The 56,465-nt window shown below is 60.3% G+C and carries 58 protein-coding genes, 1 tRNA gene and 1 pseudogene (2 of these 60 only partly in view); 27 read left to right on the top strand and 33 right to left on the bottom strand.

The annotated features are described in order from the left end of the window. The 3 genes from fhcD to fghA all read left to right on the top strand — a co-directional run. Positions 1-582, top strand: partial view of a formylmethanofuran--tetrahydromethanopterin N-formyltransferase gene (gene fhcD, locus LB519_RS08875; protein WP_224619534.1) — the 3' portion only. Its footprint begins 327 nt before the window's first position; 582 of the gene's 909 nt are visible here — the last part of the coding sequence; its start codon lies off the left edge, out of view; it ends in the stop codon at positions 580-582. Then, the gene (locus LB519_RS08870) at positions 579-1,388 is read left to right on the top strand and encodes a formylmethanofuran dehydrogenase subunit C (protein ID WP_224619532.1); all 810 of its coding nucleotides are present in this window, start codon (positions 579-581) and stop codon (positions 1,386-1,388) included. The genes fhcD and LB519_RS08870 overlap by 4 nt, the downstream gene beginning before the upstream one ends. A gap of 100 nt (positions 1,389-1,488) precedes the next feature. Further along, positions 1,489-2,319 carry an S-formylglutathione hydrolase gene (gene fghA / locus LB519_RS08865; protein ID WP_224619531.1) on the top strand — a complete coding sequence of 277 codons (831 nt, stop codon included), beginning with the start codon at positions 1,489-1,491 and terminating at the stop codon, positions 2,317-2,319. Positions 2,320-2,671: 352 nt separating this feature from the next. On the opposite strand, the gene LB519_RS08860 is transcribed toward fghA, so the two are convergent. The 8 genes from LB519_RS08860 to LB519_RS08825 form a co-directional block, all read right to left on the bottom strand. Further along, entirely contained in the window at positions 2,672-2,878 is a 207-nt protein-coding gene (locus LB519_RS08860; RefSeq protein ID WP_024504399.1) for a type II toxin-antitoxin system HicB family antitoxin, read from the bottom strand. 4 nt (positions 2,879-2,882) lie between these two features. Continuing rightward, a complete protein-coding gene (locus LB519_RS08855) occupies positions 2,883-3,083 on the bottom strand; it encodes a type II toxin-antitoxin system HicA family toxin (protein ID WP_224619521.1) in 201 nt (66 codons plus the stop codon). Between the two features lie 6 nt (positions 3,084-3,089). Then, complete coding sequence (locus LB519_RS08850) at positions 3,090-6,872, bottom strand: vitamin B12-dependent ribonucleotide reductase (protein WP_224619519.1); 3,783 nt, start codon at positions 6,870-6,872, stop codon at positions 3,090-3,092. A gap of 632 nt (positions 6,873-7,504) precedes the next feature. After that, positions 7,505-7,816: a PilZ domain-containing protein gene (locus tag LB519_RS08845; protein ID WP_013532019.1), complete on the bottom strand. Its 312-nt coding sequence runs from the start codon at positions 7,814-7,816 to the stop codon at positions 7,505-7,507. 133 nt (positions 7,817-7,949) lie between these two features. Then, positions 7,950-8,438 (bottom strand): NUDIX hydrolase, encoded by a 489-nt coding sequence (locus LB519_RS08840; protein WP_224619517.1) that lies wholly within the window; start codon positions 8,436-8,438, stop codon positions 7,950-7,952. 210 nt (positions 8,439-8,648) lie between these two features. After that, positions 8,649-9,149, bottom strand: a complete 501-nt coding sequence (gene gpt, locus LB519_RS08835; protein WP_013532017.1) for a xanthine phosphoribosyltransferase — start codon at positions 9,147-9,149, stop codon at positions 8,649-8,651. A gap of 131 nt (positions 9,150-9,280) precedes the next feature. Further along, on the bottom strand, positions 9,281-10,114 hold the full coding sequence (locus LB519_RS08830; RefSeq protein ID WP_224619516.1) for a universal stress protein: 834 nt from the start codon (positions 10,112-10,114) through the stop codon (positions 9,281-9,283). Positions 10,115-10,195: 81 nt separating this feature from the next. After that, positions 10,196-10,939 carry a competence/damage-inducible protein A gene (locus LB519_RS08825; protein WP_063167866.1) on the bottom strand — a complete coding sequence of 248 codons (744 nt, stop codon included), beginning with the start codon at positions 10,937-10,939 and terminating at the stop codon, positions 10,196-10,198. A 135-nt stretch (positions 10,940-11,074) separates the two neighbouring features. On the opposite strand from LB519_RS08825, the gene LB519_RS08820 reads away from it, so the two are divergent. Beyond that, entirely contained in the window at positions 11,075-11,287 is a 213-nt protein-coding gene (locus LB519_RS08820; RefSeq protein WP_224619513.1) for a hypothetical protein, read from the top strand. Between the two features lie 53 nt (positions 11,288-11,340). Continuing rightward, positions 11,341-11,622: a hypothetical protein gene (locus tag LB519_RS08815; RefSeq protein WP_084016230.1), complete on the top strand. Its 282-nt coding sequence runs from the start codon at positions 11,341-11,343 to the stop codon at positions 11,620-11,622. Between the two features lie 159 nt (positions 11,623-11,781). Here LB519_RS08815 and LB519_RS08810 read toward each other — a convergent pair whose 3' ends face one another. The 3 genes from LB519_RS08810 to LB519_RS08800 form a co-directional block, all read right to left on the bottom strand. After that, complete coding sequence (locus LB519_RS08810; RefSeq protein WP_013532013.1) at positions 11,782-12,021, bottom strand: DUF2188 domain-containing protein; 240 nt, start codon at positions 12,019-12,021, stop codon at positions 11,782-11,784. 30 nt (positions 12,022-12,051) lie between these two features. Next, positions 12,052-12,330 (bottom strand): DUF982 domain-containing protein, encoded by a 279-nt coding sequence (locus LB519_RS08805; protein ID WP_013532012.1) that lies wholly within the window; start codon positions 12,328-12,330, stop codon positions 12,052-12,054. 112 nt (positions 12,331-12,442) lie between these two features. Next, positions 12,443-13,546: an NADH:flavin oxidoreductase/NADH oxidase gene (locus tag LB519_RS08800; protein ID WP_024504404.1), complete on the bottom strand. Its 1,104-nt coding sequence runs from the start codon at positions 13,544-13,546 to the stop codon at positions 12,443-12,445. Positions 13,547-13,771: 225 nt separating this feature from the next. Between LB519_RS08800 and LB519_RS08795 the strand changes: the two genes are divergently transcribed. Then, positions 13,772-14,350 carry an NUDIX domain-containing protein gene (locus tag LB519_RS08795; RefSeq protein WP_024504405.1) on the top strand — a complete coding sequence of 193 codons (579 nt, stop codon included), beginning with the start codon at positions 13,772-13,774 and terminating at the stop codon, positions 14,348-14,350. Positions 14,351-14,417: 67 nt separating this feature from the next. Here the strand turns inward: LB519_RS08795 and LB519_RS08790 are convergent. After that, positions 14,418-14,502 (bottom strand) — tRNA-Leu (locus LB519_RS08790). Positions 14,503-14,876: 374 nt separating this feature from the next. On the opposite strand from LB519_RS08790, the gene tig reads away from it, so the two are divergent. After that, a complete protein-coding gene (tig, locus tag LB519_RS08785; protein ID WP_013532009.1) occupies positions 14,877-16,343 on the top strand; it encodes a trigger factor in 1,467 nt (488 codons plus the stop codon). Between the two features lie 160 nt (positions 16,344-16,503). Next, the gene (locus LB519_RS08780) at positions 16,504-17,028 is read left to right on the top strand and encodes a hypothetical protein (RefSeq protein WP_013532008.1); all 525 of its coding nucleotides are present in this window, start codon (positions 16,504-16,506) and stop codon (positions 17,026-17,028) included. 119 nt (positions 17,029-17,147) lie between these two features. Here LB519_RS08780 and LB519_RS08775 read toward each other — a convergent pair whose 3' ends face one another. From LB519_RS08775 to LB519_RS08765, 3 genes and pseudogenes are all read right to left on the bottom strand, one after another. Further along, positions 17,148-17,924, bottom strand: coding sequence for a glutamine amidotransferase (locus LB519_RS08775; RefSeq protein WP_013532007.1), 777 nt, complete (start codon positions 17,922-17,924; stop codon positions 17,148-17,150). 110 nt (positions 17,925-18,034) lie between these two features. Continuing rightward, positions 18,035-18,199: pseudogene (locus LB519_RS08770) on the bottom strand (JAB domain-containing protein); the annotation flags it as partial. 425 nt (positions 18,200-18,624) lie between these two features. Beyond that, complete coding sequence (locus LB519_RS08765) at positions 18,625-20,286, bottom strand: NAD(P)/FAD-dependent oxidoreductase (protein ID WP_224619512.1); 1,662 nt, start codon at positions 20,284-20,286, stop codon at positions 18,625-18,627. 172 nt (positions 20,287-20,458) lie between these two features. On the opposite strand from LB519_RS08765, the gene LB519_RS08760 reads away from it, so the two are divergent. Beyond that, a complete protein-coding gene (locus tag LB519_RS08760; protein WP_224619501.1) occupies positions 20,459-20,737 on the top strand; it encodes a hypothetical protein in 279 nt (92 codons plus the stop codon). Positions 20,738-20,886: 149 nt separating this feature from the next. Here LB519_RS08760 and LB519_RS31300 read toward each other — a convergent pair whose 3' ends face one another. Further along, entirely contained in the window at positions 20,887-21,408 is a 522-nt protein-coding gene (locus LB519_RS31300; protein WP_411909238.1) for an Lrp/AsnC family transcriptional regulator, read from the bottom strand. 108 nt (positions 21,409-21,516) lie between these two features. On the opposite strand from LB519_RS31300, the gene LB519_RS08745 reads away from it, so the two are divergent. The 14 genes from LB519_RS08745 (at position 21,517) to LB519_RS08680 (ending at position 36,419) form a co-directional block, all read left to right on the top strand. Continuing rightward, entirely contained in the window at positions 21,517-22,569 is a 1,053-nt protein-coding gene (locus LB519_RS08745; protein ID WP_224619499.1) for a threonine aldolase family protein, read from the top strand. Positions 22,570-22,584: 15 nt separating this feature from the next. Next, a complete protein-coding gene (locus LB519_RS08740) occupies positions 22,585-23,475 on the top strand; it encodes an SMP-30/gluconolactonase/LRE family protein (protein ID WP_224619497.1) in 891 nt (296 codons plus the stop codon). Positions 23,476-23,517: 42 nt separating this feature from the next. Beyond that, positions 23,518-24,330, top strand: coding sequence for an NAD-dependent epimerase/dehydratase family protein (locus LB519_RS08735; RefSeq protein WP_224619495.1), 813 nt, complete (start codon positions 23,518-23,520; stop codon positions 24,328-24,330). Between the two features lie 37 nt (positions 24,331-24,367). Beyond that, on the top strand, positions 24,368-25,798 hold the full coding sequence (locus LB519_RS08730; RefSeq protein ID WP_224619493.1) for an NAD-dependent succinate-semialdehyde dehydrogenase: 1,431 nt from the start codon (positions 24,368-24,370) through the stop codon (positions 25,796-25,798). A 201-nt stretch (positions 25,799-25,999) separates the two neighbouring features. After that, complete coding sequence (locus LB519_RS08725) at positions 26,000-26,566, top strand: hypothetical protein (protein WP_224619492.1); 567 nt, start codon at positions 26,000-26,002, stop codon at positions 26,564-26,566. A gap of 311 nt (positions 26,567-26,877) precedes the next feature. Next, entirely contained in the window at positions 26,878-27,702 is an 825-nt protein-coding gene (locus LB519_RS08720; protein ID WP_224619676.1) for an ABC transporter ATP-binding protein, read from the top strand. Further along, on the top strand, positions 27,699-28,403 hold the full coding sequence (locus LB519_RS08715) for an ABC transporter ATP-binding protein (protein WP_224619490.1): 705 nt from the start codon (positions 27,699-27,701) through the stop codon (positions 28,401-28,403). The genes LB519_RS08720 and LB519_RS08715 overlap by 4 nt, the downstream gene beginning before the upstream one ends. A gap of 1 nt (position 28,404) precedes the next feature. After that, a complete protein-coding gene (locus tag LB519_RS08710) occupies positions 28,405-29,409 on the top strand; it encodes a branched-chain amino acid ABC transporter permease (RefSeq protein WP_224619674.1) in 1,005 nt (334 codons plus the stop codon). Next, positions 29,406-30,788, top strand: a complete 1,383-nt coding sequence (locus LB519_RS08705; protein WP_224619488.1) for a branched-chain amino acid ABC transporter permease — start codon at positions 29,406-29,408, stop codon at positions 30,786-30,788. The genes LB519_RS08710 and LB519_RS08705 overlap by 4 nt, the downstream gene beginning before the upstream one ends. 4 nt (positions 30,789-30,792) lie before the next feature. Beyond that, positions 30,793-31,977, top strand: coding sequence for an ABC transporter substrate-binding protein (locus tag LB519_RS08700; RefSeq protein ID WP_224619486.1), 1,185 nt, complete (start codon positions 30,793-30,795; stop codon positions 31,975-31,977). A 199-nt stretch (positions 31,978-32,176) separates the two neighbouring features. Continuing rightward, positions 32,177-33,304, top strand: a complete 1,128-nt coding sequence (locus tag LB519_RS08695) for an NAD(P)/FAD-dependent oxidoreductase (protein ID WP_224619484.1) — start codon at positions 32,177-32,179, stop codon at positions 33,302-33,304. 54 nt (positions 33,305-33,358) lie between these two features. Continuing rightward, positions 33,359-33,742: a nuclear transport factor 2 family protein gene (locus LB519_RS08690; protein ID WP_224619482.1), complete on the top strand. Its 384-nt coding sequence runs from the start codon at positions 33,359-33,361 to the stop codon at positions 33,740-33,742. Positions 33,743-34,061: 319 nt separating this feature from the next. Next, positions 34,062-35,372, top strand: coding sequence for an MFS transporter (locus LB519_RS08685; protein WP_224619481.1), 1,311 nt, complete (start codon positions 34,062-34,064; stop codon positions 35,370-35,372). Positions 35,373-35,411: 39 nt separating this feature from the next. Continuing rightward, the gene (locus LB519_RS08680; RefSeq protein WP_224619479.1) at positions 35,412-36,419 is read left to right on the top strand and encodes a succinylglutamate desuccinylase/aspartoacylase family protein; all 1,008 of its coding nucleotides are present in this window, start codon (positions 35,412-35,414) and stop codon (positions 36,417-36,419) included. Positions 36,420-36,807: 388 nt separating this feature from the next. Here LB519_RS08680 and LB519_RS08675 read toward each other — a convergent pair whose 3' ends face one another. Both LB519_RS08675 and LB519_RS08670 read right to left on the bottom strand, forming a co-directional pair. Continuing rightward, on the bottom strand, positions 36,808-37,032 hold the full coding sequence (locus LB519_RS08675) for a helix-turn-helix domain-containing protein (protein ID WP_095794089.1): 225 nt from the start codon (positions 37,030-37,032) through the stop codon (positions 36,808-36,810). Positions 37,033-37,455: 423 nt separating this feature from the next. Further along, on the bottom strand, positions 37,456-37,914 hold the full coding sequence (locus LB519_RS08670; RefSeq protein WP_224619477.1) for a MucR family transcriptional regulator: 459 nt from the start codon (positions 37,912-37,914) through the stop codon (positions 37,456-37,458). Positions 37,915-38,431: 517 nt separating this feature from the next. Between LB519_RS08670 and LB519_RS08665 the strand changes: the two genes are divergently transcribed. Both LB519_RS08665 and LB519_RS08660 read left to right on the top strand, forming a co-directional pair. Next, positions 38,432-40,792 carry a hypothetical protein gene (locus tag LB519_RS08665; protein WP_224619476.1) on the top strand — a complete coding sequence of 787 codons (2,361 nt, stop codon included), beginning with the start codon at positions 38,432-38,434 and terminating at the stop codon, positions 40,790-40,792. Positions 40,793-41,076: 284 nt separating this feature from the next. Further along, positions 41,077-41,457, top strand: coding sequence for a cyclic nucleotide-binding domain-containing protein (locus LB519_RS08660; RefSeq protein ID WP_224619468.1), 381 nt, complete (start codon positions 41,077-41,079; stop codon positions 41,455-41,457). Positions 41,458-43,170: 1,713 nt separating this feature from the next. On the opposite strand, the gene LB519_RS08655 is transcribed toward LB519_RS08660, so the two are convergent. From LB519_RS08655 to LB519_RS08610, 10 genes are all read right to left on the bottom strand, one after another. Continuing rightward, positions 43,171-44,339, bottom strand: a protein-coding gene (locus LB519_RS08655) for an IS3 family transposase (RefSeq protein WP_127367557.1) whose coding sequence is annotated in 2 segments (ribosomal slippage) — positions 43,171-44,075 and positions 44,075-44,339 — 1,170 coding nt in all. Because the reading frame shifts where the segments join, the coding sequence is not laid out codon by codon here. Between the two features lie 84 nt (positions 44,340-44,423). Then, a complete protein-coding gene (locus LB519_RS08650; protein ID WP_127371403.1) occupies positions 44,424-45,071 on the bottom strand; it encodes a helix-turn-helix domain-containing protein in 648 nt (215 codons plus the stop codon). Positions 45,072-45,640: 569 nt separating this feature from the next. After that, positions 45,641-45,817 (bottom strand): hypothetical protein, encoded by a 177-nt coding sequence (locus LB519_RS08645; RefSeq protein WP_164755451.1) that lies wholly within the window; start codon positions 45,815-45,817, stop codon positions 45,641-45,643. 58 nt (positions 45,818-45,875) lie between these two features. Next, on the bottom strand, positions 45,876-46,700 hold the full coding sequence (locus tag LB519_RS08640; protein ID WP_140670432.1) for a universal stress protein: 825 nt from the start codon (positions 46,698-46,700) through the stop codon (positions 45,876-45,878). A gap of 190 nt (positions 46,701-46,890) precedes the next feature. Further along, the gene (arcC, locus tag LB519_RS08635; protein ID WP_127367113.1) at positions 46,891-47,811 is read right to left on the bottom strand and encodes a carbamate kinase; all 921 of its coding nucleotides are present in this window, start codon (positions 47,809-47,811) and stop codon (positions 46,891-46,893) included. Between the two features lies 1 nt (position 47,812). Beyond that, a complete protein-coding gene (gene argF, locus LB519_RS08630; RefSeq protein ID WP_127367114.1) occupies positions 47,813-48,814 on the bottom strand; it encodes an ornithine carbamoyltransferase in 1,002 nt (333 codons plus the stop codon). Between the two features lie 16 nt (positions 48,815-48,830). Further along, entirely contained in the window at positions 48,831-50,045 is a 1,215-nt protein-coding gene (locus tag LB519_RS08625) for an arginine deiminase (RefSeq protein ID WP_128369237.1), read from the bottom strand. 13 nt (positions 50,046-50,058) lie between these two features. Then, positions 50,059-51,525: an arginine-ornithine antiporter gene (arcD, locus tag LB519_RS08620; RefSeq protein WP_127371902.1), complete on the bottom strand. Its 1,467-nt coding sequence runs from the start codon at positions 51,523-51,525 to the stop codon at positions 50,059-50,061. 266 nt (positions 51,526-51,791) lie between these two features. Next, complete coding sequence (locus tag LB519_RS08615) at positions 51,792-52,322, bottom strand: cytochrome b/b6 domain-containing protein (RefSeq protein ID WP_127367215.1); 531 nt, start codon at positions 52,320-52,322, stop codon at positions 51,792-51,794. Between the two features lie 43 nt (positions 52,323-52,365). Further along, positions 52,366-52,647, bottom strand: a complete 282-nt coding sequence (locus tag LB519_RS08610) for a PepSY domain-containing protein (protein ID WP_127367212.1) — start codon at positions 52,645-52,647, stop codon at positions 52,366-52,368. Between the two features lie 257 nt (positions 52,648-52,904). On the opposite strand from LB519_RS08610, the gene LB519_RS08605 reads away from it, so the two are divergent. After that, positions 52,905-53,306, top strand: a complete 402-nt coding sequence (locus LB519_RS08605; RefSeq protein WP_224619466.1) for a hypothetical protein — start codon at positions 52,905-52,907, stop codon at positions 53,304-53,306. Then, complete coding sequence (locus LB519_RS08600; RefSeq protein WP_224619464.1) at positions 53,270-53,401, top strand: sulfocyanin-like copper-binding protein; 132 nt, start codon at positions 53,270-53,272, stop codon at positions 53,399-53,401. Before LB519_RS08605 ends, LB519_RS08600 begins: the two co-directional genes overlap by 37 nt. A 115-nt stretch (positions 53,402-53,516) precedes the next feature. On the opposite strand, the gene LB519_RS08595 is transcribed toward LB519_RS08600, so the two are convergent. From LB519_RS08595 to LB519_RS08575, 5 genes are all read right to left on the bottom strand, one after another. Next, positions 53,517-54,104 carry an NAD(P)H-dependent oxidoreductase gene (locus tag LB519_RS08595; protein ID WP_127367213.1) on the bottom strand — a complete coding sequence of 196 codons (588 nt, stop codon included), beginning with the start codon at positions 54,102-54,104 and terminating at the stop codon, positions 53,517-53,519. A gap of 32 nt (positions 54,105-54,136) precedes the next feature. Continuing rightward, entirely contained in the window at positions 54,137-54,523 is a 387-nt protein-coding gene (locus LB519_RS08590; RefSeq protein WP_127367214.1) for a hypothetical protein, read from the bottom strand. An 85-nt stretch (positions 54,524-54,608) separates the two neighbouring features. Further along, positions 54,609-55,862 (bottom strand): MgtC/SapB family protein, encoded by a 1,254-nt coding sequence (locus tag LB519_RS08585; RefSeq protein WP_127367216.1) that lies wholly within the window; start codon positions 55,860-55,862, stop codon positions 54,609-54,611. 13 nt (positions 55,863-55,875) lie between these two features. Beyond that, the gene (gene trxC / locus LB519_RS08580; RefSeq protein WP_127371932.1) at positions 55,876-56,325 is read right to left on the bottom strand and encodes a thioredoxin TrxC; all 450 of its coding nucleotides are present in this window, start codon (positions 56,323-56,325) and stop codon (positions 55,876-55,878) included. 28 nt (positions 56,326-56,353) lie between these two features. Continuing rightward, positions 56,354-56,465, bottom strand: partial view of a heavy metal translocating P-type ATPase gene (locus tag LB519_RS08575; RefSeq protein WP_127367247.1) — the 3' portion only. The gene runs 1,742 nt beyond the window's last position; only the last 112 of its 1,854 coding nucleotides appear in the window; the start codon falls outside the window, past its right edge — the gene reads right to left on this strand; it ends in the stop codon at positions 56,354-56,356.

Below are 56,465 nucleotides of genomic sequence, written 5' to 3'. Positions count from 1 at the left end.
GGGCTGCAGGGCAGCGCCGAGCTCAAGCTCGGTTCGGCACTGCGTTATTTCGGCGACGGCTGGCAAATCTCCAAGAAGATCGGCGACAGGCATTTCTGGCGTATTCCCGTCATGGATGGCGAGTTCCTGTGCGAAGCAACGACTGGACTGACGAAGGAAGCTGTCGGTGGCGGCAATTTCTTTGTCATGGCGCAAAGCAGCGCCAACGCTTTGGCCGCTGCCGAGGCCGCGGTCAATGCGATCGGCATGGTGCCTGGCGCCATCGTGCCGTTTCCGGGCGGCATTGCCCGTTCGGGTTCCAAGATTGGTGGCAAATACAAAGGCATGATCGCCTCGGCCAACGAAGCCTACGCGCCGACGTTGCGCGGCGTCGTCGCGAGTGAACTCGGTCCCGACATCAACGCCGTCCTGGAAATCGTCATCGATGGTGAGACCAATGATGCCGTTGCCGCCGCGATGAAGGCCGGCATCAAGGCTGTGATAGAGCTCGGACCGAAAAAAGGCGCGGTTCGGATCAGCGCCGGCAATTACGGCGGCAAGCTCGGGAAATTCATCTACTCGCTGAAGGATATGCTGCCATGAAGGCGCTGACCTTCACCCTGGTTGCCGAGCCGCCGGAGCGCCTTGACCTGTCGCCGCTGACGCCGGAGCGGCTGGCCGGGATCGAAAGGCGCGACGTCGAAAGAATCCAGATCGGCATGACGAAGCACGGCTCGAAGGTGGGCGACATTTTTCGCGTCGCCGGCAGCGATCCGACAAACATCGTGTTCGAAGGCGGAAGCACGCGCCTCGACCTTGTGGCGCAAGGCATGCGGGGTGGGTCGGTTCGCCTCGTTGGCAATGCCGGCGCCCAGGCCGGGCGCGCCATGCGCGGTGGCAAGCTCACGATCGAAGGCAATGCGGGTCCACACGCCGGCTCCGGCATGCGCGGCGGCAGGCTTGAGATAACGGGCAATGCCGGCGACCACCTCGGTGCGCCGCTCGTCGGGGAACTGGCCGGCATGAACGGCGGTGTTTTGATCGTCAGGGGCAAAGCGGGCGCCTTCGCCGCGGACCGCATGCGGCGCGGCCTGATCGCGGTGCTGAAAGGCTCCGGCGACCATGCAGGCAGCCGTATGATCGCCGGCACCCTGGTGGTGGCCGGTGGCACCGGTGAGATGCCCGGCTATCTGATGCGTCGCGGTTCGATCCTTCTCGATCGCGCGCCGGCACGCATGTCGCCGAGCTTCGTCGAATGCGGCGCACCCGAAAGCGTCTTCGCCGCCATCATCGATCGTTATCTGATCGCCGAGGGCATTTTGAAACGGCCGCTTCTGGGGAGCGCACCGCGCAAATATGGCGGGGATAACGCAGTGCTCGGAATGGGCGAGGTTCTTTTTCCGCGCTGAGATCCGTCGACACAGGAACCATACGATGGCAGGACGCAAGTGCTTGCCGCTGGGGTAGTGGTGGGGCCGACCGTCATTCGACCTGCAACGTGGAGAACACATGAAAATCATCTCTCAAGCGAAAGCCCATGGCGGCGTGCAGGGCGTCTATTCCCATTTGTCGACGAGTTGCCGTTGCGACATGACTTTTGCCGTTTTCATACCTCCGCAGGCGCGGGAGGCGCCTTGTCCCGTTGTGTGGTATCTCTCAGGCCTGACGTGTACCCACGCCAATGTAATGGACAAGGGCGAGTACAGGCGCATGGCCGCCGAGCTTGGCCTGATCGTCGTTTGTCCCGACACCAGCCCGCGCGGGGCCGACATTCCGGATGAAAAAGACAACTGGCAGTTCGGCTCCGGCGCCGGCTTCTATCTCGATGCGACGCAAGAGCCTTTTGCGAAGAACTATCGTATGTATTCCTATGTCGCCGAGGAGTTGCCAGCTCTCATCGCGGCTGAATTTCCAGCCGATATGGCGCGCCAGGCAATCTTTGGCCATTCGATGGGCGGGCATGGCGCGCTGACGATTGCCTTGAAGAATCCGCAACGTTTCAAGAGCTGCTCGGCGTTCGCCCCGATCGCCCAGCCAAGCACCGCCGGCTGGTCAAGACCGGCCTTTGAGAAGTATCTCGGCAAGGATGAGGCTTCGTGGCGAAGCTGCGACGCGACGTCGCTCATCGACGACGGATACCGTTTCCCCGAATTTTTGGTGGATCAGGGAACGTCGGACGGATTTCTTGACGACGGGCTGAGGCCTTGGCTGCTTGAAGCGGCCTGCGCCAAAGCAGGTATTCCGCTAAAGCTGCGGATGCAGGATGGATACGATCACTCGTATCTTTTCATCTCCAGCTTCATGGACGACCATCTGAGATGGCATGCTGAGAGGCTTTGATCTGGGCAGGCCGAAGGCATGGCCAGATGCAAACAAGTTATTGCGACGCCTTACACCGAGAGCGCCGCGCTTGCCGCCGTCAAACGCTACACATCCCTGGATTGCGAAAATACTGAAAGCACTGGCCAGCCCCGATGAGGTTCCCGACCCACCCTGCGGCGGCTGGGGCGAAATGCCTGACGGCATCCAGCGGCATCCAGTATTTCGAAGTACCCTTGGGCGAGGGTCGGAAGCTGCTGTTCGTCCGCATCGGCCAGGACGAGCCGTTGTTTGACAAGCAGACGCTAAGGGTGTTGCCGGCGAGTTAGACGCCCCGACCAGAGCCTGATCCGGATCGAGTGGAGGCCTGCCTCTATGCCTCTACGTATTCCGCGAGGCTGACACCCTTGGGCACATCCAGCCCATCGGCTCGCAAACCTTCGATGTGAAAGCGTATTGCATCGCGAATCTCGGTTTCCACTTCAGGCACAGTGGCACCTGTTGCGATGCAGCCGGGTAGGTCCGGCACATAGGCAGAAAAATTATTTCCTGCTTTTTCAATCACCACCGCGTAACGCATGTCATCACTCCTTCAAACCTGACTGCTTGAGGATGCTGTTCAGTGTTCCTGGCGCAACCTCTTCAGACGGCTTGCCAGCCACGGTGACGCGGCCGGCTTTGAATTCATGCTTATATTGGCGATGGCTGCCCTTGGTTGCAACCAGATACCAGCCATCGGCCTCCAGCAGGCGAATGATCTCGCGAACTGTAAGCCGAGGTGGCACTAGATCTCAGCTGCACCCGCTCGTCGAACCGCACGTGTCGCACTTCTCGCAGGTCCCATTCCGCACCATGGTAAAATTCTGGCACTCGGAGCAGGAATTGCCGGTGTAGCCCTGGAGCAGCGATTTGGCGCGGCGGTCGTTGGCAATTTTTTTTGCTTCGGCCGCCTCGACGGCCGCCGCGTCGGTGAACAATCCTGCCGTGGCGTCGGAGGCAGCACCCGCCGCTTCCTCGAAGGCGATGTCCTCGGCCAATTCCTTTGCCCGCTCCTCATAGTCGCGCTTGTAGGCGACCGCTTCGTCGCTGGCGGGTTTCAGCGCCAGCACGTTGGAGCCGGAGAAGGCGGTCGGTGCCGAGCGGGCAGGGGCGCCCGATGGGGCCGCAAAGCCTTTCGGATCGTTGCCGCTGACGCGCGACACCAGCTTCACCGGCGAGGCGCCACGGGTCAGGCCCTTGGAGACCGCATCGGTCTTGCCTTCGCTGATGCCACGGCCAAGTGCGGTGTTGGAAAAGTCCGACTGGTCGACATGGGCGAGATCGTTGCGCCCGAGATAGGAGATCGCCAGTTCACGGAACACGTAGTCGAGGATCGACGTCGCGCTCTTGATGGCGTCATTGCCCTGCACCATGCCGGCCGGCTCGAACTTGGTGAAGGTGAAGGCATGCACATATTCGTCGAGTGGCACGCCATATTGCAGGCCCAGCGAGATGGCGATGGCGAAGTTGTTGAGAAGGCCACGCAAGGTAGCGCCTTCCTTGTTCATGTCGATGAAGATCTCGCCGAGACGGCCATCGTCATATTCGCCGGTGCGCAGGAAGATGGTGTTGCCACCGATCTTGGCTTTCTGCGTGTAACCCTTGCGGCGGCCGGGCAGCTTTTCCTGCTCGCGCGACACGCGCTCGATGATGCGCTCGACGATCCGTTCGGTGATCTGTGCGGCACGTGCTGCCGCAGGTGCGGCGAGCAGCTGCTCGACGGCTTCATCCTCGTCGTCCTCGCCATCGGCGAGCAGCGAGGAATTGAGCGGCTGCGACAGTTTCGAGCCGTCGCGGTAGAGCGCGTTGGCCTTCAGCGCCAGCTTCCACGACAGCATGTAGGCGCCCTTGGCGTCTTCCACCGTCGCATCGTTGGGCATGTTGATGGTCTTCGAGATCGCGCCGGAAATGAAGGGCTGTGCAGCCGCCATCATCTGAATGTGGCTGTTGATCGAAAGCGAGCGCTTGCCGATCTTGCCGCACGGGCTGGCGCAGTCGAACACGGCGAGGTGTTCGGCCTTGAGGAACGGCGCGCCTTCCAGCGTCATCGCACCGCAGACATGGATGTTGGCGGCCTCGATGTCCTTCCGGGAGAAGCCGAGCGCCGGCAGCATCTCGAACGAGAAGTCGTTGAGCTGCTCGTCGGTGAAGCCGAACGTCTCCTTCACCCAGTCGGCGCCGAGCGTCCACTGGTTGAAGACGAACTTGATGTCGAAGGCCGACTTCAAGGCTGCGTTGAGCGCCGCGATCTTGTCGTCGGTGAAGCCCTTGGCCTTGAGCGCGCCGGGATTGATGGCCGGCGCCTGGTTGAGGTTGCCGTGGCCGACCGCATAGGCCTCCATTTCGGCGATCTGGGCTTCGGAATAGCCGAGCGTGCGCAGCGCTTCCGGCACGGCGCGGTTGATGATCTTGAAATAGCCGCCGCCGGCCAGCTTCTTGAACTTCACCAGCGCGAAGTCGGGCTCGATGCCGGTGGTGTCGCAATCCATGACCAGGCCGATCGTGCCGGTCGGCGCGATGACGGTCGCCTGCGCGTTGCGGTAGCCATGCTCCTCGCCGAGTTCGATGGCGCGGTCCCAGGCGGCCTTGGCGTGGGTTGCAAGGTCCTGCTGCTTCAGGTCGGAAGCGACGAGCGGCACCGGGTTGACGGCGAGCTTCTCGTAGCCCTGCTTCTCGCCATAGGCGGCACGGCGATGGTTGCGCATGACGCGCAGCATGTTCTGGGCATTGCGGTCGTAGTCGGCGAAGGCGCCGAGTTCGCCGGCCATCTCGGCCGAGGTGGCATAGGCCATGCCGGTCATGATCGCGGTGAGTGCGGCGCAGATCGCGCGGCCTTCATCGGAGTCGTAGGGAATGCCCGACGTCATCAGCAGGCCGCCGATATTGGCATAGCCGAGGCCGAGCGTGCGGTATTCGTAGGACTGCTTGGCGATCTCCTTCGACGGGAACTGCGCCATCATGACGGAGATTTCGAGCACGATGGTCCACAGCCGCACCGTGTGCTCGTAGGCTGCGATGTCGATCGTGCCGTCGGCGTTGCGGTAGGGCAGCAGATTGATCGAGGCGAGATTGCAGGCCGTGTCGTCGAGGAACATGTATTCGGAGCACGGGTTGGACGCCCGGATCGCACCGGCGGAAGCGCAGGTGTGCCAGTCGTTCATCGTCGTGTTGAAATGCAGGCCCGGATCGGCCGACGCCCAGGCGGCGTAACCGATCTTTTCCCAGAGATCCCTGGCCTTCAGCGTCTTCAGCACCTTGCCGTCCTTGCGGGCGGTCAGGTGCCAGTCGGCATCGTCCTCAACGGCGCGCAGGAAATTATCCTTCAGCGACACCGAATTGTTGGAATTCTGGCCCGAAACCGTGAGGTAGGCGTCCGAATCCCAGTCTGTGTCGTAGGTCTTGAACGACATCGAGCTATAGCCCTGCTTGGCGAACTGGATGACGCGGTAGATGTAGTTCTCCGGCACGGCCGACTTCTTGGCCGCCTTGATCTCGCGCTTCAGCGCGGAGTTGATCGACGGGTCGAAGCAGTCGTCGCCATTGCCTTCGCAGTTGACGCAGGCCTTCATGATCGCTTCGAGATGCTTCTTGACGATCTTCGAGCCGGTCACCAGCGAGGCGACCTTCTGCTCTTCATTGACCTTCCAGTCGATGAATTCCTCGATATCGGGGTGGTCGGCGTCGACAATGACCATTTTGGCGGCGCGTCGCGTCGTGCCGCCCGACTTGATGGCGCCCGCCGCGCGGTCGCCGATCTTGAGGAAGCTCATCAGGCCCGACGAGCGGCCGCCACCGGACAGTTTTTCGCCTTCGCCGCGCAGCAGCGAGAAGTTGGAGCCGGTACCGGAGCCGTATTTGAACAGGCGCGCTTCACGCACCCACAGATCCATGATGCCGCCCTCGTTGACGAGGTCGTCCTGTACGCCCTGGATGAAGCAGGCATGCGGCTGCGGATGCTCGTAGGAGGATTTCGACTTGGTCAGCTTGCCGGTGAAGGGGTCGACATAGAAGTGGCCCTGGCTCGGCCCGTCGATGCCATAGGCCCAGTGCAGGCCGGTGTTGAACCATTGCGGCGAGTTCGGCGCGACGCGCTGGGTGGCCAGCATGTAGGCAAGCTCGTCACGGAAGGCGCGTGCGTCTTCTTCCGACGCCTTGAAGTAGCCGCCCTTCCAGCCCCAATAGGTCCAGGTGCCGGCAAGGCGGTCGAAGACCTGGCGGGCGTCGATCTCGGAACCGTAGCGCTCGGCTTCCGGCAGCTTGGCGAGTTCCGCCTCATCGGCGACGGAGCGCCACAGGAAGGAGGGGACGTCGTTCTCTTCGATCTTCTTCAGGCGTGCCGGAACACCGGCCTTGCGGAAATATTTCTGTGCCAGGATATCGGCTGCGACCTGGGAGAACTGCGCCGGCACGTCGATATTGTCCAAGCGGAACACCACCGAGCCATCCGGATTCTTGATCTCCGAAAGCGCCTTGCGGAATTCGATCTCCGCATAGGCGGACTGTCCTGGCTTGGTGAAACGACGCTCGATGCGCATTGGTCCGGTCCCTTTTGTCTATATGTAGCGCTTTTCCCCAGGGATTTCTGCCCCCCGATGCGAAACGCGCATGTCCGCCGTCTGCCGGCGTTCGAAAACGGCCGGCTCTCCATTTCGCAGCCTCCGCCGGCCCTGCTGGTCAAACTCCTTGCGAAGTGCCTGTCCAACGTGCCGACGAACCCACGGGTCCCTCAAAACTGATTTTTTTCCGATTCCCTCGGTCGAGGGAAATTCACACTATCTAGCGTCGAACCTACCTGCAAACACTAAATATAGTATTAACAGACAATTTATTCAAGCCCGACAATTGTCCCTATCGACCCCAACCGCCCCACAGTTCCAACGCTTCCGCCGGCCTCGTAACCAGGCGAAAATGCGAGCAGAACGCACATAATCCGGGAAAAAGACCGGGCTCAGAACTTTCCGGTCGCACTCTCAACAGGAGCGCATGGCCTATAAAAGGCGACTCGTTTTGCGCCGTCAAGGATTCGTTTGCGTAGCTTTTGTGACCCCAACATCTTGTGTGTCACATATGTGGATAACGGGGATAGAATGCGGTGCGGCGATCGCAATTTTGCCGTCACCAGGCAATCCGGACGCGGCAACGATCCAAAGCGTCGTGCCTGAATGGATCAGCCGTAGTGCAGCCTGGGTTTTGGCTCGGTGCCGGTGAACTGCACCCCGATACGGTCATTGCGACGCCAGCGGACCTCACACCGATAGGCAATGCCGTCGAGCGGCACATAGAGAAGGAAGCGATCGGGAACCCGGGCTTCCAGCGGTATCTTCAGTTCGGCTCCGCCTTCGTGTTGATTGCGCAGCGTGCAGCCGACTTCCGAATTCGAAATTCCGGTGATGATCGACCCGCCCTTGAGCACGCGCGGACGATGCTCGCGCTCAGGCTCGTCGGACTCGTTTGGAATTGGATTTGCGGGATTCGCCATCGATCAAAAAATACCAGAGCTGCCGAATCCTACCTTTGATTCCTTAGCAAAGCATTCATGTCGATGCGCGGCAACGCGTGTCCAGCCTTTGCAAGCAAGTCCCGTTTTGCAAAGAGCGCGGTGTGGCCGCCCGTCAGGAGAAGCTGTGCGGGTCGGCGCAGAAATAGGCGATGATCTGGCAAAGGTCGGGTTCGTTGACCATGCGCACCGCTTCGCTTGCACGGACCCATTTGCGGGTGCGTGAGCGTTTTTCCTTCCAGCGGTCCGCGACTTTGTCGACATGCAGCGGAAACACCAGGACCTCGCACGGGACTTCTTCGCCGGAAGCCAGCGCCTTGGCGTAGAAGTAACGGCCGGCTTCAAGATGAGAGACACGGCCGCGCAGCCCGGCCTCCTCGCCGGCTTCGCGCGCGGCGGCCTGGCAGAGCGGCTCCCTGGCCTCCGGCCAACCCTTGGGCAAAACCCAACGGCCGGTATCGCGGCTGGTGATCAGCATGATTTCGACGCCGTCTCCCGTGTCGCGCCAGGGCAGGGCGGCAACCTGCAGGCGGCACGGCGCGGTGCCGAAGAGCCGTCGGACCCTTTCGGCCAGATGATTGTGTGTCGTTGGCCTCGTCAACATCGAAGAAGCTAGCCCCAGCCTCCGGAATCGTTTGCCGTCTCACGAATCTTACGGCTAATTGTCGGCAATAAAAGTAAAAAATTTCATTCGCCTGGCCAATTTCCGCCAATAGACGTCGATTTCGCGAAATATCCGGCTCTGCCGGACGTGTTTGCGAAAGCAAATCCATCCCCGGTGCAAGCTGCTGGTCTGTAACAGGGTAGTTGCGAATCAGCCGGCGTGGTCGTCGGCGATCGGCTTCTGGTAGGTGAAGCCCATATCCCACGGGAAATAGATCCAGGTGTCCTGGCTGACTTCGGTGACGAAAGTATCGACCAGCGGCCTGCCTTTCGGCTTGGCATAGACGGTGGCGAAATGCGCCCTGGGCATCATCGCGCGCACGATGCCCGCCGTCTTGCCGGTGTCGGTCAGGTCGTCGATGATCAGCACGCCGGCGCCGTCTTCGGCGAGCAGGGCAGGGGTGATCTCCTTGAGGACCTGCAGCTGCCCCTGGCTGGTATAATCGTGATAGGAGGCGACGCAGACGGTTTCGATGACGCGGATGCCAAGTTCACGCGAGATGATCGCCGCCGGCACCAACCCGCCTCGCGTGATGCAGACGATCGCTTTCCATTGCCCTTTGTTGGCGCCGGCAAGCCGCCAGGCGAGTGCGCGAGCGTCGCGATGGAACTGGTCCCAGGAGACCGGAAAGGCTTTTTCGGGAAGGGACATGTCGCGCACTCCACAGCACGCGGGGATCGCGCGCAAGAAAACAGGGGAATGCGCGCGGAATTAGCTGGAAAGCCCCCATCTTGGCAAGAGCAGGGGCCTTGGCAAGGCAAGGGCCAGCGATCGCTGTGGGCTTACCGCGACAGGAAGGCTGCCACCGGTGCGGTGCGCAGCACGCTGCGCGTCACGCCGCCGAACAGAAGCTGGCGCAGCCATGAATGGCTGTAGGCGCCGAGCACCAGCAGATCGGCGCCGGTTTCCGCGATCCTGGTCTGGATGATGTCATCGACCGAACTGCCGCCCGACTGCTGCACCGAGACGCTGACGGTGGCGCCGTGGCGCGACAGCGCCGCCGCGATTTCGGCGCCGGCGGCCTCCGGGCTGTCGTCGAGCGTTTCAGGAGGGTCGATAACCAATATGTCGGTCTTCTCGGCTTCGATGATGAAGGGCAGCGCGTCGAAGGCGGCGCGCGCCGCTTCCTTGCTGCCGTTCCAGGCGAGCAAGACGCGTTTGAAGGTGGTGATCAGCGGACCCTCGTGCGGCACCACCAGCACCGGCCGGCCGGCATCGTAGACCAGCGTGTCAACGTCCGCGCTGGAATCGCCGCCCGTTTCGCGCTGCGCTGCTATGATCAGGTCGGCGGCCCGCACGCTCGAAATCCCGGTCAGCGCACTGTCACCCGAAAAGCTCTCCAGGCTTCGCCACTCGAAGGAAAGACCGGAATCCTCGATACGCCTGAGAAACAGCGTCCTCAACTTCTCGGCCCGTTCCCGGTTCATATCTGCCGAAACCTGCAGGAATTCGGTGTCGGGAAAGCCTGTGGCAGAGGTGTAGGGCACGGGAAGCGTTTCGGCGTGGATGCCGACCAGATGGCTCTGGAACCGGGTGGCGAGCGGAATGGCGCAGTCGAGCACGCGCTCGGCGTCCTGCTCGTTCTGCAGAATGGCGACGATGGTTTTGAATCGCATGACAATCCCTCAGTTTACGAGCTGGCGAACTCGTGCCGGGGAAACGTTGCAGCGTCGTGCTTTGTTCCGGTCTGGACCAGATCAGCCGGGATTGCTGGCGAAGCCGGCGACCATCGCCTCGACATCGGCGCGGGCAGCGTCCAGCGCCTCTTGGCTGCGGGCACGCACGACCAGTTCGGTCCAGAACTTGCCATCGCCATATTTCGGGTAGGAGCCGATGATCGTATCGGGATGCGCTTTCTGGATATCACCCAGCGGCCCCCCGATGAGGCCTTCGCCGAACGGGCAGGGCACGGTCGCCGACAGCATCTTTGTGCCGGCCTTCAGCGTCGGCACGACATTGTCGAGCATGGCCTGGAAAATCGACGGCACGCCGGCCATGACGTGGACGTTGCCGATGCGAAAGCCAGGCGCGACCGACACCGGATTGTCGATGAGATCGGCGCCGCGCGGCATCCGTGCCATGCGCTTGCGGGCCTCGGTATATTCGATGCCGCGCGCGGCATAGCTTGCTTCCAGCATCGCATAGGCCCGGGCATCGTATTCGCAAGGCACGCCAAAGGCCTTGGAGATGGAATCGGCCGTGATGTCGTCATGCGTCGGCCCGATGCCGCCGGTGGTGAAAACATAAGTGTAGCGCGCGCGCACGGCGTTCACCGCCGCGATGATCTCGTCTTCCTCGTCCGGGACGATGCGCACTTCCTTCAGGTCGATGCCGATCGCCGTCATGATGTCGGCGAGATGGCCGATGTTCTTGTCCTTGGTGCGGCCGGACAGAATCTCATCGCCGATGACGAGCATGGCGGCGGTCACGATTTCAGGCATGGGAAGCTCCGGCAAGCGAGTGGCCAGGGAAGGCGAGTGGTCTGAGATAGCGCGGCGCGGCGGTGGCCGCAATGTCATCTCCGCGGCGCCGGCTTCCCTGCCCGACTGCATGACCGCCGGAGGTGGATGGCTCGGTTGAGTCCAACGCATTTCCCCACCATGTTCTGCGATAACGTGGCGGTCGAGCAAGATCTCGGCCGCATCGAGGGGCCCAACGGCAAGGGGCACATGCCGCAATTCGTGGCCGCGGAGCGAACCGCCGCATCCATCGAGCGCATCGCCGGCCGGGCTTTGCTGATCGGGGCCTCACCTCAGCTTCACGACAATTTCAAGGAACCATTCGGCTGACAACCGGGTTTTATGAGTGTCGCACCAAGGCGGCTAAGATATGGAGTGATTCAATGGTTACAAAAATTCTCGCAGCATCCGTCCTGACGATCGGTCTCGCAACATCGGCGATGGCCCAGTCACTGGACGACAGGTATTCCAACAATCGTGACTGGTGGCTGTTCGGTAACAACGACCAGACAACTGTCGACCCCTATACCACGGGAAGCATCAGTGACGGCTCCGGGTTGAACACCCAAGGCAACACCGGCGCAATAGGCCCATGTGCCCACAACACACCGGGCCCGGACGCTAACGCAGGGCAAAACGTCAACGATCAGTATTGCGGCAAATAGCCAGAACGTGATTTCCGAAAAGCGCACGCCGATTTTCTGGAAATCCATGTTCGAGGGCTAGTCCGCAAGGACAGCCGCTGGCCGCTGGCGCGTCCTCTCTCCGGACGGCGCTGCGGTCGGCGCTCTGTCGGACCGCTCCACATCAACCGCGATACCGAATCAATCCGAGACTTCTGTCTGCGGCCGGTCGCGGCCGTCGGCCAGTTCCTCATGCCATTTTCCCTCGGCGTCCTCATACTGGATGCCGTCCGTCGCTCCGGCGACCTGCTGCTCGGCCGAGGCGATTTCGGCGGCGCGCAACGCGTCCTGATGCGTCGGAAACGTCTCGGAAAAGGTCGCTCCGACCTTGTAGGCCCAGCCGCCGTCATGTTCGACGATCTTGTAAGTCAGCTTCGCCATGAAAAACCTCCGGTTGAAAGGTCCGTCTGCTCAATGCAGTCGGTCGTCGGGCAGTCTGTCGTCGGGCACCAGCACTTCCGATTCCTTGGCGGCTTCAATCAGCGCCCGGCGCGCATCTGCTGTCGAACGATAACCTTCCAGCACTTTGAGGCAAGTGTCGAGGGCATCACGATGGCGCGGGCCGCGATTGAGCGGCCACACCGTCATCAGGCACTCCGCGGCTTCCTGGGCGCTGCGGATGTGGCGATATTTGCCGACGTGGCCAAGTTCGACGACGACCGGCACTTCAAAAGGTTTGTTGTCCATCATGGCCGCAACGCAAAGCAGCCAATTTGGTTGCAACCATGGCCGTCAGCCTGCGCCCAAACGTCTCAGAGGCTGTTTGAAGGCTCTACAGTGCCGTGTCGGGAGCGCGAACCGTTCAGCCCGCCGCCTTCATCCAATGCTGCATCGTGGTCACCGAACGGGCAAGTTGTGGCGCCGGGTGGATTGTCTCGCTGAATGTCGCCGCCGCACGCCACCCCCAGCGCGGATCAGCCAGGAAGGCCCGCGCCAGCGCCACCATGTCGGCGCGGCCCTCGGTGACGATCGCTTCGGCCTGCTTGGGGTCGTCGATCAGGCCGACGGCGCGGGTCGGAATATCAGCGCCCTTGCGCACCGCCTCCGCCAGATGCACCTGATAGCCGGGGCCGGTGGGCAATTTCTGCAACGGCGAATTGCCGCCGCTCGAACAGCAGAGATAGGCAACGCCCTCGTCCTTCAGCGCTTTGGCCACTTCGATCGCGTCCGCCACGTCGAAGCCGCCGTCGACCCAATCCTTCACCGACAGCCTTGCGCCGAGCATCAGCTTTGGCACCGCCTTGCGCACCGCCTTGGTGATTTCGACGGCAAAACGCATGCGGTTTTCCAGCGCGCCACCCCAGCGGTCCGTGCGCTGGTTGGACAAGGGCGACAGGAACTGGAAGATCAAATAGCCATGCGCGGCGTGCAGTTCGAGGAAATCGAAGCCGGCGCGTTCGGCTCGCCTTGCCGCCTCGGCGAAGCGCTCGATCAGCTGTAGGATCTCCTCGTCCTCCAGAGCGTGCGGCACGTTCCAGCCGGTGTCGTAGGGGATGGCCGAGGCGGAGACGGTCTGCCAGGGATCCTCGTTTGGCTTCAGTGGCCCGCCGCCCTCCCACGGCTTGCGGTTCGAAGCCTTGCGGCCGGCATGGGCGAGTTGGGAGCCGAATTTCGTGCCGGGTGCGGCGACGCGTCGTGCAGCGTCCAGCGCGCGGCGGGCGGCCGCTTCATTGTCTTCGGAGTAAAGGCCGAGGCAGCCATGGGTGATACGCCCGCGCCGCTCGACATCGGTCATCTCGACCGTGACCATGCCGGCGCCGGACATTGCGAGGTTCATCCAGTGATGGAGATGCCAGTCGCTGGCCGAGCCGTCCTCGGCGGAATACTGGCACATCGGCGCGACGGCGATGCGGTTGGGGAAGGTGAGGCCGTCGAGAGTGATCGACTGGAAAAGCGACGCTGTCATGAGAAACTCCGGGAGGGTTCGCAGCTATTTAGGCGACCGATGGCGCCTGCGCCAGACACGAGGCGGTGAAAGGGCTTCTGGACCAATCACGGGCGGGATTGCCGAAATGCCGGTTCGCGGCTACGCCTCGGCCAGGCATGTCTCCCAAAAGTGGCTCCGGTTTTGGGAGAACGACAGGCATAAACAGGAGCATGAAGTGCGACGCGCTTTAGCATGGAGACCGGGATGGAAGATCGTATTCGCGTCCGTTCGGAGGAAATCCTCTCCGACGACTGGGCCATCCTGAAGAAGACCGTCCTCGACTACCGCCGGCGCGACGGTCAGTGGGAGACGCAAATCCGCCAGACCTATGATCGCGGCGATGGTGCGGTGATCCTGCCTTACGACCCCTTGCGTTCGACCGTGCTTCTGGTGCGCCAGTTCCGCTATCCCGCTTACGTCACCGGCCACCGCGAGCCGCTGATCGAGGCCTGTGCCGGCCTGTTGGACGAAAACGATCCGGAGACCGCCATCCGCAAGGAAGCCGAGGAAGAGCTGGGTTATCGCTTGAAGGATATCGAGCGGCTGTTTTCGCCCTATATGAGCCCCGGCAGCGTCACCGAACGGCTCTGGTTTTTCATCGGCCGCTATTCACCCGCCGACCGCATCTCGGCCGGCGGCGGCGCGCAAGAAGAGGGCGAGGACATCGAGGTTCTGGAAATGCCGCTCGACGAGGCGCTGGCCGGCATCGCCGATGGCCGTATCGTCGACGCCAAGACCATCATCTTGATCCAGCATCTGAAGCTCAATCCGATGCCTGCCTGAACGGCGCCGGTCCTCCTTCGCCAGGGCTTTCGGGTGGCCCGCCACCCGAAGCTCGAAGGGCGAAGGGTGGTGCGGATGAAGGGACTCGAACCCCCACGCCTTTCGGCACTGGAACCTAAATCCAGGGCGTCTACCAGTTCCGCCACATCCGCATGGACCGGCAATCCCATGTGGCCATCATTCTGTCAATGTCAGAGACAAGATGTGGCCCAGCGACAAGATGTGGGGCAGGCCCGAATGCTGGTTATTGGCTGGGATGCGAAGACTGTTGAAAATTGGCCTCGCCTGTGACAAAAGGCGTGTCAAATGTGACGGGACGCGACGATCCGCTTCTGCAGAATGTGATAAGAAGTAGGAAAAACAAGAACTTATTCACATTTTGGAACGCAGTTTGGGAGAGTTTGAGCCGGGTTTTCGGTCAAATCGCCAGGTTCCGTACCAAAAGCCATTCCCGGCAAGAATATACCGGCAGGCTGTGAACGGCAGAGGCCGTGGCAGTCTCATTGGTGAAAACAAAGGTTTTACGATGCAGGTCACCGAAACGCTCAACTCCGGTCTCAAGCGAGAGATCAAGATCACCGTGCCGGCCGGTGACATGGAAGCCAAGCTGATGGCGCGGCTTTCGGATGCCCGCAACAAGGTCCGCATCAACGGCTTCCGTCCAGGCAAGGTGCCGGTGCAGCACCTGCGCAAGGTCTACGGCAAGTCGTTCATGGCCGAAGTGGTCAACGAAATCCTCAACGATTCGACCCGTTCGATCATTACCGGGCGTGGTGAAAAGGCTGCCATGCAGCCTGAAGTCATCATGACCGAGGACGAGAAGGAAGCCGAGAAGATCCTGGCCGGTGGCGCCGACTTCGAATTCCGCCTCAACTACGAGATCATCCCGGCGATCGAGATCAAGGACTTTTCCGACATCAAGGTGACGCGCCAGGTGTTCGACGTGCCTGATGCCGAGATCGACGAGCAGGTCCAGCGCGTTGCCGAATCGGCGCGCAGCTACGAGCCGAAGACCGGCAAGGCCGCCAATGGCGACCGTGTCACCATCGACTATGTCGGCAAGATCGACGGCGAGGCCTTCAATGGCGGCGCCGGCACCGATCAGCCGCTGGTGCTAGGCTCGAAGGAATTCATCCCCGGCTTCGAGGATCAGCTTGTCGGCGCCAAGGCCGGCGACGAAAAGCAGGTCACCGTGACTTTCCCGGAAAACTACCAGGCGGCGCATCTGGCCGGCAAGGAAGCGACCTTCGATGTCACCGTCAAGGAAGTGTCCCAGCCCGGCGCGCTGGAAATCAACGACGAGACCGCCAAGAACCTCGGCCTGGAGTCGCTGGAGCGCCTGCGCGACGTCGTGCGCGGCCAGATCGAGAACCAGTTCGGCGCCATGACGCGCCAGAAGGTCAAGCGCCAGCTGCTCGACCAGCTCGACGCGGCTTATTCGTTCGAGGCGCCGTCGAAGCTCGTCGACGCCGAGTTCAACAACATCTGGGCGCAGGTCAATCGTGATCTGGAAGCAGCCGGACGCACCTTCGCCGACGAAGAGACGACGGAAGAAGAGGCGCGCGCCGAGTATCTGCGGCTTGCCGAGCGCCGCGTGCGCCTCGGGCTGGTGCTGGCTGAAATCGGCGAGAAGGCCGGCGTGACCGTATCGGACGAAGAGCTGCAGCGCGGCCTGTTCGAGCAGGTGCGGCGCTATCCAGGAAACCAGCAGCAGGAAGTCTTCGAGTTCTACCGCAACAACCCGGAAGCGTTGAACACGCTGCGGGCGCCGATGTTCGAGGAAAAGGTGGTCGACCATCTGCTCGGTCAGATTTCGGTCACCGACGTCAAGGTCAGCAAGGAAGAGCTGATGGCCGATGACGAAGAGGACGAGACCGCCGTCAAGGCGAAGCCGGCGAAGAAAGCCGCCGCCAAGAAGGCCGACGCCAAGACGGCCGACGACGCGGAAGAGCCCAAGAAGAAGGCCGCGCCGAAGAAGAAGGCCGCCGAATAACACCAGCGCTCCGCTGAAACAGGAAGGCCGCCCTCGAGGCGGCCTTTTTCGTTGCCAAACTGCAACAGCCGCCATGCTTCGCGAGCGACGGCCTGTGGCGACCAAGCTTTGATCATTATCTGCGCTTCTATTGCAAGCCGCTTGGTTGTTGGAGGGCGTGTTGAGACTGTTCGTCGAATTGGGACACGCTTCGGCAATCGCGCTGATCCTTATCTCGGTCTGCGGCATTGCCCAGGCCGGCACGGTGCCTGACAACTGGCGCTTCGGCACGAGTGAAGACGGCCTCGTGACCGCCTCGCTCTACGCCACCAACAAGCTGATCACCGGCGGCGGTGCCTTGAGCTACAGCCCGATCCTGACGATTGCCTGCCGGGCAAACGGCGAGCCGCATTGGACTGAATGGCTGCAACTGAACGACGCTGTTTCGGCCAGCCGCAAGATCACCATGTCGATTACGGTCGATCAGGAGAGCAAGTTCGACGAAAGCTGGTCGGTCGGGCCGCGCGGCCGGATGCTGGTGCGCGATGGCGCCGATGGCATCAGGCGCCTTGTCGCCGCGAACCGGCTCCAGCTTTCGTGGCGGTTCGGGCTGCTGGCGGGGCGCGGCGAGGCCGATTTCGACCTCGCCGGGTTCGGCGAAGCGGTTAGCCAGGTTGCCGGAAACTGCAACACCGATCCGCCGTGAACGACCGTGAGGCGAAGGCGGCAACGGCCGAACTCGCCGTTCCCGGTGATGCTGATCGGCTTCAAACCTTTGTTCTCATACATGTCGTTGCCTCAAAAACGCACTTTGGGGCGACATCATCAAACGGCGTTGCTGACCCAGCGGAGCACGTTGGTCCAAAGCCGCGCATAGCCGGGCCATTCGACAAAACTGTTCGGCAGCCAGTGCGGTCCGATGTCCGACGTCCAGACCAGCGTGCGCCCTTCGCCGTGACGCCCGGTGACCAGCAGGGGATGGCCGCCCTGGTCCTGCGGCAGCCGCGCCAGAACCTCGACATCGTCGCGATCGCGGGCGACGACCTCGTTGGCACCGAGCAGCAGCGGCCATTCGCCCTCAATGCCGGCAAAAAGCGGATGGTCTCTTGAGCCAGTGATCTCGGGACGAAAGCCCTCCGGAATTTCGAGACGGTCATCATTGGGAAGGCAGGTCACCGGCAGCGCCTCCTCGACCGCCGTGCGATGCCAGCGCGCCTTGCCGTCAATGCCTTGGAAGCTGAAGTAACCGCCGATCATGATCAGGCCGCCGCCGGCCAGCGTCCAGTCGCGCAGGAGCTTGAGCCGGTTCGGCACTGTCTTGCCGTGCAGCCAGACATCGGGATGAAGCAGCAGCGAGTTTGCGCCAATGTCGGACAGGATGATCGTCCTGTATTGCGACAGCCCTTCCATGGTGAAAGGCAGCTTCTCGACGGCCTCATGAGCGGGCATGTAGTCGAGATCGAATTCGCTGTCCTTCAAGGCGTCGACCAGGGGCGTTGCCCCGAGATGGAAGGTGACGCTGCCGAACTGGTCGAACCCCTTGTAGTGGGTCGCCGAACTCACCCAGCTTTCGCCGACAAGAAGGACTTTTGTCTTCGCCATGATCATACTCTCCTGATTCCGCCAGTCGCTTGTTCTAGCCGGCTTCGCCCGCCCCGATCTCTGGGATCGCGTGGTCGGGGTCGGCCGGCGTTGGCGCCGGCCCTGCCATCTCAGATCAGCAGCAGGCCCTTCATGCTGGCATATCCCTTCCGCCCGATGATGATGTGGTCGTGCACCGCGATGCCCAGCCGCTTGCCCGCGTCGATGATCTCCTTCGTCATCTCGATGTCGGCGCGCGATGGCGTCGGGTCGCCTGACGGGTGATTGTGGATCAAACCACCATGACCAGATTCATGATATTTATCAATCATTTGTGATCTTCACCTGGAAAGGTGGTGCCGCCAATTGGGGCATGTGTCGAGTGACCGCTGGGGATCTTTCACGCTTGGGCATGATCGCATTTGCTTAGTAATCTGACATCCCGGTCAACCACGGATTCCGAACGCTTATCTATCTAGCCAGCGACCTCGGAAGACTGAACCGCCTCACTGCTGCTCTACGTGGCACCCGCGAAGTGTCGAACCGGGTCGATTTCTTTCATAAGGGAAGATTCATGAAATCGGGCCGCCCGGACAGGTCATAAGCAATCCTGTCCAGCCGGAGACGGCTGCGTTTCTGAAATCAGTGCTTTGACCTGATCGTCGGAATCGCGCTGAGCAACATCGCCCTTAGCTGATGGTGCCCGCCAGTATGGGACTTGTCAGAAAAAGCCAGGAGGCGTGGAATTCGATGCGCTTGCCTGTGTGTCGGCTTGAGTGCGGTTGCTGAGGTAGTCCTTGACCCGCATCGCGGCCATGAGCGGGCGCAGGAACCAAGGATTGCCGGTGTAGAAGGGCGAGGACCGAAAAGGCACGCTGGAGAAGGCAGTGGCGCCTTCGGACCTGCCAAGCAGCTGGAGCCCAACCTTCCTGCCGAAATACGATCCTTGCGGCATGCCCATGAAGGTAAAACCGGTAGCATACCAGACGCCATCAGGGCGCTGGCCGATCTTCGGCATGGCGTCGAGCGGCGCAGCGCAGAAGCCGCTCCAGGCATAGCTGACCCTAACATCGCCTAACTCGGGAAAGACGGAAAGCAGGTCCTTGCGAAGTTGGCTCGCCTTGGCGCGGATGGGCATGGCCTTGCCCGTACGGCCGGACATGATAATGCGTTTGCCATCGGGGGTCAGACGGATCGCCGTCGTGTCGAAATCGGCGTCGGTATAGCTTCGGTTGGTTGGCAGAAGCCGTGAGAGCGTCTGGCGATCCACTTCTTGGGTCGCGATCGCGAACCCCTGAAACGGAACAAGGCGCCGGGCAAACCAGTTCAAGTCCTTGCCAGTATATCCATTGGTGGCAACGATCACGTCCTTCGCCCGAAGCGTGCCCAACGGCGTTTCGACATCAAAGCCAGCCGTCGATTTGCTGATGTCAGAAACCGGTGCGTTGCCGTATGCCAGAACCCCGAGCTTTGTCGCAGCTGCCAAGAGACCGGCGTGATACTTTCCGGGATGGATCGTGGCCATGTCCGGGACCAGCACCCCGCCACAAAAGATGTCGGAGCATTTGATCTGTTGCTGGAGCTGCTTCTTGTTCAGCACTTGGATGCCTTCGCCCAGATGCCTCTCGCGCAGCTTGAATTCGTCGACCACACCGCGCAGCTGGGATGGCGAACGTGCCAGGACAACCCGGCCAGCGAGACTGAAGTCGCAATCTATCCTCTCGCGCTCGATTACCTCCACCATGCTGATATTGAGGGCCTCAAACAATTCGGCGTAATAGGCGATGGCTTGTTCCACCCCGTAGCCTTCCATCAGCTCCGCCAGGGACTTCTTCAGGAAACGCCCCAGGAAGCCTGTATTTCGCGAACTGGCTCCATAGCCGGCAACGCCCGCGTCGAAAACGGCGACACTCTTGCCGCCTCTGGCCAACTCGAGCGCGGCATTTAGTCCGGTCACGCCGGCCCCAACGATGGCGACGTCCGCAGACCGCTGGAAAACCGGTGTCGGCCTGTCGCCATGGTCCGTCATGGCATCCCACCAATACGATCTCTCTACGAAATCGGGAGCGATGGCGCCGTTTTCGCCGTCAGAGCCTGGGGTTGCGCGGGCGTTCATGTGCTTCTCGCTTTTCGAGTTTTGTAACCGAGGGCGCATTGCGCCGCAGCAGGCGGGGTCAGAGGCGTTCAGGCGGATAGGGCCGTAGGACGGGTTATTCGGGTCCGCGATCATTCGCCCCTTGCTGGCGATATTCACCGTTCCGGACGAGCACCGACCGGCCCGCATATTGTGCAATTGCTTGATACCGACGCTGGGATCGCCATCTGAAACACCATTGCCATTTCCCTGGCGCACGGCCTGGCCGTCCTTCGTGTCCTCTGTCAATTCGACCCAACGATGCTGCCGGCATCATGCTTCTCAAGCTGGTCTATGCAGCGGGTAAAGAGTGGCCAGAACCGGAAGGTCCGCATATGGCAACACGTTCGCCATTGCGGATGTCGAGCGACGCATTCGATGGGGCACCCTGTAGTGGCGGTTCTTGATTGTTGGATCAATCGTGTTCAAGGGCTGCCCTTTTCCCAATGACGCGGCGTTCTCGCCCCTAATTGTCGCCGACAGGGAAATGGTTGCAAACTCAATGGCGCAGGATGTTTCAAATTGGCCGGAATTTTGGAAGAAACAAACAAAATCATGCCGAGATCGGCGGCTGGATTTCAAATTCGGTGGAAGGGGCCTCGCTATTGATGGCGCAGCGGCGCCTTTGGCCATGGTTGCAGGGTCGAGCCTTGCGGTGGCGGCGGTGAGCGCGGTCGTGATGGTGCGCCGGTCAAGCTGACGAAGAATTCCGATCATCACACGGCAGCCGATCATTGCGCAGCGCTGTCGTTAAAGTGCGGTTCACGGCTGACGACCACCGCCATCGGCTGCCGGCTGTATAGGTTTGATGCGTCCTCGAAAGCTCGGGACTACGAACCGGTCCGCGTCTCAACGCGTTTCGTCGAAATGGATGTGGGGCTCGAACTTAATGGTCTTGATCGCAAAGTAGCTGTTGATCGAGTGGATCTGCGGAACGATCGACAGCGGCTCTGCAATGGTTCGTTCGAAATCGGCCATATCCGTGAAAACGGAGACGAACAGCAGATCACGGCTGCCGGTGACGTTGTATAAGATGATCACCTCGGGAATGTTTTTGATCAGGCGGATCGCTTCGTCACGGCCCCTCCGATCGAGGCTGTTCAGCCTTGCTTCCGTGATTGTGACCAATCTGGAGCCGACCTTGTCGGGATTGACCAACGCGATCTCCCTTTCGATGTAGCCGGTTTCGCGCAGGCGCCGGACCCTGCGCAGACATGATGCAGGCGAGGTGCCGACTTCCGTGGCGAGGTCGGCGTTGGTGATCCTGCTGTCGCGCTGCAGCCGGTTCAATATCTTTCGGTCGATTTGGTCCAGGTCTGCGCGGCGCGTCGACATTTTTGCTTCCAATTCAAGAGTGAAATTTTCTGTCAAATAGGCAGACAGAAACCATATCCAATTTCATCAAACGGTCAACTTGTGTCGGAAAACCGCACTTCATCCCGATATCTTCGCCTGGTGTGAATATCTTGGAAGAGCCGGATGACGACGCGATTGGATTTCAGAAGTGACACTTTGACGGTGCCAAGCAGGGCGATGCGGGCACGCATGGCCGATGCCGAAGTCGGCGACGACTACTACCGTGAAGATCCGACGATCCGTGCCCTGGAAGAATATGCGGCGGAGCTTTTGGGCAAGGAGGCGGCGCTGTTCGTGCTCAGCGGTACGATGGGCAATCTGGTTTCGATCAGAGCACAGGTGCCGCATGGAGCGGCCACGATCGTCAGCAATACTTCGCACATACACATCAACGAAACCGGTCATCTGGCGGCGGTGTGCGGGCTAACCTCCCACCCGATGCCGACGCCAGATGGCCGGTACCCGCTGGAACTGCTGAATACCTTGGCCCCCGTGCAGGCGAGCAATCAGAGACCTTCGGTCCTCAATCCGACGCTCAAGCTGATTTGTGTCGAGAACACCCATAATGGCGAGGGCGGACGCTGCCTTGACGTCGACTATCTCTACGAGCTCAGGAGTTTCGCTTTGGCCCGTGGGCTGGTGTTCCATATGGACGGTGCGCGTTTCTTTAACGCGGCGGTCGCTCTTTCCCGAAAGCCTTCCGACCTCGCCAAGCCCGTCGACAGCATAACGTTTTGCCTTTCGAAAGGTCTCGGAGCACCCGGCGGCTCGATCGTCGCCGGCAGTGGCCCATTCGTCGAAGAGGCGCGGCATTGGCGCCAGATGGTCGGCGGCGGAATGCGGCAGGCCGGCGTCTTGGCTGCGGCCGGCCTGATGGCGCTACGCGAGAACATCGACGATCTGGCGATCGACCATGCCAATGCGAAGCGTCTCGCTAACGGGCTCAAGGAAGTTGGTCTCGACGTCAACACCGCCGCCGTCGAGACCAACATCGTCATGGCTTACGTACCGGACGAATTTGGCGATCCGCGTGCGTTCCATTCTCGCTTGGCTGAGGCCGGTGTTTTTGTCCTGTCGCCGAAAGGCAAGAGGTTGCGCTTCGTCACGCATCGCGATTTGTCGACCGCGGACGTCGAGACCGCTCTCCAGCGGATACACAAGATCACGCGCATCTAATACTGGGAACAAGACATGCCGAGAGAACTTAAGTGCGTCGCCGTCGTGGAAAACACTTTGGGCGAGTGTCCGGTCTGGGATGTCGATCAGCAGTGCCTGTATTGGGTCGATATCACCGAGAAGGTCTTGCACCGCTACGATCCGGTCACCGCAGCGGTGAAGACCTGGAAAACGCCTTTCGAGTTTGGTTCAATCGCGCTCAGGAAGGGTGGTAGAAGCATCATCGCCGGTACGCGTGACGGGTTCGCGATCTACGATCTCGAGACTGAAGCCTGCGAACATTTCGCGACACCCGAAGAGCCTTTCCCAGGCAACCGCATGAACGACGGCAAATGCGATCCGGCTGGCCGATTCTGGTGCGGCAGCATTCACGAGGTCTCCGACCCCTCGCAGAGGCGGCCGATCGCATCAATGTACCGCGTGGACGCCGACAGGAGCGTCACCAAAGTTCGCGGCGGCATCAAGACCAGCAATGGATTTGCTTGGAGCACGGATGGCCGGACAATGTATTTCACCGATACGCCGACGCTGAACATCCTTGCTTTCGATTACGATGTGCAGTCGGGAACGATGAGCAACGAGCGGGTTTTTGCTACCGTGCCAAAGGGCCATGGGCGTCCCGACGGCGCCACCGTCGACGTAGAAGGTTGCCTGTGGAGTGCTCATTTCGCCGGTTCAAGGGTAACGCGTTACTCCCCGGCCGGCGATGTTTTGCTGTCCTTGGATATTCCCGCGCAAAACGTAACCTCCTGCACCTTTGGCGGCGCGAACATGTCGACCCTTTTCATCACCACGGCGCGCGAGGATCTGACGGCGGAAGACCTTCGGCAGCAGCCTCTGTCAGGGAACGTCTTTGCTTATGAGGCTGGAGTGGCTGGAGTGCCGATGGCCCGTTACGCGGGTTAGGTCTCACCTTGCCGATCTTAGAAAATTTGAAGGGAATTTGTCTTGCAGAGAATTCTGATCACCGGCGCGGCCGGGCGTCTTGGACGGGTGTTGAGGAATGGCTTGGCGACACCTGATCGCGTTTTGCGCCTGCTCGACATTGCCAATCTCGGTACTGCGACGGAGAGCGAAGAGATCTGGAACGCCGATGCGACCAACCTGCCGGAAATGGTCGAAGCAATGCAGGGCGTCGACGTTGTCGTCCATCTGGCCGCATATCCCGAGGAAGCGCCATGGGAGACTATTTTTCCACTCAACTACGCGCTGACGTACACTGTTTTCGAGGCGGCGCGGCGCGCCCGCGTGAAGCGCGTGGTGTTCTGCAGTTCCGTCCAGGCAGTGGGCTTTCATCCGATAGAGAAGACCATTGATGCGAACGTGCGCCTGCGCCCGAGTGGCTATTACGGCGTCTCCAAGGCATATGGAGAAGCGCTCGCTAGCCTTTATGCCGACAAGTATGGGCTATCAATCGCATGCGTGCGCGTCGCTTCGTTCGAAGAGAGGCCAACGGACACGCGGATGCTCTCGACATGGCTGAGCCATGAGGATGCTGTCCATCTTTTCGACCAATGCATCAACGCACCGGATCACCACTTCTACGTCGTGTACGGCGTGTCCAACAACACCCGCTCACGCGTCGAGAATTCGCATGTTGCCTGGCTCGGATATAAACCGCGGTCGAATGCGGAAGACTATCTGGCAGAAATTCTTGAACACGGTCAGCCCATGGGGCCGCTTGCCGGGAAGACGCAAGGCGGACGCGCATGCGATGTCGGCTTCTCGGGTAACGCGGAAAAGACGTTGAAAGCGGAATGAACTGAGGTGGATATAGCGCTTTCAGGACGGAATAGGAATGAAATATAGAGATTTATACATCAACGGAACCTGGCGCTCAGGCGCTACCGCTGAGCGCTTTGATGTGATTAATCCTGCCGACGAGACGATTATTGCCTCGGTGGCGTCGGCGGACATCGCTGATGCGGAAGCGGCGCTGGATGCGGCCGAGACCGCAATGGCGGTGTGGGCGAAACAGACCCCGCGACATCGGTCCGAGGTCTTGCGCAATGCCTGGGCGTTGCTGTCGGCGCGGCTGGACGAGTTCGCACGTTTGATCACGCTGGAAAACGGCAAGGCCAAAGGCGACGCGCTGGCCGAGGCAAAATACGCGGCGGAGTTCTTCAGATGGTTTTCGGAGGAACCGGTTCGCGTCGACGGCATCGTAAAGCATGCGCCAGAGTCGGGCGCTCGCATACTGGTCCAACACAAGCCCGCTGGCATTGCAGTTCTTGTCACGCCGTGGAATTATCCAGCTGCCATGGGCACGCGCAAGATTGCGCCGGCTTTGGCCGCCGGCTGTGCAGTCATCGTTAAGCCGGCCGCCGAGACCCCGCTCACAATGCTCGCCTTGATGCCGCTGCTGGAAGAGGCCGGTGTTCCAGCGGGCCTCGTCAACGTGCTTCCAACGACGCAGTCGGCAGAACTGGTCGACCATCTGTTGCACGACGAGCGGGTTCGCGTCGTGAGTTTCACCGGCTCGACCGCCGTCGGGCGCAAGCTTCTTCGTTCTGCTGCCGATCAGGTTTTGAAACCAGCCATGGAACTGGGCAGCAATGCGCCGCTGATCGTTCTCGAAGACGCAAACCTCGATCTGGCCATTGAAGGCACGATGAAAGCCAAGATGCGCAACTTGGGCGAGGCCTGCACGGCCGCCAACCGCATTTACGTCCACGAAGACATTGCCGTCGAATTCACCCGAAGGCTTACGGCCGAGATGGTGCGGCTCAACGTTGGCGATGGCAGCCAGGACGGAATCGATGTCGGCCCTTTGGTCAATGCCAGCACCCGGGATAAGGTCGCCCGCTTCGTGGAAGACGCGGTGTCGCGCGGGGCAAAGATCGAAACCGGTGGCTTCGTGCCCGAGGGCAAGGGCTTCTTCTACCCGCCAACCGTGCTGTCGAACGTGCCTGACGACGCGGCATGTGTCCATGACGAGATATTTGGGCCTGTGGCGGCGGTGCAGACCTTCAGAGATCATGACGACGTCATTCGTCGAGCAAATGACACTGAATACGGATTGGTCGCCTATGTTTTCTCCGAAAACATGAAGCGTGCGCTGCAGGTTTGCGAGCGACTGGAATTCGGAATGGTCGGGCTCAATCGGGGGCTTGTCTCGGATCCAGCCGCTCCGTTTGGAGGCGTCAAGCAATCTGGGCTGGGCCGTAAAGGGGGGCATGAAGGAATGCTGGAATTTATGGAAACCCAATACATCTCGGCAAGCTGGTAGCTAGGATTCGCTAGCTGCCCTTCGGCGCAATGCAAGAAGCGCGGACAAATCCAAGTTTTGCGGCAAGGCGCATCGACGTGTCGACCACGCTGGATCGGTATGCGTTTGTTGCATCGGAAACGTCGGGCTGGCGCATCGCCCAGTCCGCTGCATCCGCTCGCGCAAGTCATCAAAATTTCGGCGACTGCGGGCAATTGACCAATGGGCGTCAACGACAAGGGTCAACTAATAAACTCCCTGAAGCGGCGACTGTTTTACGAACCGAGGGCGCTCGAGCTTGCAATTCCTTTGCTGAACGCGGAGGACATCATCAATGCCGAGCGTATCCTGGTTCATTGTGAACTGACTTCAAAAGCCGGTTCCCGCGTTGAGTTGGCTTTGAGTTTCCACCTGCGCCTGATGCAAGCCTGCAACGACAAGAGCTTGCTCGAAAAAATTGCCGATGGCCATGGCACTGTCCTCCGCCACCTTTCCGATGAGGTATCTGTCGTGTCGGCGGGGGAGCGCGCTCAACATCAACTCTGGCGTTTGTTAGGATTTTGTCGCCAAGCGCAAATCAGTGACGCGCTTCATGAGTTGCGGCGGGGCATAGAAGGCGCCGTCGCAAGCGTCTCAAAGATCGTCGGAAAGCTAGCACGTCTCGGACGCACTGATCTCAGCGAGTCGTTTCGCTGCGACGGCTTGCCAAACATGATGGCCGAAAATTTCCGATCCGTGGTTCCTGCTTCTCCCGCACACCCGGTCTTGATGATTAGGCCATCGCCTTGATGTTCAAATATTTCAGGTGGGCCGCCGCCGCTGGTTTGCCTGCGTCAGAATCGACCAAACTTGGCCTTAGCGCCGAAACGTGGATCGGAACCCGACGGCTATGCATCGGTCCGGGATGAAGTACGGGCAAGCGCTTGCCGAATGTCATATCGCCCACTTGGCATCAGATTTCACAAACAGCGGCCAAAGCAATTTCTGATTTCACTTAATGATCAATATTGACGACAAACGAAACGTGATCTCCTCGAAATTTGACTGGCCGATAAGGAGCCAAAGGCAAAGCCGGCGAGGGAGTTGTCATCTTGAATTCGATGTACCGCGAGAAGAGATCCGGCGATGCGCTCCCCCTGGCGCGCGGGCCGCTTGTCGCCGTGGAGAATATCCAGAAGAGCTTTGGCGGACTGAAGGCGATCAACGGCGCTTCATTCAACATTGACAAAGGTTCGATCACTGGCCTCATCGGCCCGAATGGCGCCGGCAAGACCACGATGTTCAATACGATCGCCGGTCTTTATCGCCCCCAGGCCGGCCGAATCCTGCTGGAAGATGACGATGTCTCGGGCCTTCCGCCGCACGTCCTCTTCGCGAAGGGCGTGGTGCGCACATTCCAGATCGCGCATGAATTCCCGACATTGACCGTGCTCGAAAATTTCATGGTCGTTCCGGGCCAGCAATCGGGCGAGCGGATCATCGACACATGGCTGGGGCGTCACCGCATCCGCGCGCAGGAAGCTGCGCTCCGTGACCGCGCGATGGAAGTGATAGAGTTCCTGAATCTCACGCATCTTCGCGACGAACCGGCCGGCAATCTGTCCGGCGGGCAAAAGAAGCTGGTCGAGCTTGGAAGAACTATGATGACCGAGGCACGGCTGGTCCTGCTGGACGAGGTAGGCGCCGGCGTCAACCGTACCCTGCTCGGCTCGATCGAGGACGCGATAAGCCGGCTCAACGAGGAGCGCGGCTACACATTCTGCATGATCGAGCACGACATGGGCTTCATTTCACGCCTCTGCGACCGCGTTGTTGTAATGGCGGAGGGACGCGTCTTGACGCAAGGCACGGCGCAGCACGTGATGGACGATCCTCGGGTGATCGAATCCTATCTCGGCGCCTCCGTATCGAGGCCGGCCGCATGAGCTACCTGAATGGCAGCAAGATGTGCGGCGGCTACAATGGAGTGCAGATTCTCAACGGCTGCTCCATTTCGGTCGACCGCGGCCAGGTGGTCGTGATCGTCGGACCGAACGGCGCCGGCAAGTCCACCGCCATGAAAGCGCTGCTGGGGATCGTGCCGCTGACCTGCGGCGACATTGCCCTCGACGGCAAATCCCTTGGCGGCATGGACCCGCAATCGCGGGTGAACAGAGGCATCGCCTTCGTACCACAGACCGACAATATTTTCCCGACGATGACGGTGTTGGAGAACCTGAAAATGGGGGCTTATCTGCGCCGTGACGACATCGGCGCGAGCATCGAGGAGGTCTTCGAGACGTTCCCGATCCTCAGGACCAAGCGCAGCGATCTTGGCCGGACCCTTTCCGGCGGGCAGCGGCAGCAACTGGCGGTGGGGCGCGCCCTGATGAGCCGACCTACGGTGCTCATGCTCGACGAACCGACCGCAGGCGTTTCGCCCAATGTCGCCGCGGATCTGCTGCGGCGGATCGTGGCGCTGAAAGAGCGCGGACTCGCAGTGCTCATGGTCGAACAGAATGCCCGCCAGGCGCTGGAGATCGCCGACGTCGGCTACGTGCTGGTGCTCGGCGAGAACCGTTACACGGGCAGCGGCCAGGATCTCCTAGCAGACCCCGAAGTCCGACGGAGCTTTCTCGGTGGATAACATGCTCAACGGAATCGTTCTTTTTCTGAACTTCGTCGTCGTGCCGGCAACGTCCTATGGCGCGCAGCTCGCGCTCGGGGCGCTTGGCGTGAATCTCATCTTCGGCGTGCTGCGGTTCTCCAACTTCGCCCACGGCGACACGATGGCCTTCGGCACCATGCTGACCATCCTCGGAACATGGGCGTTGCAGAGCGCGGGGTTCTCCCTCGGCTTTCTGCCGACTGCGCTGGCTGCGCTGCCGCTCGGCATTGCCGGCACGATCTTGTTCTGCCTTGCCGCCGACCGGCTGGTCTACGCGCACTACCGGCGGCAGAAGGCGGCTCCCGTCGTGTTCATGATGGCATCCATGGGCGTGATGTTCATCCTGAACGGCGTCGTCCGTATCGTCATCGGGCCCAATGAGCGGAGTTTCGCGGATGGCGAACGGTTTCTTCTGACCGCGCAGCAGTTCAAGGATGCCACAGGGCTTCTTGAAGGCGTGACGATCAGGACTTCCCAGGCCCTGACACTCGCCGTCGCGGTGCTGGCGGTTTTAGCCCTGTTTCTGTTCCTCCAGCGTACACGCACCGGCGCGGCCATGCGTGCGTTTTCCGACAACGAGACACTGGCACTGCTATGCGGCGTCAGCCCGAAGGTCGTGATCCGGACAACATGGATCATCGCCGCGACGCTGATGACGGTTGCGGGTGTGCTTTATGGCCTCGACAAGAGTTTTAGGCCGTTCACCTATTTCCAAATCCTGCTGCCGATCTTCGCGGCCGCGATCGTCGGCGGCTTCGGCAGACCGGTCGGGGCCATCATCGGCGGGTTCATCGTCGCCTTTTCTGAGATTGCACTCACCTATGCCTATCGCAAGGTCGTGCTGTATTTCCTGCCTGGCTCGGACGTAGGTGACAGTCTTCTTCAGCTCGTGCCAACAGACTACAAGTTCTCCATTTCCTTTGTCATTCTGGTCGTCATTCTCATTATTGCGCCGACTGGTATCCTGAAAGCCAAGTCGTCATGATGAAGCGCGCGGTCCAACTCTACGGCGTTTTGACCATCCTCTTTTTACTGGTCGGCTTCCTCCAGTCGTGGTCGGTGGCGCTCGTGACACTCAATCTGTGCCTGATCTCTGCCGTCATGGCGCTTGGCGTCAACATTCAATGGGGCTACGCCGGCCTCTTCAATGCTGGCATCATGGGTTTTGCTGCGATTGGCGGCGTCGTTGCGCTGCTTGTCGGGCATGCGCCGGTTTCGGGCGCCGTTGAAGTGGGCGGGGTCGGCATAGCCCTATCGTTTATCGTGCAGGCAATCGGGGTTGTCGCTGCGGTGATATCGTTCCGATACCTCAAAGGCGTTCTCAAATACGCCTTGCCGGCAGTCGTCCTGATCGTAAGTTTCGTTCTCTTCAGACAGATATTCGTGCCGGCGCGCCAGGCCATCGAGGCGTATGATCCCGCCGCCAGCGGGTTCATGGGCGGCCTCGGTCTGCCGATACTCTTCTCTTGGCCGCTGGCGGGATTGGCTGCGGCGGGTGCGGCGTTCCTAGTCGGAAAAGTCGCGCTCGGACTGCGCTCGGACTACCTTGCCATCGCGACCCTCGGCATATCCGAGATCATCGTCGCCATGGTCAAGAACGAGAACTGGCTGACGCGTGGCGTCAAGAACGCGACGGGCCTGCCGCAGCCGGTTCCCGACGGCCGTCTGCTGCAGCAGCAGACTTGGCTAATCGACCTAGTGACCTCGATGAACCGGTCCTATCTCGATGCACTTCCTGCAACGGAGCAAACCGCTGCACTGCGGCTCCTCGTGGCCGAAGCTTCGTCGATCATCGTCAAGCTTACATTTGCGGGCTTGTTTGCCGCCGTGCTGGCAGGTTTGCTCGCCCTATGCGTCTTTGCCCTGAGTTCGCCGTGGGGACGCATGATCCGCGCCATTCGCGACAATGAGACTGCGGCAGGTGCGATGGGCAAGGATGTTGCCTGGCGCCACCTGCAAATCCTGATGCTGGGATCAGCGATCGTCGGGATCGCCGGCGCGATGCTTGTCACCCTCGATGGCCAATTGACACCGGCCGCCTACATCCCGCTTCGCTACACGTTCCTCATCTGGGTCATGGTGATCGTCGGCGGTTCGGGCAGCAACGTCGGCTCGGTCTTCGGCGCCTTCCTCATTTGGTTCGTGTGGGTCCAATCGGAGCCCATCGGATACTGGCTCGTCAAAATGACGACCTTCTGGATGAGCGACACCTCGCCAATCCGCACGCACCTGCTCGAGCAGGCGCAATATTTCCGCGTGTTGATGATGGGCACAATCCTTCTGCTGGTGCTGCGCTTCCACCCGCAGGGCGTTCTACCCGAGCGGCCGGGCCGTAGCCGTCAATCAAGAAGCGCAGGGGAATAAAAACATGAATACAAATGCTTTTCTGCTGGCCGGCGCAATCGCACTTGCCGGATCAATACCAGCCTCTGCTAAAGACATAAAGATGGGCGTTCTGCTCGGATTTAGCGGGCCCGCGGAATCGATTGCACCAAACATGGCTCTGTCGGCAGAGCTTGCGTGGAAGGAAGTCTCGGACTCGGGCCTCTTGCTCAACGGATCAAAGATTGCTCCAGTGCGCGCCGATGACACCTGCGAGGACGCCGGATCGGCCACCGCGGCGGCCGAACGACTCGTCAACAGCGAAAGTGTCCTGGGAATAGTTGGGCCAACCTGTTCAGGAATTACTGTCGCGATCACCAAAAACGTGACTGGAAACATCGGGGTCCCGATGATTTCACCGTCCGCCACGTCGCCGGCGATAACCGGCCTTAGCGGTTACACGTGGCGGGACGTACCGTCCGATGCTCGGCAGGGTGAGGTGTTGGCCGATCTCGCGATCGAGCGGGGAATCAAGAAGGTCGCGATCAGCTATGTCAATGACGACTATGGCAAGGGTCTCAGCGCCTCCTTCGAAACGGCCTATGTCGCGAAAGGCGGGAAGGTGCTGTTGAACGCGGCACACGAGGATGGGCGCGGTGACTATTCGGCTGAGGTCGGCGCGCTAAGTGCGAGCGGGGCCGATGTATTGGTCGTTTTCGGTCGGTTCGACCAGGGGGGCGCCGCGATTATCCAGACGTCGCTGGACACTGGCGCGTTCAAGACCTTCGTGCTGGCCGACGGCATGATCAGCCAAGTGTTGATCGATAAGATCGGCAAAGGACTGGAAGGTTCGTTCGGGACCCAGCCTGGTAATTCGTCGGATGCGTCCAAGAAGTTTGTGGAGCTTGCGAAAGCCGCGGGCTTCGATGGGGATGGCGGCTTCCGGCCGGAGTCCTACGATGCCGCGGCAGTCCTCGCGCTTGCTGTCCAGGCTGCTGGCTCCACGGATCGCAAAGCCGTCACCGACAATATTCGAAAGGTGGCTAACGGACCCGGTGAGAAGGTTTACCCAGGCGAACTCGCGAAGGGCCTCAAAATCCTGAAAGAGGGTGGCAAGATCAACTACGAAGGCGCGACCGGCGTCGAGTTCGACGACAAGGGTGATGTGCCAGGTGCCTATCGCGTGGAAGAGGTCAAGAACGGCAAATTTGAAGTGCTCGGCGTCCGTTGAGGCGGCGGGATAGGTGAAAGGTCCGGGGATGCCGCTGGCTGGTGTCCCCGTTCCCTCTCAAATCTTGGCCTTGTCGTGAGCGTTGGGCAACGTCCGCAACGGCGGCATGGGTTCGAGCCTATCAACTGAACAGAGATGAAAACTCGCGAGAGCACTCTTGCTTGAGCAAAATAGGCGTTAACCGAAGGCAGATTAGACGATGCGAATAGCAGTGGCAGGTGCGGGAATCGTAGGCTTATCGACGGCTTGGGCACTTCGGAGCCGGGGTCACGAGGTGACCGTCTTCGAGCGCGGACCCATTCCGAACCCCATCGCTTCGTCCTATGACGAGCAGCGGTATCATCGCTTCGCCTATGGAAAAATGGGCGGATATTCCAAGCTCTCCCTTGGCGTTACCAAGGCGTGGGATGTCTTGTGGAATGCCCTGCAAGAGTCGCTCTACATCGAGACAGGGGTCCTCTATGTGGCGGATGCAGGCAATGAGGATTTAGCGCGTTCGGTAGCGTTCGCCCGTGACAATGGGCTGGCGTATGACGAAATCGGCTCAGTCGATTTCGTAAGACGCTTTCCGCATCTTCGGCTTCGGCTAACCGACCACGCCGTGCTTTTTCCGCAATCGGGCATCCTGCTCGCCGAACGGATACTGGTCTCGCTGGCCCGCTGGCTATCTGCGAAGGGCGTAGCATTGCGACCTTACGCTAAGGTCGAGGAAGTCGACCACGACGACGGCCGGATTCGTATCCTCGGCGTCTGGCAGCAGTTCGATCAGGTCATTGTCGCGGCGGGCTCATGGACGGGCGAACTGGTTCCGAATGGCGACGAACTCCAGCCGTCCCGGCAGATCATGCTCTATGCCGAGCCGCCGGATCGTTTGGCGGCGGAATGGGCGAGTTCGCCTGCATTGTCGGATTGGACCGTCCAGGACAATTTCTACGTCACGCCACCGCTTCGCGGCACACGCATGAAAATGACATTCGATCTGCCGTTCGAAGGCGACGCGGATATGACCCGCGAAGCGAGCCCTGCCGAAATAGCGATCGTCACCGCTATCGCGCGCGACGCGCTTTACAGCTTCGATGAATATCGGATCGTTGGCGGGAGAGCCTGCTATTACACGAACACGGCCGACCGCAGCTTCTTCGTGCGCGGCCATGGACGATCCTGGGTCGTCTCCACCTGTTCGGGGCACGGGTTCAAGTTCGGCGCGATGACCGGAATGGCGGTTGCGGACGCGGTGGAAGGCAAGGTTACAGCGTCAGAGCTTCGAAACAAGCTAGAAGGCAGGCCCCCCCTTAAAGAGTCTGAACCGGGCGGGCGGAGCGCTTAGGCCTTCGGCCGACTGGGCCTGTTTGCCGTTCCCACTGCACAAGGAGAAAAAAGAGTGACGGACTTAGGTCAAAACTTCGCCGGCGTCGCCAAGGTACTGGGCCGGTACTTCGACGGCCTCTACAACTGCGATACATCGTTGCTTGGCGAGGTGTTTCATCCAGGCGCCCAGCTTGCGACCGTGAATGAGGGGAATCTCGCAACGGTGGATGTCCCGAGCTGGCTGGATGCCGTTGCCAAGCGGGAGTCACCCGCCAGCCGGAAGGAGGCGCGGATCGACCGGATCGTCTCGATCGAATTCGGTAGCGTGAACACCGCCTCAGCCACGGCGCAATGCGCCATCGGTCCGAAACTGTTTACGGATTTCCTCTCTCTGGTACGAATCGGTGACGACTGGCGGATCATCGCTAAAGTCTATCAGTTCGAACCGATCCGGTAGTGCAGCGAAGACGAGCGAACAAAACGGAAGTCGCCAACCCACACTTCTTCGGCCGCGGTATCTAACGCGGCCGAAGCCCCGGCTGACTCCAGCTTTCGTTTCGAAAGGTGCCTGTGTCGTTTCCTTCGGATGTCGAGACTTCCCCCAGCCTTTCGGTATCGCTAGGCAACGTTCGGGAATTTCACATAAATAGGCCTTTTGAAACATTGCGGACCCTTTGGCACCATTTCTGGCGCAATCGTATGACGGTCCTCGCATAATGTATAGAAATCGGGAACAGACGAAGTTTGTCATATCCTAAATTGGGAGGTCATTCGGCATGTCAAGCAATGCGGGAACGAGCGAGAGTGCGAGTATCTATCGTCGATCTGGAAGACAACCTCTTGCGATCACATCGGCCGTAGTTGGCACAACGCTCGAATGGTTTGACTACTCGGTTTACGCCGCGGTCGCCGCCTGGATTGCTACCGAATTTTTCCCATCCGAGAACTCGCACGTCTCTCTGCTCAGCGCGCTTGCAGTATTCGGGGTTGGCTTTTTCTTTCGTCCGCTAGGCGCGCTCTTTTTCGGACATATGGGTGATCGAAAGGGCCGAAAACATGCCCTGGCTGCGACCATCATACTCATGGGAGCCTCTTCGCTGTTGATTGCGATCGCTCCAAACTACACGTCGGTAGGCCTCCTGGCCCCGGTGCTTTTGGTGGTCGCCAGATGTGCCCAAGGGTTCTCTGCCGGAGGTGAATTCGCCGGTGGCGCTGCTTTCCTTATCGAAGGGGCGCCCGAGAAGCGGCGAGGCACATATGGGGCTATCCACTACATGGCGATTATCTTCGGGAATCTGCTTGGAGCCGCAATCGTCGCAAGTCTCATTGCTGTTCTCAGCGGAGACCAGATGAAGCTCTGGGGTTGGCGGATCCCCTTCCTAATCGGAGCCTGTGCCGCGCTGGTAGGCTTGTTCCTTCGCGTTCGAAGCACCGACACCCCGATCATGCAGCAGGCAATCATGGCGGGAGAGATTCCCGACAGCCCAATCTCCGAAACCTTTCGCGACATTTGGAGACTTGTTTTGCGTGGTGTGGGGCTGGTGTGCGGTTTTACGATCGCCACGTATGCCTACGTCAACATGCAATCTTATATCCCCGCGGTTACAGGCTTGTCCGCCGGCACCGCGCAATGGCTATATTCACTCTCGCTTGCGGTCCAGATTCCGCTGATCGGTCTATTTGGCTTCCTGTCTGATAAAGTAGGGCGCAAGCCGCTGATGCTGGCCGGGGCTGTCTTGCTGACTGTCTGTCCTGTCCCGGTTTTTGCGCTGGTCGCCACGGGATCAACACCATTGGTTCTGCTGGCGCTGATTATCGTCTCCGTATCGATTGCGGTTTATGCCGGGCCTTTCACGGCCGCCATCACCGAGCTTATGCCTCGGCGAACGCGCTACACGGCGTTGTCGGTCAGTTACGGCCTGGCGGCTGCGCTCTTCGGCGGTACCGCAGGCTACGTTGTCACCTGGCTGCGCTTCTACACAGCATCGCCCAATGCTCCAGCGATCTATGCGGCTATCGCGGCAGCGCTGACTCTGATCACAGTGATTTCGACACCGGAAACGGTTCACCGCGATATCTCAAGGTAGCAAGAGCCGAATTTGCTAAGACAGTATAAGGGTGTCGGTATGCAATCTAACTCTCGGATATGGAGCCGACTCGACTTCGAGCGGCAGGGAAAGCAATTTGGCCATTTTCACTTGCCGCACTCGGTCCATCGTTCGGCATACGGCACCATCGCAATTCCCGTCTGCATAATCGCAAACGGAAGGGGACCGACCATTCTCCTGACCGGCGGAGTTCACGGAGACGAGTACGAAGGGCAGATAGCGCTCGGCCGGCTGAGCCGTGAAATCGACCCGGCAACCATTCACGGTCGCCTCATTATCGTTCCCAGCATCAACCTGCCCGCGGCGCTCGCCAGCACCAGAACATCGCCCCTGGACGGGCAGAACCTCAACCGGGTGTTTCCCGGCGATCCGGATGGAACACCTTCAGAGCAGATTGCCTACTTTGTAGAGACCGTGCTCGCTCCGATCTCAGACACTTGGTTCGACTTTCATTCAGGGGGTACGTCCTTAAATTATCTACCGCTTATCGCGACACACGAGTTTCAGGACAAAGAGATCAATCGCAAGGCGGGTTTTGTCCTCGACGCATTTGGTGCCCCGCTCGCGTTGGTCTGGAAGTTTTTCGACGAGCCTCGAATGGGCAAGAGTTGCGCAGAGCGTAACGGCATCGTCTATATATCGAGCGAATTCGGAGGTGGTGGGTCAGTCAATCAAGATGGTCTGAGGATCTGTTATGAGGGCACCTTACGGGCCTTGGTTGCCCTCCAAGTTATCGATGCGGACGTGATTCCGGTATCCAAACCCGATCTGACAAAGAAGCTCATTGTTCGGGACCGTGACGACAACTTGTATGCTACCGCATCAGGCGTTTTTGCGCCCTCTGTCTCGCTTGGCGCCGAGGTGAGCTCGGGTCAATGCATTGGTGAGGTTCTCAGCCTTGATGACCATTCGATTCCGCCTTCGCCCCAATACGCCATCAACGACGGGATCGTAGTGTGCTTACGTCATCCTGCTCTCGTTGAGCGCGGCGATTGCATCATCCAAATGGCTGGTCGAGCGGTATGATCAACTGGAGCCGATCGCGGTTGCGAAGGAGCGGGCTCGCGATCTGCTCGCCAGGGTACTCTCTGAGGGGGGAGATGCCTATCTAAGGCGGAGGTCTGCTTTGGGCAGGGAAGGGCGCATTTATATTCCCCCGTAACGACCCTCACAGAACAACTGACCACTTTTGCTGCTGTCAACTCGTCGCGCGCTCAGTGTGGCACGCGACAGAGATGCTCAAGTCACGAATTTCAAAGCGAATTTTGAGTTGAGCATGAGACGCGTGATCCAGCATGCCCGACGGGTATCGAGCGGGGTCGTTGTGGAACTTCCTCTTGCCGTAAGCTAAACGGAGAGCGTGAGGGGCGGCTTCTGGGGGCGGTGTTGGATGCTCCTCCGTCACTAACCACGCTCACTCACCGCCGTTCATGCTGAATCGCTTTGACGCACGGCACGCCACTGTATTCTTGTGATCCCACGTCTCCAGTTCCTCAATTGGATACAACACGGCTTTGCCAAGCTTGACGTACGCCGGTCCAATCCTCTTGGCTCGCCAATTTCGCAGCGTTCCAACAGAAATGGTGCCGCGATAGCGTTCCGAGACTTCCTCAGCTGTCAAAAACTTCCTGTCGTCCATCAAGCTCCCCAAATGTCCGACGTCGGGAACATGGGAGCAGGCTCAAGCACGCTCCCAAACCCTTGGTCATGCAGTTGCGCGGCCACGAGTAGGTATGTGCATCGGAAATAAAAGCCGCTGAGTGAGGGAGTAGAAGCAGGGGATATGTCTGGATAGAAATCGGATCAACTGCCAACGGAGTGTGCGAGGTCGGTCGACCTGGGCCAACCGAAACGCTCGGTGACCACGGCACGAGTTGGGAGCCAAGGCCGCCGTCAATCATCGCCAAGCGGCCCGATGACAGTACCAGTTGCCGCCCCGCTAGGAAAAAGGCCGGCGCCCTCGCTGGGAGGTTGCCCGAATGGTGCCGGCCAGACGGTCCTTTTCAGGTCCGCCGCTCTCGAAACATAGCTGAGTCTTTCCGTCGCGTCAGCTGGTGGCGGACTACGCTTTGGCTTTCCTCTTGCCATGTGCCTTCTTCGCTGGTGCGACGAGTTCGGCCTTGCGGCCAAGTCCGATGGACTTCGCAAGTTGCGAGCGCTGAGCGGCGTAATTCGGAGCTGTCATAGGGTAGTCGTGCGGCAAGTTCCATTTGGCCCGATAGGCGTCCGGTGTCAGGCCGAAGTCCGTGCTAAGATGCCGCTTCAGTGATTTAAACTTCTTGCCGTCTTCGAGGCAGATAATGAAGTCCGGCGTCACCGACTTCTTCGGGTTGACCGCGGGAGTTTGCGGCTCAGCGACCGGCGGGATCGGCGTGCCAAGTCCGGACAGTGAAGCATGAACCGATGCTATCACGTCCGGCAAGCCACACACCGGCAATGGATTGTTGCTGACATATGCTGAGACAATGTCGGCGGTTAACTCAGCTAGTTCGGCAGAGCGGGTATCGGATTCGTTGATCATCGGTCGTTCCTTTTGCCTGATTTATCCCGTCTCTATGGGCTGATGATCAACGACGCAACCGTCGTCCTAAGCCTGATCTATCGAACTGCAGTGGAGCCAACGCAGAATTTGTAAGGTCTTCGGACAACCCTTTGATGTTATTTCCGAAGTAGTTCCTGCCGTCGATCGAATGAAGCTCGTGGAGCGGAGCTGCCTGCCCAGCCTCCGGTTTGGCTGGGGTTCTTGGAAGCTTTTCGAACTTTCTGCCATGCTTCGCCAACCGAATTGCGGGTGTTCGCAAGCGAGGCCGGAGCATGAAAAAGCTGCCACCACGGGATCTGATCACGTCTTCCACCGCGGGTTTGAGTTTTCGGGAGTGGGTCCGGCCTGACGCCCTTAAGTTCCAGCTCGTGCTTATATAACGCTTTGCGACATTTCTGTCAGATACGTGCGCTTTGGTCATTCCAAGCGACAAGAATCGCGTATGTGCGCGCACTCCTCCACTCAACATCGCTGACGAACCCTATCGCTTGCTCGCATGACTGAAACTTCGCATACCCGACTGCTTTCCCGCAAAATCTCTGATTACTGCCGTATCCGTCTCGACCCTCTGTTCCCCCCTCACGAAAGCGCGCGTATCAGAGCGTTTCTGCTCAACCTGGTCTCCTGCGCTAAAATACCGCCACGAAAATTGCGCGGCTATGATTGGCAAGAAATCGGCGCTCTTTGCGACCTCGACGGTGAAACGCTTCGATCCGCCCGAACTGCAATCAAGCCAGCATTGGACGCGATCGCTCGAAATACGAAAACTGCGCCGAAGCGGGCGGCCATCCCGGGCCGTCGCAACACTGAGCCGCAGCGTCATGAGCGGGAACGTCCGCAGCCGCCGGCAGGGAAGGCGCCAGTTTCAAGTCGCCATAAGAAGCTCGAGCGGTCGGAGCGGGAGGCTGCAGTAGACCGGCAAAAGACCGGGATAAAACCGCGCGCTATTGAGGAGTTCCCGCAACCTCTTTTCGAGGAAGCGTTTGATCACCCGAGCTTCCAGGCGGCGCTGGAATTCCAGATGCGCCGCCATGGCGACAGCTATTGGCATCTACATCGTGCTGTTGTCCGAGACGACGAGAGTCTCGACCGCTCGACAATTCGTCACTGGCTCCAGGGATCAAAATCGCCGCGCAGCGTGGCGAGCATGGAAGTACTAGCTCGGATCGAGCGTCGTTATCGTCTTTCGGCAGGGTATTTTAAAGCGAAACTCCCGTTTCAGACGCGCTCCGCCTCTGGCCACAGCCTCGATGATATCGGCCCGGCTGAACGCCGTCGGCTTGCGTGGCACCTGCCTGACGACTTCAACACACGACGTCCCGAGGAGCAGGAAGAGATTCTGGAATGGGTTCGGCGCGTAATTATCAGCGGGTCAACTGATTACCGGAAATTCCAGGCGGCCGCGTTGAAACGGCGTTACGCCATCCGCTTCCCGGGTATCAGCTATGGTCAGTCGGATGCTGCAAATGACGGCTATCGAGTTCAGCGCGAGCGACAGCACGATGGTAGTGTCCAGTTCACGGACCCCGACCTGATGTCCGGCGTAATCGACGCTCCACCTGCGCTTGCGATGGAAATGGCGGATCTGATCCGCTTCAAGACTGCGACACTTACTGCGTTCGGTCTACAGCGCAACGGTGTTTGGGGCGAGGAGACCGCATCGCAGAAAGTCGAGCATCTCGGTTTGATGCTCGGTGCGTTGGCCGCGCATCCGCGCGGACCAGTACGCGGCTATGGCGTTCCGACGCAGCATTTGACTTTTGGTCTGCTCGTCTTCCCGTCTGTGTGGGACTGGTATCTGCAATGGCGCGAGAGACGTCGCGGGTTCTACACCGCCTGGGAGGTGGACATGCTGCGAATTTCGCTCGCGCTCACTCGCAAGGACACGGGCTGGCTCAGGCAGCAACCTCATCTGGCGTCGCGGATCCGTCCCATCAATGGACTGGTTTCACAGGCCGACATTGATCGAGCGAGCGGGGATTGGGACGACGCCTGCGATGTCTACTTCAAGCACGCCTCCTCTCGCGTGAAGGAAATTCAGCGTGTCGCGCGTGTGCATCGTGATCCCTTTGAACCAATCATGCCTGTGCTGGAGGCCGATAGCCCAGTCGGCGAGTATCGAAAGATCACTGAAGAGATTCTTCGGCTCATGCCTGATGAGCGCTTCCATCGGCGTCCTGCCGCCGAAGCAGTCCGCTCGTTCCTGATGCTTCGGTTCGGGCTGCATCTTGGGTTGCGACAGAAGAACCTGCGTCAACTGATGGTCACTGAACGCGGCAGACTGCCCAGGTCTGAGCGTCAGCTAGCCGACATGAAGCGCGGTGAACTCCGCTGGAGCGAACGCGAAAGGGGGTGGGAGGTCCTAATTCCATCAGTCGCTTTCAAGAACGCGAACTCATCCTTTTTCGGCAGCAAGCCATTTCGTCTCATCCTGCCCAACCTGAGTGGTCTTTATGAGCACATCGAGGCGTATATCGACCGCCACCGCCGAGTGCTGCTAGGAGGAACGGAGGACCCCGGCACCTTCTTCATTAAAACGGTGAAGGCGACCAGCAAGGAGGCCTCCTACGATCAAAACACATTTTATGAGGCATGGCGTCTGACCATTCAGCGATACGGCATCTACATTCCATATACAAAACGCGGCGCGATCGCGGGCCTTCTCCCTCATGGCCCCCACAATGTCCGTGACGTGCTGGCGACGCACATTCTGAAGCAGACCGGCTCGTATGAGCAGGCAAGCTATGCGATCCAGGACACGCCCGATATGGTGGCGCGCCACTACGGCCGTTTTTTGCCGCAAGACAAAGCTGCACTTGCTGCGCGGATATTGAACCAAGTCTGGAACGCGGCCTAAAAGGCATCAAACAGGGCGACTATGCGCCTCCGTTTCCGCTGTGGTACAACCCTGATCCAAGTACCTATGCGGGTTGGAGTCGGTAGAGCGCTACATCGTGAGACCCACTATCGAGGAAGCGTCGTTCATCTTTCGGCGACGTTCAGCATAGGGCAGCAAACTCGATTGATGCGCTATGATGGAATCCGACACTCGTCCCAGGCGGCGAAATTTGGATGAACACCGGCCTTTGACGCGACTCTCTCTTGCCGTAGGTTACGCGATTGCGGAATTGGGGAATTAACATGGCTTTCGGCGGCGCGAACGACAGAAATGATCTGCCGCGCCTTGCACGGATTGATCCGCCGCTGTTCGATCTTCTTTTCAGCGGCTGCAAGGTCGAACGCTACGCGGCGGGCCAGCATCTGTTCGTCCAGGAAGATCCAGCCGATCGTATCTACGGGGTGATGAGCGGAACGGTGGAGATCTCGATCTATTCGCCGGGAGGCCAGAAGTTGGTGGCTAATATCGAGCTTTCGCGCAGCTTGGTCGGAGAGATCGGCGCGCTCGACGGGCGCCCGCGAACCGCAACCGCCATCTGCCTCACCGATTGCGATCTGGCCTCGGTAAGCCGGACTCAACTCTTTGATCGCATTGAAAAAATCCACCTCTGGCATGCGCCATGATTGAACTGTTGTGCGCACGGCTGCGTTGGGTCAGCGGCGAACTCGGGGATCAGGCTTTCTTGGTTAGGCCAGACGGACCCTAAGCTGTCGTTCTCATTAGGTCGCGATTTCTAAGCAGTGCTCAGGAACGAGCGCTGGCTTCGGCAGCACGATCTTCTACGCGAGCCGATCCAGGTACATCTTGAGCGCCGAGATGGGCTGATGATCGAATTGAAAGACGTCAGCTCAGGCGAATTGTCACTGATTCATCGCTGGTGTTCCTAAGCACCGCGGAGCGAGGCCATCAGCCTGTTTTCCTCATCGACGAACCCGAGGAGCCTTCACCCGAACTGGCAGCGCAAGTATGTCGAACGTGTAATGACCTCCACATACTACAGGCAGCCCCATGTGGTCATCGCGACCTATGCGCCTCTTGTCGTTAGACGCGCCTTGGCGTGGTCCAAGGACGTCGGTGGTGTCTTCCAGATGGTCAACGGCTGGCCGGTGCGCATCGCTAGTAGATTCGACTCCCACGAGTATAGAAGAGGTCCTTTGGCGAGCCTTCGATGTGGTCAGGTCTGCTAACCATTTCGCCGTGAATGAGGCGAGGCGGGCTTCTTGCTCTACGTTGAAAACCACTAAGGGTGAGCCCGCCGCCTATTGGGGCGCCGGCGGCGGACCCTGTGTAAGCGGCTACATCCTTTTGAATCGACCGCTCAGAGGGTCAATGTGCCACTTGAGCGTGAGTTCCCTTTAGGATTCTAGGCAGTGCGATTTGCGTAGCGTCCAGATCGCCATGCGACTTCGATTTTCAAGCGCGACATAGGCCATCAGGCGTAGTTGTAGCAAGACCAGTGTACCGGTAGCATATGGAGCCTGGACATTAGGCCCACCCTCGTGCCCAGCTATGGTCGGCACGGTCGCTCAACCCGCTTTTGGTCTGCCTGATCGTGCCGACTACCGCCCCCAGGGCTGCCCTTCCAAGGGCTTGTGCTTTGGTGGCGATTATCGGCAGTCGGACAGGAAAGTAAGGTGAAACTAGCGAGGACTTTGCGCGGCTCCGCTACTGCGGGATTGCGCCTAGTTGCAACGGCCAGAACAAATCAAGGCCAAAAGCGAGCCGCTAGGCGCTACCCAGCCGTAGACTCAAAAGAATGGCCGGTGCGGGGACGCTTAGGTTGGAAAGCGTGGGCCGCACCGGCCATTGCGGGATAGCTCTTAGGGATCGTCCCCCGCGCTGCCTAAGTTATAGGCATATTAGCGATTGCTCAATTGAGACTGAAGTCCCTACCCAACCGTAGGGGGATAGCTAAACCCCGGTACGGGAAAGACCGTTGCGCAGAAAACCAAAGGAGCCGCTAAGCAGTTAGACCGTTGCACGGCTGGCGATCTGTGCACATGACGCCGACCCATCCAACGTCTGTCCTTAAGCCGGTGAGGGAACACCTGAACCGCCAAGGGGCGGCGGACATGAAGGCGTACCGCGCGGCGGGCAACGCCTGAAATCCAACATCCTGTTGAATTGGCCCGCTGCCGAGAGGTGGCGGGCCTTAATCTTTGTGTTGAACGATGTAGCTATTGCTGACGGCGTTGCTCCCAACACCCCGCGTGACAACAACGGTCGTGTACCCGGCGGGCAGGGAACCGGTGACAGTCTCGTCGACAGCATGACATCCTCCGACGATTTCCCCATTTGGCGCTGGCCGGCCCCCACTGGGTGATCCGTTTTGAATGTTAGTGGATGCCTGTAGCTGGCGCTACCTTCGGTGTGGCCGGCGAAGCTCGGGCGGGATACGAAGCCGGCCATGAGATAGCTTCCGGCGCTGGTGGTCTGTAGCTCAGGGATGAGTGCGGCCGGACCGTGTTGTAGTGCCGGCGCCATCCTTCGATGATGACCCTGGCCTCCTCCAGCGTGTAGAAGATCTCGCCATTGAGCAGCTCGTCGCGGAGCTTCGAGTTGAAGCTCTCGCAATAGCCGTTCTCCCAGGGACTGCCGGGCATGATGTAGGCCGTCCTCGCCCCGACCGCGGCAATCCAATCACGCACCGCCCTGGCAACGAACTCTGGGCCGTTGTCGGAACGAATATGGCCGGGCACCCCACGCAAGATGAACGGGTCCGAGAGCGTGTCGATCACGTCGACGGCTTTCAGCTTCCGTCCGATCCTGATCGTCAGGCATTCCCGGGTGAACTCGTCGATGATGTTGAGCATGCGGAAGCTCCTTCCGTTGTGGGTGCGATCCTGGACGAAGTCGTATGACCAGACATGGTTGGGATGTTCCGGCCGAAGCCGGATGCAGGAGTTCTCGTTGCACCATAGCCGCCCGCGCCTGGGCTGCTTGTGTGGGACCTTCAGCCCCTCGCGTCGCCAGATCCTCTCGACCCGCTTGCGGTTCACCACCCAGCCGGCTCGATGCAGCATCGCCGTGATGCGACGATAGCCGTAGCAGCCATACTGGGTGGCGAGCGCGACGATGTCGGCGGTCAGTGCCGCTTCATCGTCGGGTCGCGTGGGGATCTTGCGCTGCGTCGATCGATGTTGGCCAAGAAACAGGCAGGCCCGTCGTTCGGACACACCAAGCTCAGCAACCACCCGATCCACGCAGGCACGGCGACGCGCGGGGCTTAGTAGTTTCCCCGGGCAGCCTCGGCCAGGATCATCTTGTCCAGCGTCAGGTCCGAGATCGCGCGACGAAGCCTGGTGTTCTCGGCCTCCAGCTCTTTCAGCCGCTTCACCTGGTCGCCCTTCAGCCCGCCATACTCCTGGCGCCACCGGTAATATGTAACTTCCGTCACGCCTATCGACCGAACCGCCTCCGCGACCGGCCGACCCTGCGAAGTCAGCACGTCAACCTGGCGAAGCTTCGCTACAATCTCTTCTGCTGTGTGCCGTTTCCTGGCCATCTCGTCTCTCCTCAATCGGCTCAAAAGCCATACCTAATTGAGGACCACTTCAATGGGGGCAGTCTCTTGCGCAGGCAAGCGCCTTCATTCGCTCATGCAGTGGAGCGCGACGTGCTTGACGATTTCGATGCTGCGCAGGTTGAGCAGCCGGATGACGCCCTTGTCCTTCAGCCGGGTGAAGACACGCGACACGGTCTCGATGGTCAGGCCGAGATAGTCGCCGATGTCCATACGTGACATCGGCAACTCAACCTGCCGCAACCCACCCTGCCGCTCCGCCATATCCACGAGGAAAGCGGCTACGCGTTCGATAGCGTTCTGGCGGCCGAGCACCAGGAGGTGCTCCTGCGCCCTCGTCAGGCCCTTGAGCGCCAGGGGCAGCAGCTTATGGGACATGTCCGCTCCAGCGCTGAAGCGGAAGGCGCGTACCCCGGTGGCATTGATCGCTTCGGCGAAGAAATGATGCTTCGTGTCGGCTTCGAAGCCGAAAGTCTCTCCGGCGAGGTGGAAGGCGCTGATCTGCCGGCGGCCGTCCGCGAGCAGACGGTAGATGCGCACGGCGCCGAATTCGACCTGGTAGAAAGCGCCGGCCTTCTCGCCTTGAGCATAAATCTCCGAACCGGCGGGAAAGAAGTTGACGGGCTGTTGCGGTTCCGAGCCAAAGGCCGCTGGCAGGCTCGGCTGAGCAGAATGCGACGGCAATGAAATTCTGGATGCGGAGTAAGCGTGCATGGCTGTGTTCCCGGTTGTTCCGTGACACAGCAATCGCGCGAATCCGCAGGTCGCGAAATTCGGTTTTGTCCCTAAGGGAAACTACCTAGTCGTGCGGATTGTTGATCCATATCAAGTGCCCAGGCGCGCCGGTCGCTTAAGTCCTCCTTCGCTTTGGGCGATAGCAAACGGGAGTCGTTTCGAAATCTTGCATCGAAACGGCCGGTGGACAGCGATGTATCTTGCGCAATTCCTGGTCGGAATGTTTTTGACGTCAGCAATTGTGGGTCTGTGGGCCTACGCGGCAACGGGTTCAGTCTGGAGCGCGGCAGGCTGGACGATTATCGACCTGCTCGTTCTGCAAGTCGCATACTTCGCCTTTGTCTTACGCCTTGTTTACAAACGCACGACTGCAGACGCTGCAGCAAATTCGGCACCGCCAAGCCACGTCCAGCCATTTCACCGCGACGGCACTCACCCTTAGAGCCGCCAGACCGTATGACTCATCCGCCAACGGCTTTCCACAAACCCAGCTGCGGCTTCAAGAGATCGGGTCCGGCAGTCGCGCCGCCATATACTCTCGTCACGCGCTAGTTGCCGTCATTGAACGGGTAAAAGTGGACTACCTTGAGTGTGACCGGGATATCGTGGCCCTCGATCAGAACCGTGGCCCACTGGTCCCCCAGATCGTCTTGCCAAGTTTCGGTAACGCGGCACCTTGCGGCCAGATCCATGCCAACCTCGACCTTGTCCGTTCTCTTTGCCATTCTGGACTCCCGTTCGCTTTCGCCTCGATTCTGCGTATCGCTTCCTGCTCCCGTTGGGTCAGTTCGAGAGCAGCCGGTTAATTGCCCCTTGCTTCAGCAAGGAGCGGGTCATGCCGCCTAACGCCCATTCGCGGATACGGCTGTGGCCGTAGCCGCCCGCGATCACCAGGTCGGCACCCATCGCCCGGGCGACTTCGGATACGGTTTCGCAAGCGTCCGCTTGGCCGACGTTCAGAACCTCCGATCTTGCCTTGACGCTATGTCTCATCAGGAAGCGGAGCACGTCCCCGACACTTTCGCGTGCGCTCGTCATGTTCTGTTCCTCGATCGTCGCCACAAGGACATGTTGTGCACCGGTCAAAAAGGGCATTGCATCGGTGACCGCGCGCCTCGCCTCGCGGGTATCCTTCCAAGCCACCAGAACATTTTCGGACTTAAGCGGTGCAACCTTGTCAGCCGCAAGCAACACGGGCCGTCCGGCCGACAGCACCAACGTTCCGACATCGACCATCCGGTGGCGGTCGCTGGGAACGCCCCGTGCGGGAGCCCCGGTCACGATGAGGTCGGCGACGCGTGCATGCATCGCCAGCAGACGTGTTGGATCGCCGATCTCCTCGCGCCAGGAGGCATCTTGTCCACCGACGACACTGAGGAATTCTTCCTTCAGAGTCTTCAGGCGATCCTCGATATCCGTGCGGCGTTGCCGCATGATTTCGGCTGCCGCCACGCCGCCATCGTCGCCTGGAATAAACACATATGAATCGGCCGCCGCAAAACCGATCAGGGTAGCTTCGAAGCGTCGCGCCAACTCCAGCGCATAGGTCGTTCGCGGCGCTGCCGGGGAATCGACGTCGAGTTGAACCATGATGGTGTTAAAGGTCATTACCGTGCCTCCGATGATATCTATCGCCGGAGCTGCGACCTTGCGCCTTGATACGCATCAAAGCCTGCATATCTTGCCAATCCATCAGGCCCACATCGTCATGGACCGCCGCAACGCCGGGATGGTCCGAAGCGAAGCCTGATACTGACACCACCCATGGCACTATGCGGCCACACGGCTTTGAAACGCATCAATCCACGCTCCAGCTGGCTTCGAACCAGGTGCCGCGCTCGCCCGTCACAATTTCGACGGCGTCATCGAGCTTGCCGATTGCAGCGGGCTGGCCTGTCGCTTCAATGAATTCGATTGCAGCGCTGACCTTCGGTCCCATGGAGCCGGCCGGAAAATTCTTTCCGGATAGCTCCTTGGGGGTCACGCGCCGAAGCGCCCGAGCGGCTGCCGTTCCGTAGTCGACATAAACGGCGTCGACATCGGTCAACAGGAGCAGCATGTCAGCTTTCAACTGGCGGGCAAGCAGCGAGCTTGCCAGGTCCTTGTCGATGACTGCTTCGACGCCGCAAAGCGTGCCGTCGTCCCGGGCAATCACCGGAACACCGCCGCCGCCGGTGCAGATGACGATCACGCCGCGCTCGACCAGGAACGAGATTACAGACGCTTCCAGGATTTCCAGCGGCCTGGGTGAGGGCACGACACGGCGCCATTTGTCGCCATCGGGCGCTATCTGCCAACCGCGCTCGCTGGCAAGCCTATGTGCGGTTGCCTCGTCGTAGACCGGGCCGATAGGCTTCGTCGGGTGAGCGAAAGCCGGATCGTGCGGGTCGACCTTCACCTGTGTCAGCAGGGTAGCAAAAAGCTTCTTTTTGAGGAGGTTGCCGAGTTCCTGTTCTATGACGTAGCCGATCATCCCTGCGCTTTCGGCGCCAAGCACGTCGAGTGGAAATGTGCGGCCATCCGAAGTCGCCGCTGCCTGCAGGGCCAGAAGTCCTACCTGCGGACCGTTGCCGTGAGTGACTACAATCGAGTGCCCTGCGTCGACCAGATTCGCCAATACAGCCGCGGCGCGCACGATGTTGGCGCGCTGGTTACCGGCTGTCATCGGTTCTCCACGGCGCAGCAATGCGTTTCCGCCGAGTGCAACAACGATGAGCATCTCAGTTGCCGATTGTTGCCACAAGCAGGGCCTTGATCGTGTGCATCCGATTTTCGGCCTGGTCGAAGACGATGGACGCAGCCGACTCGAAAACCTCGTCAGTGACCTCCATGCAGTCGATACCGTATTCCTTCGCAACGAAGGCGCCGATCTCGGTCTCTGTGTCGTGGAACGCCGGCAGGCAATGCATGAATTTGACGTGAGGGTTGCCGGCGGCAGCCATCACTTCGCTGGTCACGCGGTAGCGCGTCAAAAGACGAATACGCTCGGCCCAGCCCGATTTGTCTTCGCCCATCGACATCCACACGTCGGTGTAGACAAAGTCGGCGTCCTGGACGCAGCTCGTGACGTCCTCGTCGAGCCGGAAGCGGCCGCCGCTGCGTTCCGCCAGGTCCCTGACATGAGCGCAGAACTCCTCGTCCGGCCAGAGTTCCTTTGGCGAGGCGATGCGCATGTCGATGCCGACCTTGGCTGCTCCCAGGGCGAGGGACAGCGCGACATTGTCCCGGCCCTCACCGACGAAGGTGACGGTCATGTCCGAAAGATGCTTGTGGGTGAATTCCCGCATGGTCATGAAATCGGCGAGGATCTGCGTCGGATGCGCCTCGTCGGTAAGGCCGTTGTAGACCGGCACGCCGGCATATGTGGCCAGCAATTCAGCCTGGTGCTGGCCAAAGCCGCGATACTCGATCGCGTCATACATGCGGCCGAGCACGCGAGCGGTGTCCTTCATGGATTCCTTGTGGCCGATATGGCTGCCGGTAGGGCCGAAATAAGTGACGTGCGCACCCTGGTCATAGGCCGCAACTTCGAATCCCGTGCGAGTGCGCGTCGAATCCTTTTCGAAGATCAGAGCGATGTTCTTTCTGACAAGACGCGGGATCTCGTGACCGGCGAGCTTGGCCGCCTTGAGGTCGGCGGCCAGCTTCAGAAGAAAGCGGATCTCGTCGGCGGTGAGGTCGTCCAGGGTCAGGAAGGAGCGGCCATGAAGGTTGATCGACATCGGGATTCCTTTCGGGTCAAATCGGGTCGCGGACGATCGGGCAGGTCATGCAGTGCCCGCCGCCGCGGCCGCGGCTGAGTTCGGCGCCTTCGACCGTGATCACTTCAATCCCGGAGCGGCGCAGCAGCGTGTTGGTGTAGACGTTACGGTCGTAGCCGATGACCACGCCGGGCTCGACCGCAACGACATTGTTGCCGTCATCCCATTGCTCGCGCTCAGCCTCGTAGCGGTCGCCGCCGGTGGCGATGATCCGCAGTGATTTCAGTCCAAGGGCTTCAGCAACTACGGCCGTGAACGGCTTTGTCTCATCGGTGACCTCGACCGCCGCCTCGCCATCGCCCGGCCGCAGCGAGAAGGTGCGCAGCCGGTCGACAACCGGCGGATACAAGGTGACAAGGTCGCGATCGCAGAAGGTGAAGACGGTGTCGAGATGCATGAAGCTGCGGTCGCGGGGCATCAAGGCGGCAATCACGCGCGTGGCCTCACCAGCCGCGAAGAGGTTACGGGCGAGGTCGCCCACGGCCTGCGGCGTGGTGCGCTCTCCCATGCCGACGAGAACTGTTCCGCCACCGACCGGCATCACATCACCGCCTTCCAGGCTCGTGCCTGTTCCCAGATCCGGCGAAACAAAGGGAATGCCGCTGTCGCGAAAGTGGGGATGGAAACGGTAGACGGCTTCGACATTGGCCGCTTCCGGGCGTCTGGCAGGCCAGTACATCGAATTGACAGAAACCGAACCGTAGATCCAGCACGAGCTGTCACGGGTGAAAAGCTGGTTCGGCAGCGGCGGCAGCACGAAATCCTGGGGCGCGAGCGTCCTTCCGGTCAGGCCTTTCGGCTCGAAAGGAAGCTCCGCCCGCGCAATGCCCCCGACAAGGTAAGACGAAAGCAGCTGTGACGGCATTTCGTTGAGCCATCCGCGCAGCTCGTCGACCATGTCGAGCCCGATGACGCCGGGATGAACCCGGCGGTCGAGAAGCCAGTCGCGTGCCTTGGTCAGGCTCATTGTCTCAGCCAGGAGCTCCCCGAAGGAATGCACCAGCACGCCGCGTTCGCGCAGCGCATCGACGAAGACATCGTGTTCCTGGCGAGCCCGCTTGACCCACAGCACGTCGTCGAAGAGCAGCGCCTTGCAGTTTTCCGGTGTCAGCCTGCGCAGGCTGAGGTCGGGACGGTGGACCATCACCTCGCGCAGACGGCCGACTTCGGAATGAACACCCAGCTTCGTCATCGAACCAATCCATTCAAAGCGGGCTGACGGCACCGGTCCACATCTCGTAAACGGCGAGGATGGCGACGGCGACAAGGGCTGAGGCTAGTGCTGCTTCGACAGGATGGAACACGCGCTGACTGGTTTCGCGCCGGGCCCAGATGTAGAAGATGATGCCGGGCGCATAGAGGATCGCGCACATGAACAGGTATGCCGGCCCCGCTGCATAGACGAGCCACAGCCCGTAGACCGTTGCCAGCAAGCCCGCAAAAAGCGGACCGGCGCGCTGCTCGCCGCTCTCGTAGCTCTCGCCCGTCAGCGCGAGCTTGGCCGCGTAAGCTCCAGAAAAGATGTAAGGAACCAGGATTGCGGCCGACGCGATGTAAAACAGCGCCTGATAGGTGCTTTGCGCGAAGAGCGTGATCACCAGGAAGGCCTGGACGAGCAGGTTGGTGATCAGGAGCGAGATCGAGGGTACGCCTCGGTCGCTTTCGCCGCCGAAGAATTTCGGCATCGTCCCGTCCTTGGCGGCGACGTGCGGAATTTCGGCCGCAAGCAGTGTCCAGCTCAGGAAGGCGCCGATCACGGACACGACAAGCGCAATGTTGATCAGGATGGCGCCCCAAGGGCCGACAATCGCCTCCAGCACACCGGCCATCGATGGATTCTTCAGTGCGGCGAGTTCGGGCTGGTTGAGGATGCCGAGCGACAGCAGCGACACCAGGGCGTAGAGCGCGAGGCAGGTGAAGAAGCCGAGAACTGTCGCTGTGGCGATGTCCTTGCGGCGCTCTGCACGACCGGAAAAGACGCTGGCGCCTTCGATGCCGATGAACACCCAAAGCGTCACCAGCATGGTGCTTTTCACCTGCGCGGTGATCGAACCGAGACTGACGTTGCCCAGACCGGTAAAGTCCAGCGACCAGACCTGCAGTTTGAAGGCGACGGCCACAACCCCGACGAACAGGACGATCGGAGCGATCTTTGCCACCGTGACGATGAGGTTCACGACAGCGGCCTGCCGGATGCCGGCGAGAACCAGGATGTGGATCAGCCACAGCAGGACCGATGCGCCGAGCACCGCCTGCCAGGTGTTTCCATCGCCGAAGGCTGGAAAGAAATAGGACAGGGCGCTGAACACGATCACCGCGTAGGAAACGTTGCCGACCCAGGCGCTGATCCAGTAGCCCCAGGCGCTGTTGAAGCCGATGAACGGACCGAAGCCTGCCTTGGCATAGGCATAGGGACCCGCGTCGAGTTCGGGCTTGCGGGTCGCAAGCGATTGATAGACGAAAACCAGCGCCAGCATGCCGACCGCGGTGATGGCCCAACCAATCAGGATTGCGAGGGGACCGGCACCTGCTGCCATGTTCTGCGGCAGGCTGAACACGCCGGAGCCGACCATCGAGCCGATCACCAGTGCGGTCAGGGAACCCAGTCGAAGCTTCGTTGGCGTCGCGGTTGCGACTTTCCGAACAGGAATGTTGATATCAGCCGTAGTCATGATGCTCCCCAATTTGAAGGCTCTGATGGGAGGCAACAGACTAGAAATAAGCACTAGCTGCCTTGATACGGGTCAAATCCGTTTGCGAGCGGCAAATGGCAAGTTTGGGATTCCTCGGCGCCCGGAAAAGGCGCTCGCTCATCGAACTCGCACATGTGTCCGATCCACTCGCATGGCTGGCTCTCGCCGCCGCCGAACGAATGGCGGTCGACTTGCGCCCCGGAGATCGTCGAGGGCACGAATTGCTTGGTGCGTTGAACAGATCGTCAGGCTATATCCGTGGGCTCGGCTTTGCGTTTTCGCCCCGTAATCATGGCCCGGACAAGGTTTTCACGATGTCGAAAGCTTGCCAGCGCGACGCCACCCATATGGAAAAGGACCAGCAGGAGCAGACTGTGCGCGGCGAGGCTGTGTGCTGCCTCGACCCATGGCACGCCGAAATAGGCGTCCGTTGTCATCAGCCATCCGGTCAACGCGGTTAATCCCATCGCCCCGATCAACACGATTACCATCGCGCCGCCGGCCGGATTATGGCCGATGTAGCGGGCTTCGCGACCGCTCAGCAATGCTGAGAGGTAGCGCAGCACTGTTGCCGGATTACGCACGAATTGCGAGAAGCGCGCATAGGGGGTGCCCAGAACGCCCCACAGGAGCCGCATCGCGACTAGCCCGGCAGCGGCGTAGCCAGCCCAATGGTGAATGTCCTCCGAGGAATGGGAGGTGAGCCAGGCTGTGACGAAGCTGAGCACCAGCGCCCAGTGGAAACTCCGCACGACCCGGTCCCAGACGCGCACCATCTCTGGAGATGGCTGCGCGTCCGTGGCTATCGAAACGTTCGGATCAATTTTCACCGGCTTCGGCATTGTCGAGCTTTTCAAGGGTCTCGGCATTGTAGGCCAGGTTCACCTTCTTGCCGGCCTTGTCGACCGCATAGACTTCGTAGCAACCCTTCTCGACCTTGATCTGGCGGACGGTGAGGCCTTCGCCGGTCAACTGCGCCTCCAGCGTTGCCTTGGGCTTGAACTGTGATTTCGGGGCGGTGCTGCAGCTGCCGCCAGCGGCGAGCGCCGGTCCTGCAACCATGCCGACGAGAGCGGCGAGAACGAATGTGCGATGATACATGAGGGCTCCATTTGGGAGGTTGGGCGCGAATGTTGCGCCTGCGGTTGAGATTTCGATCGGTCGTGCCAGACAGTGATTTCGCCGTCATTGGTGCGACATAGCCAATTGAACCTGACAACTGGCTGACAGATCTTCGGGCCCCGTTGATGGGCTTGCGCCGATCACTTTGATTTGGCGCAAGGACGGTGGATGAACTCGCGAGCAGGATGACGGTCGGGACGTAGAGCGCTTCTGCTGCCGTTCTGAAGGAGATCGCCATGAAGACCATATCGAGGAGAGCAGCACTCGGGCTTGCTGCCGCAATGCTCATGGCTGGCAGTGCCGGCGTCGTCCAGGCTGCTTCGCTTGTCCAGATTTCTCTGTGGGACAAGGGCGCGAATATGGAGATGCCGATCGGGCTCGCCTATGCGGCGCCCGGACTCGATCTCGCTAAGGCGACCATGGGCATCAAGGCTTCGCCCGGTGCAGTCAAGGCCGGGGAGGTCACATTCAATGTGAAAAATGACTCTAAGGACACTGTCCACGAAATGATCGTGATGTACCTTGCGGAACCCGGCAAGCCGCTTCCTTACCTTGAGGCCGAGAACCGGTCGACGAAGACAAGGCCGGCGACAAGGGCGAGGTGTCGGAACTCGATCCCGGCAAATCAGGCTCCCTGACCGTCGAGCTGAAGGCTGGAAAATATCTGCTTATCTGCAACGTGCCAGGTCACTATGGGGCGGGCATGTGGGCTGAATTCACCGTCGATCCATGAACCAGGGAGCGCCCTGGCCGGAAACCTTCGACTGTCGCCGTTTCGATGCTTGCAGGGGTAGCTAGTCTTGTTGGCGGCGCATCGCATGAAGCGTCTGCTAGCTCGGATCGCTGCGCTATAGCGCTCGTTCGCCGAGCTTGCGCATCTGGCTGATCCACTTCATGCGGGTCGCGTCGCTGGCGCCTGCGACCATGCCAAACAAGGTCTCGCGCACCGGACTGATGCCAACAAAATGCAGGATGCTTCGCTTCATGCCGGCGATGCCGTGTCCGAGGAACCATAGCCGGTAGACAAGGGAAGGCATGCCCATCGTCACCACGACGCGTGCTGAGCGGCCGCGAAGCAGCGTCTTAGTGAAGCCGCCCCTCTCGGGGTAGGCGAAGGCCGTCCCTGGCCGCATGACCTGTTCCAGGAATGCCTTGAGCATTGCCGGCATGGTCCCGAGCCACAGCGGAAAGACGAAGAGGATGTGGTCGGCCCACACGACCGCCTCGACGGCGTCCTTCAGCTCGTCGGGAACCGTACCATGTTCGAACTCCTGCATCGTCCGCAGCATCGGAAAATCAAGCGCTGCCAGATCGACCCGGCGGACGGCGTGCCCCGTTTTTTCCGCGCCCTCGCCATAGGCGTTGGCAAGGCTGCGGCAGAGCCGGTCCGGGGACGGGTCGGGGTGACCGACCACGATCAGGATGCGTCGCGACATGGTCTACTCCGAGCGAGCTTGGCATTGCAGCGTCAAGGTTGCTCGACCCTTGCTACCTGATAGGTGTGCATGGCGCCGTTGCGCTCGATCGACACATACTCACCGGTCACGAACCGTTCGTCGCCGAGATGAAAGCCGATCTCGTCGTCGCGGTCGCCTTCGGCGTAGTCGAAATACCACTGTCCGCCGGGCTTGCGCCTCAGCCGGCCGATCATATCCTGCTGGCCGGTGCGAAAGCGGCGTACACGGCAAGAGGCCCGGTGCGACTTCCATTCCTCGGCATCGATCCGGCCTTCGCCAGTCAATGGAGCCAGAACGTCATAGCCTTCTTCGCGGTCGCCTGCCGGGTGGCCCTTTTCACGCGCGAGCAACAGCCGGACACTGCGGAATTTCGGGGTGAGGTCCTTCAAACTGGTCATGGCGAACTCCTTTCACGGAATCTCATAGAGCGGTGGCCAGACCTGTCCCTTGATCCGCATCAAAGAAGGCTCGAGAACAACACTTCTATCCAGGACCGAGCAAAAGCAGGGCGCAGATACCCATAGTCGCGGCAATCAAAGTTGCTGCGGCCAGCGGTAACCAAAATCTGACCGGACCGGCAAATACTGCAAGCGACAGGCGGCCGATCGCATTTGCTGCCAGCGCCGCGAGCACGGCTTGGCCCACGGTCTCGACGGACACGGAATGCTTAACCAGGCGCAGCGCGCCAAGCACCGAGACATCGACATCGAATGCGCCGGCCAGCGCCGAACTCGCCAGCAGACCGCGCCCACCGAATTGAGCGGCCAGCCCGGCGCTTGCGGTCGCGACGATCGCAAAGAGCAAGGCGAAGAGCAGCAGCGGGCCCAGTTCGAATGGATTGCGCGCGATCGCGCTGCCTTCACCGTTCCCGCTGTCGCGAGTGAGCAGCAACGCGCCGCAGACAGCGAAGGCAAGCGCCGCGGCAAACGCCGGAATGGCGACCGACGCGAGCACGCTTGGCTCTACGATCAGAACCACGGCGCAGACGCGGAGAACCGAAACCATTGCAGCCAGCGATGCCGCCCCGGCGAGCGGCAGCGGACTGCTCGCCGAGGCGACGTTGCGGGCAAGCGCCAAGGTCACGGCGGTGGAGGAAACGATCGCACCGGTGAGCGAACTGACCAGCAGACCACGCGTATTGCCAAGAATGCGAACAGCCACATAGCCGGCGAACGATATGGAGGCCATCAGCACTGTCAGAAACCAGACCTCCCACGGATTGAAACCGCCCCACGGGTCCAACGTCCGGTTTGGCAGCAGGGGCAAGACGATCGCTGTCATCACCGCAAGGATCAGTGCCGACCGGAGTTCGATCCAGGTCAGTCGCTTCAAAAGACCGTGAAGGACCTCGCGGCTAGCCAGGATTGCCGCCAGTGCCGCCCCACCGGCAGCTGCAGCCCGATAATCGCCGGCGACCGAAAGCGACCCAAGCGCGAAGACGCAAAGACCAGCGATCACGCTCGTGACGCTGAAATCCTCGTCATGGACAGCCTCGCGCGCCTTGTACCAGGCGAAGATTGCCGCAAAGGCGATGAAGCCGCCGACCAGCATGGGTACCGCGCTGAGTGCACTGGCGAGTGCGGCGAGCACGCCGCCAAGCAGGCCGGATATACCATATGTCCGGATGCCGGCTGTGCGACTGCGATCGGGTGCATCCCGCTCCTGCCAGCCACGCTCCAAGCCGACGAGGAGACCTATTGCGAGGGCCAGTCCGAGCCGGGCGATGAGTGGATCCATTGGCGGGGCGACTTCAGGCGGCGACCGTCGGCAGGCGGTCGCGAACCCACCTGACGATCTGGCCCGCCGTCATTGCGCCGGACGTGCGCGCGATTTCGCGCCCGCCATGAAAGAGGACCATGGTCGGGATGCTGCGAATGCCGAGCTTGGCCGCAACAGCTTCCTCATTGTCGGAATTGACTTTGATCAGACGGACATGCGGCTCCAGTTCACTTGCTGCTGCCTCATATGCCGGTGCCATCATCTTGCAGGGGCCGCACCAGGGTGCCCAGATATCGACGACAACTGGAAGGCTGCTGCGCTCGATCTGATTATCGAAGATCGCGGCATCGACATCTTCGGGATGCCCGGAAAACAGCCTGTTCCCGCACTTTCCACATTTCGCTTCCATAGCATTGCGACCCGGCGGCAGGCGGTTGACGCCACCGCATTTGCTGCAAACCACCAGATTCTGCTGTGCCATGGTCATTTACCGATTTTGCTCTCGACCACTATGCGCGCCATAGATGGCCATCGCCAAGAGTGCGCAACGCGTTCAGGATGACCGCCACGTCAATCCCTTCCTGAAGCAACGCTCCGGCAACCGGGGTAATCTGTCCCATG

Origin of the sequence: Mesorhizobium sp. AD1-1, from assembly GCF_020164655.1 — a bacterium.
Lineage (GTDB): Bacteria > Pseudomonadota > Alphaproteobacteria > Rhizobiales > Rhizobiaceae > Mesorhizobium > Mesorhizobium ciceri.
The sequence above is the reverse complement of the archived record's forward strand: the minus strand, read 5'-3'. Positions and strand labels throughout refer to the sequence as shown.

Bases quoted from the DNA above. Each gene is read 5' to 3' on its own strand.
- LB519_RS08870 (WP_224619532.1), top strand. From the start codon at position 579: ATGAAGGCGCTGACCTTCACCCTGGTTGCCGAGCCGCCGGAGCGCCTT.
- fghA (WP_224619531.1), top strand. From the start codon at position 1,489: ATGAAAATCATCTCTCAAGCGAAAGCCCATGGCGGCGTGCAGGGCGTC.
- LB519_RS08860 (WP_024504399.1), bottom strand. From the start codon at position 2,878: ATGCGTTACGCGGTGGTGATTGAAAAAGCAGGAAATAATTTTTCTGCC.
- LB519_RS08850 (WP_224619519.1), bottom strand. From the start codon at position 6,872: ATGCGCATCGAGCGTCGTTTCACCAAGCCAGGACAGTCCGCCTATGCG.
- LB519_RS08845 (WP_013532019.1), bottom strand. From the start codon at position 7,816: ATGGCGAATCCCGCAAATCCAATTCCAAACGAGTCCGACGAGCCTGAG.
- LB519_RS08840 (WP_224619517.1), bottom strand. From the start codon at position 8,438: ATGTTGACGAGGCCAACGACACACAATCATCTGGCCGAAAGGGTCCGA.
- gpt (WP_013532017.1), bottom strand. From the start codon at position 9,149: ATGTCCCTTCCCGAAAAAGCCTTTCCGGTCTCCTGGGACCAGTTCCAT.
- LB519_RS08830 (WP_224619516.1), bottom strand. From the start codon at position 10,114: ATGCGATTCAAAACCATCGTCGCCATTCTGCAGAACGAGCAGGACGCC.
- LB519_RS08825 (WP_063167866.1), bottom strand. From the start codon at position 10,939: ATGCCTGAAATCGTGACCGCCGCCATGCTCGTCATCGGCGATGAGATT.
- LB519_RS08815 (WP_084016230.1), top strand. From the start codon at position 11,341: ATGGTTACAAAAATTCTCGCAGCATCCGTCCTGACGATCGGTCTCGCA.
- LB519_RS08810 (WP_013532013.1), bottom strand. From the start codon at position 12,021: ATGGCGAAGCTGACTTACAAGATCGTCGAACATGACGGCGGCTGGGCC.
- LB519_RS08805 (WP_013532012.1), bottom strand. From the start codon at position 12,330: ATGATGGACAACAAACCTTTTGAAGTGCCGGTCGTCGTCGAACTTGGC.
- LB519_RS08800 (WP_024504404.1), bottom strand. From the start codon at position 13,546: ATGACAGCGTCGCTTTTCCAGTCGATCACTCTCGACGGCCTCACCTTC.
- LB519_RS08795 (WP_024504405.1), top strand. From the start codon at position 13,772: ATGGAAGATCGTATTCGCGTCCGTTCGGAGGAAATCCTCTCCGACGAC.
- tig (WP_013532009.1), top strand. From the start codon at position 14,877: ATGCAGGTCACCGAAACGCTCAACTCCGGTCTCAAGCGAGAGATCAAG.
- LB519_RS08775 (WP_013532007.1), bottom strand. From the start codon at position 17,924: ATGGCGAAGACAAAAGTCCTTCTTGTCGGCGAAAGCTGGGTGAGTTCG.
- LB519_RS08745 (WP_224619499.1), top strand. From the start codon at position 21,517: ATGACGACGCGATTGGATTTCAGAAGTGACACTTTGACGGTGCCAAGC.
- LB519_RS08740 (WP_224619497.1), top strand. From the start codon at position 22,585: ATGCCGAGAGAACTTAAGTGCGTCGCCGTCGTGGAAAACACTTTGGGC.
- LB519_RS08730 (WP_224619493.1), top strand. From the start codon at position 24,368: ATGAAATATAGAGATTTATACATCAACGGAACCTGGCGCTCAGGCGCT.
- LB519_RS08725 (WP_224619492.1), top strand. From the start codon at position 26,000: ATGGGCGTCAACGACAAGGGTCAACTAATAAACTCCCTGAAGCGGCGA.
- LB519_RS08720 (WP_224619676.1), top strand. From the start codon at position 26,878: ATGTACCGCGAGAAGAGATCCGGCGATGCGCTCCCCCTGGCGCGCGGG.
- LB519_RS08715 (WP_224619490.1), top strand. From the start codon at position 27,699: ATGAGCTACCTGAATGGCAGCAAGATGTGCGGCGGCTACAATGGAGTG.
- LB519_RS08710 (WP_224619674.1), top strand. From the start codon at position 28,405: ATGCTCAACGGAATCGTTCTTTTTCTGAACTTCGTCGTCGTGCCGGCA.
- LB519_RS08705 (WP_224619488.1), top strand. From the start codon at position 29,406: ATGATGAAGCGCGCGGTCCAACTCTACGGCGTTTTGACCATCCTCTTT.
- LB519_RS08700 (WP_224619486.1), top strand. From the start codon at position 30,793: ATGAATACAAATGCTTTTCTGCTGGCCGGCGCAATCGCACTTGCCGGA.
- LB519_RS08695 (WP_224619484.1), top strand. From the start codon at position 32,177: ATGCGAATAGCAGTGGCAGGTGCGGGAATCGTAGGCTTATCGACGGCT.
- LB519_RS08685 (WP_224619481.1), top strand. From the start codon at position 34,062: ATGTCAAGCAATGCGGGAACGAGCGAGAGTGCGAGTATCTATCGTCGA.
- LB519_RS08680 (WP_224619479.1), top strand. From the start codon at position 35,412: ATGCAATCTAACTCTCGGATATGGAGCCGACTCGACTTCGAGCGGCAG.
- LB519_RS08675 (WP_095794089.1), bottom strand. From the start codon at position 37,032: ATGGACGACAGGAAGTTTTTGACAGCTGAGGAAGTCTCGGAACGCTAT.
- LB519_RS08670 (WP_224619477.1), bottom strand. From the start codon at position 37,914: ATGATCAACGAATCCGATACCCGCTCTGCCGAACTAGCTGAGTTAACC.
- LB519_RS08665 (WP_224619476.1), top strand. From the start codon at position 38,432: ATGACTGAAACTTCGCATACCCGACTGCTTTCCCGCAAAATCTCTGAT.
- LB519_RS08660 (WP_224619468.1), top strand. From the start codon at position 41,077: ATGGCTTTCGGCGGCGCGAACGACAGAAATGATCTGCCGCGCCTTGCA.
- LB519_RS08650 (WP_127371403.1), bottom strand. From the start codon at position 45,071: ATGCACGCTTACTCCGCATCCAGAATTTCATTGCCGTCGCATTCTGCT.
- LB519_RS08645 (WP_164755451.1), bottom strand. From the start codon at position 45,817: ATGGCAAAGAGAACGGACAAGGTCGAGGTTGGCATGGATCTGGCCGCA.
- LB519_RS08640 (WP_140670432.1), bottom strand. From the start codon at position 46,700: ATGACCTTTAACACCATCATGGTTCAACTCGACGTCGATTCCCCGGCA.
- arcC (WP_127367113.1), bottom strand. From the start codon at position 47,811: ATGCTCATCGTTGTTGCACTCGGCGGAAACGCATTGCTGCGCCGTGGA.
- argF (WP_127367114.1), bottom strand. From the start codon at position 48,814: ATGTCGATCAACCTTCATGGCCGCTCCTTCCTGACCCTGGACGACCTC.
- LB519_RS08625 (WP_128369237.1), bottom strand. From the start codon at position 50,045: ATGACGAAGCTGGGTGTTCATTCCGAAGTCGGCCGTCTGCGCGAGGTG.
- arcD (WP_127371902.1), bottom strand. From the start codon at position 51,525: ATGACTACGGCTGATATCAACATTCCTGTTCGGAAAGTCGCAACCGCG.
- LB519_RS08615 (WP_127367215.1), bottom strand. From the start codon at position 52,322: ATGGTGCGCGTCTGGGACCGGGTCGTGCGGAGTTTCCACTGGGCGCTG.
- LB519_RS08610 (WP_127367212.1), bottom strand. From the start codon at position 52,647: ATGTATCATCGCACATTCGTTCTCGCCGCTCTCGTCGGCATGGTTGCA.
- LB519_RS08605 (WP_224619466.1), top strand. From the start codon at position 52,905: ATGAAGACCATATCGAGGAGAGCAGCACTCGGGCTTGCTGCCGCAATG.
- LB519_RS08595 (WP_127367213.1), bottom strand. From the start codon at position 54,104: ATGTCGCGACGCATCCTGATCGTGGTCGGTCACCCCGACCCGTCCCCG.
- LB519_RS08590 (WP_127367214.1), bottom strand. From the start codon at position 54,523: ATGACCAGTTTGAAGGACCTCACCCCGAAATTCCGCAGTGTCCGGCTG.
- LB519_RS08585 (WP_127367216.1), bottom strand. From the start codon at position 55,862: ATGGATCCACTCATCGCCCGGCTCGGACTGGCCCTCGCAATAGGTCTC.
- trxC (WP_127371932.1), bottom strand. From the start codon at position 56,325: ATGGCACAGCAGAATCTGGTGGTTTGCAGCAAATGCGGTGGCGTCAAC.